This is a genomic window from Acidobacteriota bacterium, assembly GCA_018001935.1.
Classification (GTDB): domain Bacteria; phylum Acidobacteriota; class JAAYUB01; order JAAYUB01; family JAAYUB01; genus JAGNHB01.
In genome coordinates this window covers 1-57,671 of the sequence record JAGNHB010000030.1, presented here as the reverse complement: position 1 = coordinate 57,671, position 57,671 = coordinate 1, and the positions used below count along the sequence as shown (strand labels likewise).

Genomic DNA, 57,671 nt, shown 5'->3' with positions numbered 1-57,671 from the left:
TGCCGGGGTAGGAGGCGAGCACCTCGCACCCGCCGAGGAGCAGTCCCCATGCGATGGCCTCGTTGCCCAGAAGGACGCGCTTTTCCATGATGTGTCCCCTTTCGTCGGATTTCGGCACCCGGTGCGGGTCGGTCAGAGGGGCATTTTTCCTGTTTCAGCGGGTCAAGTCAAGGGGTTTGTCGTTCGGGGGGAAGGTGCGAATGGTGTGAAAGGTGCGAAAGGTGTGAAAGGTGCGAAAGGTGTGAACGGTGCGAACGGTGTGAACGGTGCGAACGGTGTGAAAGGTGCGAAAGGTGTGAACGGTGGGAACGACGTGAACGTTGTGAACGGTGCGAACGGAACTCTGACGCGTCACTGCCGCCCCGAGCAATTCGCCCTTCCCCTCCCCCGCCGGATCGGATAGAATGCGCTTTTTGCAATCGAGTTCCCGGGAGGAAGAGATGAAGCAGTTGATCGTCACCATCCTGTTCGTTTTCGGCCTGTCGCTTGCGGCCTCCGCCACTGCCACCCCGCCATCCGGAGACGGCGGGCATCCCCCGGTCACGGCGGACCCGCCGACGGCTTCGGCCGCGGAGCCGCCCGCGGCCGGGGAAGGCCCGACGACGCCTTCGACTGCGGAGCCGCCTGTGGTCAAGGCGGACCTCACCCGCCCCGGCACGTACACCGCCGGCAAGTGGAAGTACACCCTCAAGCACGAGACCATGGGCCGCGACACGGAAAAGAGCGTGGGGACCCTTTTCTACGACGGAAAGGCTCTCGACCTCAAGCCCAATGTCAACGACTACGTCCGCACGCCGTGGGGCCCGCTCTACTGGGTCGGCAAGCGCCTGATGACCTGGGGCCCGAACGGCTGGATGGTCCAGCCGGCCGAGGGCGAGAAGCGGATCGGCCGCGAGGTCTCCGTGGCCGGTGTCCCCGTGGAGGAAGCGCAGCAGCTCCCCATCGTCACCGGCACCGCGGGGGAGATCGCCCTGGGCAAGGAGGCGTGCGGGGACTACGTCGAGGCCGTGATCGGGCAGGTCATCACCATCCGCCTCCCCGGCAACCCCACCACGGGCTACGAGTGGCAGGCCCTCCCCCCCGACCACGCCGCCGTGATCCCCATCGGACCCGTCGAGTACCACAAGGACGCCGGGGACGGAAAAGCCGTGGGGACGGGGGGCGCGTACGTCTTCCACTTCCGGGCCGACCGGGAGGGCGCCGCCAAGATCACGCTGCTGTACAAGCGGAACTGGGAGAAGGAAGCGGCCGAGCGTTTCACCGTCCTCGTCCGGGTTTCCCCGGGAGCGGGCCCCCGCTAGCCGAACCTGCGCCACCTACGCTACACACCGGGCGGCAGCGGTCGTCCCCCTGACGACCGCTGCGCCTCTTGCAAGTTCTGACTGGTTTCAAGGAAGCTCGGCGACGATGTCCCCAGGGCCAGGGATCGTTGCCCTGCGCGCCCTCATCCCGCCAAGGGTCAAAAAAAACGCCACGATCCTGACGCGACGAGGACGAGACGAAGGCGAGATTCGAGCGGGACGCGGGCGGGACGAAAGCGGGCGAAGGGGCGTTTCGCAACCCGCTATTTCTTGCCGTGTTGCGAATTTATCTCTCGAGAATCATGGTGCCATTCGACATCCATGTTCGCTCGGGTTCTGAAAGCAGTCAGCGCTTACCGCATCTTTTTATTGCGGTCTCGACCCACCGGACAGCTCTCGTCGTAATTATCTGAACCATCGTTTGTTACATGGTCGGTTCCGCCGGGACCGGCCGGACCGGGACCCCGTTTTGCAACATAATGTTGCGCTTCCTCTTTGACTCCCCCCTGCGGGAGGAGACAAAGAATACACTGTATCCATTGTTATTACGATCTATATCCGAAACACTGTGCATCACTGTGTTGCGCCCTATTGCCCGTCGGCCTCCGGACCTGGCGTGATGGGGCAGAGCCGCCGGGCGGCGGGGGAGGAACCCCGGGAATCGTGAAGGGCACGGTGGACAGGCGCCCGGGGGCAGCGGGAAGGGACAGCGACGCCACCGCTTCCCCTCCCGCCGCGCAACCGGGGACCGGGGTCCGCCCCCCGTGCCCGGAGGGGGCGGGAAGCGGCTTCCACCCGCCCCCGAAGCGAATTGGCATGTCCTTTGCTAGAAGCTGCTTCCATTTTGCCTGGAGGTTTGACATGAAGAAATACCTTTACCCCCTGTTTGCCCTGCTCGCGATCGGAGCGGCCGCGGCCGCCTCCGCTGACGACTATTTCCCCCAGGCCGAGGGGAACGCCTGGACCTACGCCATCGAAGGCGTCACGGGCGGCGCCACCGTCGAAAACCGGATCGTCGAGACGGGGACGTCAAACGGCCGTTTCTATTACAAGCACACCTTCCTCATGGGCGGCGAACTCTGGGTGACCCGAGACACGTCCGGCAACGTCCTCCACCACACCGGCGGCTACAGCCCGGCGACCCTGTTCAAGCTGGGCGCCACGTCCGGGACCACCTGGACGGTCGTCCTGTCGGGTTGCCAGAGCAACGCCACGGCGCAACTGGAGTACGTCACCGAGCCCGTGACCGTCCCCGCCGGCACCTTCCAGAACGTCCTGGCCGTCCGATACACCAACCTTCCCTGCCGCGACGCCGGCATCACCTCCCAGTTCTTCGCCCCGGGCGTCGGCCTGATCCGCGAGGAGCGCATGTCCATCGCCGGCCCGCGCATCTATGCCCTGACCGCCGCCACGATCGACGGCGAGGCCTACATCGCCCCGAACGCCGACCCCGGCACGGGCCCCGTCACCGCCGGGCTGACCCTGGACAACTACATCTACACCTCCCGCTACCGGTCCAGGGGGACCACCGAGGGCTGCGGCTACTACATCGACGTGATCGCTTCCCTGCTGGTCTCCAACGGGACCAACACCCCCCTCAACCTGAACTTCAACACCGCCCAGCGTTTCGACGTGGTGATCCGGACCGCCGCGGGCAGCTTCGTCTACCGGTGGTCCACGGGGAAGTCCTTCGCCCAGACCGCCGCGCAAGTCTCCATCGCCCCCGGCGAGAGCAAGGCCTTCGACGCGACCTTCCCCAAGAAACTCAACCCGGGGAACTACACCCTCGAGATGAACCTCACCGGCACCCCCTCCTTCACCGTGAAAGTCCCGTTCCAGGTCAGGCAGGCCCAGTGAAGGGGCCTACCCCGCCCGAAACGGTTTCTCATAGACAGTCGGGGCCTCGCGTGAGGCCCCTTTTTTTTCGGGAACGACCGGTTCGCGGGTGGGGGGGGTCAGGCCCGGCTATGCCAGGGACAGCATCCGGTCCAGGGCCAGGCGGGCGGGCCCTGCGATCGCGGCAGGGACGGAAACGACGTTCACGGGGTCCCCGGCCGCCAACCGGTCCAGGGCCTGGAGGAGGCAGCGGGGGTCGATCCGCCACATCGTGGGGCAAACCGACCCGAAGCGCGTGAGGGGGACGACCGTCCCTTGCGGGTATCGGCTCGCCAGGCGCCTGACCATGTTGAGCTCGGTCCCCACGGCCCAGCGCGTGCCCGGGGCCGTCTCCGAGACGCGCCGGAGGATCGCCTCGGTGGAGCCGGCTTCGTCCGCCGCCGCCGTCACCTCCCAGGCGCATTCGGGGTGAACGATGATCCGCCGGTCCGGCTCGGTGTTCCGGAAGTGGGTGACGTGGGTGTTCTTGAACATCTGGTGGACGGAGCAGTGCCCCTTCCAGAGGATGAGGGCGGCGGTCCGGAAGGGGTCCCAGCCCGCCCCCCGGGGCGGCGCCGCCGGGTCCCAGACGGGCATCCGCTCCAGCGGAACACCGGCCCGTGACCCGGAATATCTCCCGAGGTGCTGGTCCGGCAGGAAGAGGACGCGTTCGCCCAACCCCAGGGCGTGCTCCACCACCTTCGCCGCGTTCGAGGACGTGCAGGCGATCCCGCCGCGCTCGCCGGCGAAGGCTTTCACTTCCGCGGACGAGTTGACGTAGACCACCGGGACTGTCCGCCCCGGAAGGCCGGCATCCAGGAGTTCCCAGCAGGCCCGCACCTGGGGCAGTTGCGCCATGTCCGCCATGGAGCACCCCGCGGCCGGGTTGGGTAGGATCACCCGCTGGTGCGGAGACCGGAGGATGTCGGCGCTCTCCGCCATGAAGTGCACGCCGCAGAAGACGACCCAGCGGGCCGCCGAACGGCTCGCGGCGAACTGGGACAGTTTCAGGGAGTCCCCGGTGATGTCGGCGAAGCGGATGACCTCGTCGCGCTGGTAGTGGTGTCCCAGGATGACCAGGTCCTCCCCGAGACGGTCCCGCACCGTGCCGATCCTCCGGAGGACCTCCTCCGGGGCCAGGTTCCGGGTGTCATCGTCCAGTGCGGCCATGTCGGTTCACTTCATGGCGTGGGTCGCGACGGAGACGTTGGCGGCGCTGTCCATGGCCCGGAAGATCAGCATCCGCCCGGCCGCCCCCGCCGGATTCGCCCCGGCAGGGACCGACACCCGGAACACTTCCCGCCGGGTGTCGCAGATCCCGTCGACCGGGCCGGCGGACGTCCACTTCACCCCGCCGTCCACGGAGTACTCCGCGAGGTGGATCGGGCTCAGGGCGTCCTCGACCTCGACCTCGAAGCCCCCCCCGTCGGACCGCCCCGTTCCGGGCCGGATGACGGGGGGCGTGTTGTCGAGGGTGATGACCCGGCTCACCAGGGATTCCTCCCGGGATTGCCCGGGGAGGTTCGAGACGGCATCCGAGACGGTCAACCGGAACTGGAATCGCCCCTCGCCAAGCCGGTTGATCCCCAGGTTGAGCGTGTTTTCCCGGAGGCCGTCCTGGAGCGTCACCCACGCGTCGTTCCCGACCGTTCTCGCGGAGACGGCGTACTCGAGAACGTCGTCGTTGGGGTCGGAGGCGGTCCAGTTCATGGAGAGCGTCCCGAGCCGGTAGGCCTTGACCAGGGTCGGCAAGGCCGCGGGGCGGGTGATGGCCGACAGGAGGACGTCGGGGAAGACGAAGGAGGAGTGGTCCCCGAAGGACGGGATCCCGGTGGTGTTGGGCATGGGGGTCTGTTCCTGGAAACCGATGCCCGAGGGGTTCACCGTGAAGGCGCTCAGGCGCGGGGACTGGTTCTGCTGCAGGAAGGTGACGCCGAGGCGCTCGACCCAGGTGTCCACCGCGGCCCCGGGCAGATTCCCCTCGGGGTGGAGGACCACCTTGACCTGGAAGTACCGCGACGGGGGGACGGCGGGGACGGCGCCCGTCGCAGGGTCCAGGGGACCTGCCCACGCCGCCCAGGTGTTGTCGGGCTCCGGGGAGTTGCCACAGCGGAACCAGAACGCGAAGCGTCCCGGCGGCACGGCCGCGGGCAGCTGGGCGGTGAGGGCCCCGAACGTCGCCGGGAAACCGGCGTCACCCACGTCGGAAACGTATTCCCCCTTCTCGTCGGGTTTGCGAAGGAGGTGGTAACCCTTGCCCGCGTTGCTGGTGAAAAGGGCGATCGCCTCCCCGTGGGGAACCATGGCGGTCACCTGCTCCTGGCCGGTCTCCACCAGGACCCCGTAGGGCCGGTTGTCCCGGATGAGCAGGATGCGGCCGCGGTCGCCGGTCCCGAGGTAGGCGTCGCCGCCTTCGTCCACCGCCACGGAAAAGGCCCTGAACTCGGGGGACGACCACAGCACCCGGACGTTGAGCCCCGGGTCCAGCTGGTACAGCCCGCTCACCGCCGGCTTGGCGGCGCCGTACCCCAGGGCCAGGTAATCGTCCATCCCCACTTTCTTCCGCTTCCGCGGCGTCAGCTGGTACGTGCTCGAAAAGGGGTCCGTGGCGCTGTCGACGGTGGTGACGGCGTCGTCGGCGTCCGTCCCGACCCCGAGCACGAGGAGATTCCCGTAGCGGTCGCGGACCAGCTGGCGAACTTCCCCGTGCGGGGCGTCGAAAAGGGTGGCTGCCTTGCCGTCCGGGGCGATCCGGAGCACGAGGCCGCTGGGGGCTGTCCCGGCCAGGAGGTTTCCGTCCGGGTCGAAGACGAGGGACAGGATGTGGGTCTCCGGGGAGTCGTAGAACAGCTCGGCCTTGCCGTCCCGGAAGCGGTAGATCTTCCCGTCGGTTCCGGTCCCGGCGTAGAGGGTGCCCTGCCGGTCGACGGCCAGCGACCAGGCATACTTCGCGTCGAGGCCGGCGAGGGCCTCGCCTTTCCCGCCCGGGGTCACCCGGTAGACCTTCCCGGCCGTGCCCGCGGCGACGTAGACCTCGTCCCCGGGGCCCTGGGCCAGGGCGAAGACGTCGGGCTCCTCGGCGTCGAAGAACACCTCCGCCTTCCCCGCGGCGTCGATCCGGTAAACCTTCCCCTCGTGACCCGTCCCGGCCAGGAGGTTGCCCTTCGCGTCCCGCATGGCGCAGAGGACGAACGGCGTCCCGGCATCCCATCGTTCCTGGAGCGTCGGGGCCGGCACGAGGCGGCCGTCGTACGTGATGGAGACCCCCGAAGCCTTGCCGTCGAGGAATTCCTCGTAGGTGTCCGCCAGCCAGCTTTTCGGGCGGACCGCCAGGACCGTCGCCAGGGACAGGCCCATCAGGATGGTGCAGAGGATGGTGCAGCGAAACGTCATCGTTGGTCTCCTTCAGCGGGGTTCAACCATCACCTGGAAGGTCTTGAAGCCGGTGACGGCGTAGGGCTTGTTTCCGAGGTTCTGCTCGTAGAAGTGCACGTACTTGACGGGGGAGGGGGCGCCTCCCAGCCGCGGCCCCTTGAAGATCTCCAGCATCGAGGGCGGGAGGGCCGGGAAATCCTTGCCGTGGGTGAAGATCCCCTCCCCTTTCCGGTACATCTTGACATAGAGGGTCCCGTCCTGCCGGAACTGCTTCAGGACGCGGATCAACTGGGCCGCGTCGGTGACCAGGAACAGCCCGGGCTCGAGCTGCTGTTCGAGCTGGGTCAGGTTGGTCCCGTCGCCCACGTAGATCTGGATGGGCCCGGGCGGGGTGTCCTCCGGGATGGCCACCGAGAACTGCTCCTCCTCGGGGGTCCCGTCCGGTCGCCTCAGCGTGACGTGGAAACGAAGCGCTTCCCCCGGCTTCACCCGGACTTTCGAAACCCATGCCTGGTCCAGCCGGGCCACGGAGAGTTCCTCCCGCATCCGGGCGAAGACACAGATCCGCTCGATGTCGATCCCGGAGAACCCGAACAGCATGAGGTACTGCACCGGGACGGCCACGTAAGCCGCGGCCAGGGCCGGGGTGAGGTTGGCCTGGCAGAAGATGTTCCGGAGGTGGATCTCCTCCCCGCCCTTCAGGAAGATGTCCGTGGACACCTCGATGGTCTCCCAGCCGAGGACGCGCTCCTCGACGGTCAGGAAATTCTGTACGCCCAGGCTGATCAGGAGGGGGGTCAGCTGCCGGTCCCGCGCCGTCTCGAATCGGTACTTGAGGCTCTTTCCCCTCGAATTGAGGAGGGACAGCTCGACGGGGACCATGCGGGGGGCCTCGCCCAGGGTCCCCTGGATCCCGATGGTGCGGTCCTGGCGGATCACCCCGATGGGCGCCCCGGTGGTGAAAAACTTGAAGGACGTGCTCAGGGTCGGAACCACGGTGATGACCTCGGAGGCGTGGAGCGGGAACTCGGTCCCCCCCGTGGACATGAAGGGGTGTCCGAAGGCGTAGATCGTCTTCCCGTCGACCTCCGTCACCGTCCCGCCCGCACCCACCTGGAGATCGCCCCGGATCATGCAGGCCACGACGCTCGACCCCGGCACGGTCGGGGGAGGCTCGCCGCCGGGAGTCGCCCCCGCCACCGAGAGGGCGGCGCCGGCCTGCGGCTCGAACCCGAGGGGGGACAGGAGGTCCCCGAACGCCTTCAGCCCCGCGGGGGTGGCGCCGGAGACCCCGAGCGGGGTGGCGATGGGTCGGAATGGGCTTCCCGGCGTGAACACCCCCGGCACGTCGGCCGCGGCCTCCCGGGCCCCTTCCGGGCATTCCCCCCCTGTCAGGATGCTCTCCAGGTTCCGGCCGGTGGGGGGGACGATCCGGATCCCCTTCATGGGTTTGCCGGGGTCCTCCTCCTTCTCGAAGATCGCCCGCATCTCCTCGAAGGGCGTCACGCCGGCGATGGGCTCCTTGCAGAAGGGGAAGGCGTAGGCGAGGGCGCCCAGGAGTTTCCCGTCGACGTAGATGGGGGAACCGCTCATCCCGGAGAAGACACCGGTTTTCTCCACGGCCGGGCCGGAGAGGCGCACCACGATGATGGTCCGGCCGGCGATGATGTTGGGCATCACGCCGAGGACTTCGAAACCGAATTCCGTGAGCCCGGAGCCCAGGATGCAGGTCTTCCCCGTCCCGGTGAGCCCCGGGCGCACCTGGGACAGGGGGAAGACCTCGCTGGCCGCGGGGGCGAACACCCCCGACAGCAGGAGACACAGACCCGCCGCGCACCACCCGAACGCTGTTCTATTCATCGGTACCGTTCCTTTCCTCAGTTGGGGGATGGCCTCCGGCCCTGCGAAGCAGGACCACCGCCTGGGCCCACACGCCCTCCCGGCGCCCCGGGAACCCCAGGCCCTCGGTGGTCCCCGCCTTGATGCCCACCCGGCCCTCCTCGATCCCCAGGCAGCCGGCCACGCGGCCGATCATCCCGGGGATGTGGGGGGAGAGGCGGGGCGCCTCCGTCAGGACCACCGCGTCGATGTTCTCCACGGCCCACCCTTCCGTGCGGAGGAGGTCGCGCATGTCCTCGAGGAACTTGTGCCCCGGGCAGCCTTTCCAGGCAGCCTCGCCGGGAGGGTAGAAATACCCGATGTCCCGGCGGCCCAGCGCGCCGAGGATGGCGTCAACGAGCGCGTGAACCAGGGCGTCCGCATCCGAGTGGCCTTCGAGCCCCAGGGGGTGGGGGATTCGGACGCACCCCAGCCACAGTTCGCGGTCCGGGGCGAAGCGATGAACGTCGATTCCCATGCCGATGCGATACAAGGAAACCTCCTCCCGTCCAGAGCGGCAAGATGATAACCCGAAAACCCCGCCGGCGCCAACATAATCGCGTCAGCGGGCGGCCCGCTGCTCCCGCATCCCCGGCTGGGCGGCGTTGCCGAGGATCCGGTTGATGCGGCCGAAGATCATCTTCCCCGCCGTGGTCTGGAGGAGGCTCGTCACCACGATCTCCACGCTCTTGCCGATCAGGGTGCGCCCCTCGTCCACCACCACCATGGTGCCGTCGTCCAGGTAGGCGATCCCCTGGTTCTCCTCCTTGCCTTCCTTCAGGATCATCACCTTCATGATCTCCCCCGGGGGCACCGGGGGCTTGAGGGCGTTGGCCAGGTCGTTGATGTTGAGGACGCCGATCCCGCGGAGCTGGGCGACCTTGTTCAGGTTCAGGTCGTTGGTCATGACCTTGGCGGAAAGCTCGCGCGCCAGTTCGAGGAGTTTCATGTCCACTTCCCGGATCTCCGGGTAGTCCGTCTGCGTGAACTGCACGGTCACGTTGCCCATCTTCTGGATGCGCTGCAGGATGTCCAGGCCCCGCCTCCCCCGGGTCCGGCGGATGGAATCGGGAGAGTCGGCGATCAACTGCAGTTCCTGCAGCACGAATTGAGGGACGATCAGGGTGCCCTCGACGAAACCGGTCTCGCACAGGTCGGCGATCCGGCCGTCGATGACCACGGAGGTGTCGATGATCTTGCTGCAGCCGCCCGCGGTGCGGTCCGTCGCGAAGAGACCATCGAACGCCTTCATGTTCAGGAGGTTGCCCTTGTCCGCCCCCACCAGGAGCCCCACGTAGGCCATGAACATCATGATGGAGAGCTGGAGGAAGGTCAGGGTGGGCTTGGGGATGGACTCCATCCGGCTGAGCACCAGGGAGATGAGCGCCGCGCCCGCGATCCCCAGGATGGAGCCGATGACGGCCCCGATGAGGGTTTTCAGGCTCAAGCGGCGAATCCGGATCTCGAAGGTGATGATGGCGGCCGCCGTCAGGGCGCCGAGGGCGCCGCTCGGGGCGGGCCCGAGGGATGCCCCCGCCGGCTGCACCGCCACGGCGGCATAGGTCAGGACGGCGGCGAAAATCAGGCGAACGATCCAGGTATCCATGATGGCCTCCTTTCCCGATAAAACACATGACACCGGTTTGAAGGCCCCAAACCGGATTTCGATTCAGAGGGAAACCCTTGCGCCCGGAAACGGAATGCGGTCTAATGAGGCCGGCGACCACGCCCGAAGCTCGCAACGGATGGAGACGGAATGGCTGAAGGACACCGGGATTTCGCACTCGACCGCGCGGTGGACACCGTCCGCCGCTTCACGCTCCGCAACGGCGCGCTGTCGGCCTGGCGCACCCTCCCCGCGTCCGACGGGGATTACCGGCCCTTCCCTGACTTTATGCACCCCCGCGTCGTCGAGGCGCTGGGCCGGCAGGGGATCGCCTCGCTTTACAGCCACCAGGAGGAAGCGATTCGGCACGTCTTCGCCGGGAAGAACGTGGTGCTGGTCACGCCGACCGCCTCGGGAAAGACCCTGGCCTACAACGTCCCCGTGGTGCAGGCCGTCCTCGAGGACCCCACGGCCCGCGCCCTCTACCTCTTCCCCACCAAGGCGCTCTCCCAGGACCAGCTCTCGGGGCTCCAGTCCCTCGTCGACGGCGTCGGCGGCGGGGTGAAGACCTGCACCTACGACGGCGACACCCCGGGCGACGCCCGCCGCGCCATCCGGGAGATGGGCCACATCATCATCTCCAACCCCGACATGCTCCACCAGGCGGTCCTGCCCCACCACACGAAATGGGTCAAGCTCTTCCGCAACCTCCGCTACGTGGTCGTCGACGAGATCCACACCTACCGGGGCGTCTTCGGCTCCCACGTGGCCAACCTCTTCCGGCGACTCAAGCGGGTCTGCGCCTTCTACGGCTCCCGCCCGCAGTTCATCTGCTGCTCCGCCACCATCGCCAACCCCGCCCAGCTCGCCGAACGGCTCCTGGAGGAACCGGTGGAGCTGGTGGACCGCAACGGGGCCCCCAGCGGCGAGAAGGTCATCCTCTTCTACAACCCGCCCGTGGTGAACGCGGAGCTGGGGATCCGGCAGAGCTACATCACCGCCACCCGGAAACTGGCCACCATCCTCCTGCGGGACGGCATCTCCACCATCATCTTCGCCATGAGCCGCCTCAACGTCGAGGTTCTGGTCAAGTACCTCAAGGACGCGGTGGAGAAGCGCATCCCCGACAAGGGGCTGGTGAGGGGGTACCGGGGCGGGTACCTCCCCAACCTGCGCCGCGAGATCGAAAAGGGGCTGCGGGACGGCTCCATCCGGGGGGTGGTGGGGACCAACGCCCTGGAGCTGGGCATCGACATCGGCTCCCTCAACGCCTGCGTCATCGCCGGTTACCCCGGCTCCATCGCCGCCACCTGGCAGCAGGCGGGACGCGCGGGGCGCAAGTCGGGGCGCGCCTTCATCGCCCTGGTGGGCCGGAGCCTTCCCCTGGACCAGTTCATCATGAACCAGCCCGAGTACTTTTTCGGCCGCTCCCCCGAGCACGCCCTCATCAACCCGGACAACCCCCTGGTCCTCATGAGCCACCTCAAGTGCGCCGCCTTCGAACTGCCTTTCCGGGACGGCGAGACCCTCGGCCGCGCCGGGGTGGAGGACTACCTGCAGATGCTGGTGGAAGACGGGATTTTGCACCGCAGCTCCGGCCGGACCCACTGGATGAACCAGTCCTACCCCGCCGACGACGTCAGCCTGCGCAACATCGCCGACGGCAACTTCGTGGTCCTGGACGCCGACGACAACAACAAGGCCATCGGCGAGGTGGACTTCGACAGCGCCCCCGAGCTGATCCACAAGGACGCCGTCTACCTCTCGGAGAGCGTCCCCTACGTCGTGGAGAACCTGGATTACGAGGGGCGCAAGGCCTACGTCCGGCGGGGCGACACCGACTACTACACCGACGCCATCGTCTACACCAGCGTCCGGGTGCTGGACGAGTTCGACCACTCGGTGCAGGGGAACACCCTGTGCGAGAACGGGGAGGTCCACGTCGTCAAGGAGTTCGCCGGGTTCAAGAAGGTCCGGTTCTACACCTCGGAAAACCTGGGTTACGGGGACATCCACCTCCCCCAGCACGACCTCCACACCACCGCCTACTGGATCACGGGGCGGCCCGACGTCCTGGCGAAGCTGCCCCACTCCCGGCTCGACCTGGTGGACGGTTTCCTCGGCGCCGCCTACGCCCTGCACCACGTGGCCACCCTGCTCCTGATGTGCGACTACGGCGACCTGGGCCGCAGCGTCGGGGACCGGCACGCCCGCTGGTACGCCGCGCTGACCGCCCAGGGCAAGGGGATCTTCACTCCCGACGGCCGCCTCGACGAGGGGGACATGGCGTTCTTCGACCGCTTCGAGCCGACGCTCTTCCTCTACGACAACATCACCGGCGGCATCGGCCTGGCGGAGGACCTGGCGGGGCGCCACGACGAACTGCTGGGGCGGACGGTGGCGCTGATCCGCGCCTGTCCCTGCAAGCAGGGCTGTCCCTCCTGCGTCGGCCCGGTGAACGAGCCCGACGTCCGCACCAAGCAGGTCGCCGTCGCGGTGCTGGAGGCAATGCGGGGAACGCTTCCCGCCCCGGCGTCTCCCGGGGAAGGGGTTTAGGCTGTAGGCTGTAGGTTGTAGGCTGTAGGTTGTAGGCTGTAGGCTGTAGGCTGTAGGCTGTAGGCCCGGAGGAAATGTCGTCGGGGTCGGTATCGGTATCGGTATCGCAATCGGTATCGGTATCGCCATCGCCACCGCCCCCACCATCGCCATCGCCCACGCCCTCGAAGCTAAACCGCGGATGCAATCGCTCTCGAAACCGCCAGGGCCACCGCCCCCACCATCGCCATCGCCCACGCCCTCGAAGCTAAACCGCGGATGCAATCGCTCTCGAAACCGCCAGGGCCACCGTCATCTCCCCCCCGTCTCCATCGACGCGAAGGCCGCTTTGCGGAGTGCGGCGCGAAGGCCGCTTTGCGGAGTGCGGCGCGCAGGCTGCCGGAGCGCCGCTTTGACCGCGCCGCGCAGGCGGCCGGAGCGGCGCGGCCCCGACGCCACCCGCGCGTCTTCCGGAAAATCAAACACAGGCGCGAAGGACAAAGGGACCCAAAGGACCAAAGGGACCGAAAGGACAGGCTGAGCCGAAGCGGCAGACGGCGCCGGCGCGGCATGCGACACGAACAGGCGCTAAAGCGGTCTTCCTTTGCGAGCTTGGCGCCTTGGCGAGCGCCGACCCGGGTCTTGATCACGCCAGGGCGCAAAGAAGAACGGGTCGCCAGGGAGGCGGCCAAGGGGTCTGGACACTCGTTTTCACCGGGCAGCCACCCCGCCGGGAGAAAGCTTCCGGTAGGTTTCTCACAAAAGCACGGAGAAGCGGCGTCTCCGATTAAGCTCGAAAGGCCAAACGCCGTCTCCTTTCTCCTGTCTTTCGACCAAGGTCTCCTCAGGGCTGTCCCTTATCCGCCGACAGGCCTGAAGATCCGCGGCCTTCGTTCCGACCCCGTCCGGCGGCGGCGGGGGAAGGGTTCCCGTCGCCCCCCTCTTCGGGCCGGAGGACGATATCGACCCGGAGTTCGCCCTCCCCCGTCGGGACCAGCCCCGCCCGGGAGACCGCGTTGTAGCCGTCCAGTTCGGCGGACAGCACGTAGCTCTCGAGGAAGAGGTTCCCGAAGAGGAAATGCCCTTTCTCGTCGGTGAGCGTCTGCCGGACGACGCCCTTCCCCGCGTGGGCGAGACGGACGCGGACCCCGGCCAGGGCGTTGCCGGCCTCGTCCCTCACCTGCCCGCGGATGCTGGCGCCGAGCCCCGCCATCGCGCCGAAGACCGTGCCGGTCCACACCAGCAGGGCGAGCAGCGGGACCGCCCACCGCACCGCACCGCCCGGCTTGCCCGCCCCCCCGGCTTCCGACGGGGCGCTGACGTTGAATATCCTCTCTCCACGGGTCGGGGACATGTTACCTCCTTCGGCAAGGCGCCTGGCCGTTCTCGGGGTCTCTCCCTTTCCGGAACGTCACGCCTCCCCTCAGGATGGAGTCTATCGCGGGGGACACGGCCAGGGAACCGGGAAAAATGTCGGTTTGTGGCGGTCGGGCGCCGCGGGGGGATCGATTGCAACGAGTTCTGAAAAAAGATGTTACTTCGTATCCTCCCCGAAGCCCGCCCGGCGGGGAACCGCAGATGTCCGGTGAAGGAAGGCGAGGCAGAGGGTCGCGGCGAGGGCGGCAAGGGAGAGGGGGACCATCCACCCCCAGCCGGGGGGGTGGAACTCGAAACGGACCCGGTGCCTCCCGGCACTCACGAACACGCCCCGGAAGATGTAGTCCGCCGGGAACACGGGCGCCTCCCGGCCGTCCACCCACGCGGTCCAACCCGGGTCGTAGGCGTCCCGCAACACGAGGACACCCGCCGCGGGAGCGTCGGTCGTCACCTCGACCCGGTTGAAGCCGTCGTCGCGGATGCCGCCGGGGTAGGCGCCCTTTCCCGGGGGCCCCAAGCGCCGGGCCTCGCCCGCGAAGCGCCCCGGGACCCAGGCCAGCGCGTCCCCCGCCCCGAGCAGGGACTGCAGCGGCGGGTCACCCGGGGGCGGCGGGGCGGCGGCCGTCTTCACCACCGCCCGTCCCTGCCCGGCGTTCACCCGGTAGAGGGCATAGAGGTAAGTCGCCCCCGTGGGGTACAGCCCGATGCGCTCGAGCCCGGGGTGCTCGTGGGGGATCGGCGACAGGAGCCACCGCACGCCGGCGGCGGCGTAGAGCCGCAGCCTCGCGTCGAACGGCAGGGCGAGGCTCGCTTCCCGGAACGCGGCGGCCCCCAGCGGGTCCAGGCGGTCGAAGACGAAGTCGAAGCCGTAGCCGGCCCCCTCGGTGAACCCGGGATACGGCGTCCCCGACTGCCGAAGGGCCCGGTAGTACCAGATCAGGCTGTCGGTCTTCCCGGCGTACCGAACCCCTGTCGGAAACCCCTCCACCGCCAGCCGGGAGGCCGAAAAGCCGCCCTCCGCGGACCGGACCGCCTCCAGGATGGGGACCTTCTCGAGAAAGACCACCCGGGGCCCGAAGGGAACGGCGAAACGGTTGCCGACGACCAGTTCCGCCAGCAACAGGGCGCCGGCCAGGGGAAGGGCCCAGGGCCGGTATCCTCCCCTCCCGGGGAACAGCAGGAGCGCCGCGACCCCGGCCACGGCCAGCGCAGGGACCGGCCAGAGGGAAGCGGCCGAACTCCCGGGGACCCGGAGGGAAACCCCGACCACGGCCATGAAGAGGGCAAGCCCCAGGAGGATGGTGAACCGGCGGGGTGCGCCGCCTCCCCCTTCCCCGCCGCCGCCGGATCGTACCCGTGACAGGCCGAGGGTGGCCAGGGCCGTCCAGGCGAAGGCGGCGAAGAACATGAGCTTGTCCGGGTACCGGGCCTGGTTCAGCAGCGGCAGGCCCTGGACCCAGTTCCCCAGCAGGGGGGCCCGGGTCCCCAGGGCGAGCAGGCAGAAGGCGAGGAAGGCCGCCAGCAGCGCGAGGGCCGCCCCGCGACGGCGGCCGGACAGGGCGACCACCCCGAGGATCAGCGCGGAGGCGCCCACGAAGAGGGACACGAGGTAGGGTTCCTGCCCCTCGGTGTACTCCCCGCCCCGGTACGTCCGCTCCATCCCGAAGGAGACGGAGAACGGGTTCGGCACGAACAGGGCGTGCAACATCTTCGGGTGACGGCTGTAGAGCGCCGTCTCCGACCCGGCGTCGAGGGTCCGGGGGCTCGCGGCCAGGGTCCGCGCCCCTTCGCGCAGCAGGGGCTGCGTGATCACCCCCGCCGTCAGCAGCGCCCCCGCCAGCGCCAGGGCCAGTCGCCCCGGGCTTCCTTCGCGCCCGACACGGCCCAGGTGAATCCCCAGGCGCCCGAGGAGACCCAGGCCCAAACCGAAGGCCAGCAGCGGTTCGAACACGGTCACCGTGAGGGACAAAACCAGGGCCAGGCGGGCCGCGGGCCCGGGGCCGGGGCGCTTGAGCACCCCCTCCAGGGCGAGGCAGGCCAGGGGCGAAAGAAAAACCCAGGGCACGAGCGTCAGGAGACAGGTCAGGGACAGGGCCACGCCGCCCAGGGCGTACGCGGCGCCTCCCCACCCCGCCGCCGCCCCGTCGGCGCCCCACCGTCGCAGGAGCGCGCGGAAGGCCAGGCCGCCGAGGAAAAGGTGCAAAACGATGAAAAGGTTCAGGGCGGCCAGCGGCTCGAGAACGAAGCGGATCCAGGCCGGCGGGTAGAACAGGAGGTAGTTGGGGTTTCCGGCGGCGTTCTGGCCGAAGTTGAGGAGGGGGTTCCAGAGCGGGATCTCGCCCGATGTCCGGAAGCTGTCGGCCGTCGCCTTCCAGAGGGGGTAGTGAAAGTTGAAGAGGTCCCGGGCGAAGAGGGAGTCGGAGCCCCGGAGCACCGGGAGGAAGAGCGCGGCGAGCAGCAGTGCGAGCAGGAGGGCGAAACCGGCGCCCCGGGCCGGGGACAGCGCGCTCTCGCGCAGACCCGCCCACCGCCGGGGCGCGCCGGTCCCGAAGCCGCCGGGAATCCCCGCATCCGCCATGGGAGAGGACGCCTCCTTCATCGGTGTCCGTGCGGGACGCAGCCGGGAGTCTTCCCGCTCCCCCGGAGACCGATGCAGGGAACATAGCCGGTACCGCAGGAAAAGTCAACCGGTGTGCAGCCGTGGTTTCGGACGGGTGTCCCCCGGCAGCCCCCGGGGTTCAAGGCAAGGCCACCGCCGGCACCGCGCTGAGAAACTGCAGGGCGCCGTCGTGGAACAGCTCGTAGGCCGCGATTCCCGTGGACGAAGGCGGCGTCTCCAGCCTCAGGTAACCCCCGAACAGGTCCGGCAACCCCGGGATCACCTGGTCCAGGTAAAACACCGCCCGGTTCTTCCCCGGCAGGTGGATCACGTATTCACCCAAGGGCAGCCCCAGGCTGTTCCAGGCCGTCAGCGTCACGGGCGTCACGACCTGGCTGTCCTCGAACGTGTTGAGCACGGCCAGGCCCGTGGCGAAGCGGATCCCCGCCACCTCCCCGTTGGCGATGTGCGCCATCACCTGGCGCGGCGCCCCGCACCGCACCAGCGGCAGACAGCTCAGGAATCGCCCCTGCTCACCCGTCTCCCCGAAAACAATGCTCCCGAGCAGTTCCGCGTCTCCGTCCGGGATCACCCGAAGGTACCCCGTCACCGCCCCGCTCAGGCCGAAGAACGTTCCCACGTCGAGCCGTGCCTTTCCACCCGCCGGGATGGACACGCTCCCCGACGCCAGTTGCCCCCCCGCGTCGTCCCGCAGTTCCACCCCGGCCGTCACCGCCGCCGCCCCCGGGTTCACCAGGGACAGCTCCGAGGCGTACACCACCCCGAAGTCCCCGCTCGCCGCGTGGGGGCTGTACAGCGCCCCGCCTTCCCCCGTCACCGGCAGGGCCTCGGCGCACGCCATCGCCTGGGGGGGGCCGAAAAGCGTCGTCCCCAGCAGGCCCTGGTCGGAGCGCACCCGCAGCCAGTCGCTCTCCGACGCCCCGGGGAAAGCCGCCCCCACGTCCAGGACCTTCCGGCCAAGCCCCGACAGCAGCAGGGGAAGCGGTTCCCCCTTCGCCGCCCCGTCCGGGCCGATCAACTGCCCGCTCACCCGGGCCTCTCCCCGGTTCGGGTTCAGCAGGAGCACCGTCGTCTTCCGACCCCCCGAAACGGCCATCACCGGGAAAACCAACTCCGTCCGCGCTTCCCTCGCGTCCTGCACCCGGCCGCCGTCCACGTAGACCGTGTCCGTCCAGCGGTTCACCAGCCAGAAGCCGACCACCCCGGACGCCGTCAACCAGCAGCGCGCCCAGCGGTTCGCCAGCTCCGCCGCCGTCCCCACCACTTCCTTCACGTACCGCGCGCTCTGCGCCCCGGGCGGCAGCACCACCGTCCCGGCCCCCTTCACTGCGCCGGTCAGGTCGTCGTACACCTCCGCCGTCAGTAGCGCCTCCGTGCTCCCCGTGTTCACCACGCCGAAGGACAGTTCCAGGCTCTGCGGCAGGTTCCAGACGCCCGTGTCCCGCAGCTGGAGCATCGCCACCCCCTGCTCAGACGACACCCCGCCCACGGTGGTCCCCGCCGCCAGGGCCAGGACCCCGTCGGGCTGGAGGGTCGCCGTGCCGTTCAGCGGGTCGGCCAGCACGTTCCCCGCCGTCGCCAGGTCCGCCGTCCGCGTCAGCGTCCCCGACGCATCCGTCGTGCACAGCGCCAGCGTGGCGTCGTCCGAAAAACCCACCAGCACGTCCGCCCCGTTTATCCCGTCGAAGTTCTCCACTTGCAGGGCCGCCGGCGTGGACGTGAACACGATCGACGACGAGGCCCCCGCGCCGAAAATCCCGCCGGGCTGGGACAGGAACGCGTTGAGGGCCTTGTCCGCCGCGGTCAGCACCACCAGGTCCTTCCGTCCGTCCCGGTTGAAGTCCCCCGACCCCAGGTCCACCGGCGCCGCCGCCAGCGACAGCCCCGCCGGCGCCATGAAGAGACCCGCCCCGTCGTTCAGCAGGACCGCGAGCGCGGGCGTCGCCACCCGCGCCACCGCCGCGTCCGTCCAGCCATCACCGTCGAAATCCCCCAGCGTCAGCCACCGCGGGTCGTTCCCCGTCGCGTAGTGCCGCGCCGTCGCGAACTTCGGCCCCGACATCACCGTCAGGCAGCCGCCCGCCGGGTCGGTGAAGAGGTATTCCTTCTGAAGGTCCCGGTTCACGTCCGCCAGCACGGCTTCCCCCGGCGTCCCCGCCAGCCGGGCCGTCCACGCCGCCCGCGGTTTGCCGCCCTTTGGGGCCGCGCCGAACACCTCCGCCCACGGGTACACGTGGAGCACCCCCGCCGTGTCCGACACCAGCACATCCGGGCGGCCGTCCCCCGTCACGTCCCCCAGGGTCACCGTCACCGGCGCCACCGGCGTCAGGTCCAGCGTCTCGTACTCCGGCCACGTTCCGTCCGCCCGGCCGCAGGCCCAGTGAAGCAGCCGCGGCGCCTGGTCCACCGAGACCATGTCCAGGTACCCGTCGCCGTTGACGTCGGCGGTGTCCAGTGACGTCAGCGACGGCGCCACCGCCGAGGCGCCGCCCCCCGCCTTCCCGGCCTCCTGGGTGAACAGGCTGGGGCACGACGGCGCGATGGCCACCCCGGCTGGAGCCCAGTCCCGTTGCCGGAAGGCGCACAGCGACACCGGGAAATGCCCGTCCACCCCGAAGGCGAAGTCCGTCAGGTCCGCGAAAAACAGCGTGGTGTACTGGGCGTGCTGCCCCGCCGGCCCCAGGTTGCTCGACCCGTTCGGGGGCCACACCCCCGTGCCCAGGCCGAGGGTGAAGCCCAGGAAGCGGTTGGGCTGCGAGGGAGCCCATCCCGACGTGCTCTCGGTGACCCGGACCCACAGCGCGTGCTCCCCCGCCACGTAGCGCAACAGCTGCACCGCGTGCTCGCCGATCCCCGCAGGGACGGGCGTCCCCGTCGCCTGCGGGCGGTCGTTCCCCGTCAGCATGTACTCCGACACCGCCAGGTCCCGCACCGTGAAGCCCCCCTGGGCGAGCGGGGCGTCGGTGTCGGTCCAGCCGTCCGCCAGGGTCTGGCTCAGGGCGGCCCCCGCCGGCAGCGACACCTGGATCACCGCCGGGTTCGCCGCCGTGACGTGGGCGAGCGCCTCCGGCGGCACGGCGAAGGTCAGGTAGCTGGCCGGCAGCACCTGCGCCCCCCCGCCCGGCTCCACGTGGCCCTGCTGCGCCGGGTCGTGGTAGACCGTGAGGGTGCCGGACGGCGGCGGCGAGGCGGGGACCTCCACCACCGGGCTCCAGTCGCTGTAGCGCCAGTTCGGGTTGAACTCGATCGGTTCGCAGTAGCTCCGGATCCGGTAATACCGCGTCTCTTCCGAGCAGGCGCAGCGGGACGTCGCATTCACGCCGTGGTTGTCGAAGGATTCGAATGGAGTGAACGGACCGCCCTGGGAGAGCGCTTGTTCGATCTCATACCCTGTCACACCGCCCTGGTAAGGATGCGCGACCCAGGCCAGCCGAACAAAATTCCCGCTGGCCGTCTCCGTATGAAAGCCTGCGGGCGGGATAGTCTCCCAGCCGTACCAATCTCCCTGGCCGGAGAAACTGTTGATAAAAGCGTACACAGCCGGATCGTTGGAGTACAGAGCGTTCCAATACAGGCCCAGGCCCTGCAGGTTGGAGAGCTGCACCAGGGTCGCGGGCACCGGCCCCTGCAGGGCATTGCTGTCCAGGCCGAGGACGCGAAGCCCGGTCATCCCGCCGATTTCCGGGGGGAGCGGCCCCGTCAGGCGGTTGTGATCGATGCGCACATCCTGCAGCCACGTCATCTGACCCAACTCGGGCGGAAGGGGGCCGCTCAGCTGATTCCAGCCGAGGTTGATCTGTTTCGCATTCGTCAGTTGGGCCAAGCCGGGCGGGACCGTCCCCGAGAACTCGTTGGAAGCGAGGTTCAAGGTCTCGAGGGAGCCCAGCTGCGCGATCGTGACGGGAATGTCGCCGGACAACCGGTTGTGGTCCAGGGACAGCCACAGCAGCTTGTCCAGGTTCCCGAGACTCGACGGGAGGGGGCCGCTCAACTGGTTATAGCTCAGAACGATTGAACCCAGCTCGGTCAGATCGCCGAAGGAAACCGGAATGCTCCCCGAGAGAAGGTTGTTGTCCAGGACGAGGCTGTTCAGCTTGCGGAGATTGCCGAGTTCCGGCGGGATGGCGCCGCTGAGCGCGTTCCCGCCGAGGGCCAGGGTGCGCAGTTCCCCCAGGTTGCCCAGCCCCGCGGGAATGCTCCCGGACAATTGGTTGCCGCTCAGGTCAAGGCCGGTCAGGTTCGGCAGGGACCCGAGTTCAGGGGGGATCGGCCCGGAAAGCCGGTTGTTCTCGAGGCCCAGGTAGGTCAGCAGGGACAGATTGCCCAACTGGGGAGGAATGGGCCCGTATAAGCGATTGCCCTGGAGCCTGAGCCTCCCCAACTGCGTCAATTGGCCCAGGGAGGCCGGAATCGGCCCGGAAAGGTCGTTGTTCCCCAGGTTCAACTCCGTCAACTGGCTCAATTGACCGAGGGCGGCGGGGATTTCGCCGGTCAGGCCGCACCCGTCGAGCGTCAGGTTCGTCAGGGCGGTCAGGCCGGTGAGGGAAGCCAGAACGTCACCACCCGTCAAGCTGTTGCCGCCGCCGAGGTTCAGGCAGAGCAGCCCGGTCAGGTTCCCCAGCCCGGGAGGGATAGGGCCGGAGAGGTCGTTGCCGCCCAGGTCCAGCCAGGTCAGATCTGCAAATGAACCGAGTGCCGAGGGGATGACACCGGTCAGGTCGTTGTTGCCCAGTCTCAGGTCCCGTAAATGGGACAAGTTGTTCATTGAGTCCGGGATCGGTCCGGCGAGCAGGTTGGCGGACAGGTGAAGGGTTTCCAGTTTGTTGAGTTCACCGATCCATTCCGGGATGCTCCCGGCGAGGCCACAGCCCGTCAGGCCCAGGGTGACGAGTTCCCGGAGGTTCCGGATGTGGGCGGGGAACGGCCCTCCCTCGAAAAGGTTGTTGTCCACCTGGAGGTGCTGGAGAATCGGCAGGCTGCCGATCCAGGCGGGGATGGGCCCGGTCAGCTGGTTATCGTTGAGGATCAAGGCCTTGAGCGCCACCAGGTTGGCGAGGCTGCCCGGAAGCGGCCCCGAAAGCTGGTTCGACCAGATCGACAGCATCTCCAGGGCGGCCAGGTTGCCGAAACTGTCCGGGATGGGGCCGCTCAGCCGGTTCCAGTGGAGCGTGATCCCGCGCAGATGGGTCAGGTTGCCCATGGAAGCCGGCAACGGTCCCGACAGCTGGTTGTCAGCGGCCGAGAGAGTGACGAGCTGGGTCAACTGACCGATTTCGGTCGGGACCTGCCCGGCGAGCTGGTTCGTGTTGAAATTCAGCCCGGTCAGCTCGGGGAAATTCCCGATGCTGGAAGGGATGACCCCGGCCAGATGATTGCCGGCCAGGCTGAGGTCGATGACATGGTCCTCGCCGCTCAGCGTCACCCCGTACCAGGACCCCTCCGTCCCGGGCTGGGCGAAGCCGTCGGGGGCCAGGGGGGGTGTCTTCCAGCCGGTGTTGTCGAGCCAGCCGTCGCCGCCGGTGGCATTGTAGAGGGCGATCAGGGCCGCCCGTTCCGGCTCGGGGACGGCCGCCCGCCCCCCGGCGGGGCAGGAGCAGACCAGGACCACCACGCCCGCGACGACGGCAAACCCCTTCCCCATGCCGCACCTCCGGATTTTCGTGAGTCAACGGAAATCACTATACTACAAAACCGTCGGCACCACAAGAGCGGTGAAAGCCGGGGTGGGTCGCTCGAGACGGCGGCGGGGAGCGGTTCGAGGGGATGGGGCCCCCGGGCGGGTTTTCCCGCCAGCGGGAGTCGATCGCCTCATCGCCCTCTCCCCGTCAGGGGTTCAATTTTTACAAAATGCACCGACAAAGACAGGCCAGCACCCCAGACGGATAGCAGGGACACACGGGGGCGGCCGGTCGCTACGCAGATTGAACACCGACGGGGTTCGGGGCGCGTTGGGGGGAGACGATCTTCATCCCCGTCAGGGGATGAATCTGTGTAGAAACGCGGCCGGTTCGAATCTTTTACGCCCCGCGCGCCGCCGGCACGGACGTCGCCCCGGGCTAGAAGGAAACCCCGGCGGCGCGCGGGGCGTGGAAATAGCAGCTTGCGGAGTGCGGCGCGCAGGTTGCCGGAGCGCCGCTTTTTCACACGCCCCAGACTCAAGGCGCGCAGGCCGCCGGAGCGCCGCCTGGCCATCCCCGCCGGCCGTTTTCGGGGCGCCGGGCCGTCCCCCCGCGCGTGTTCAAACATCGCAGCGCGTGGCGGAAACAACAAGCCCGTTAAACCCGCCGCACCCCGGGGTTCAATTTGCCTCGCCCGAGCGGCCGGGGATCCCCCTTTTCCGCTTCCGGCTTTGCGAGGCCTGGCGTCTTTGCGCCTTGGCGAGAGGTCAAGACCGCCTGTTTTTTCTGGAGCCTCCGGATGATCCGTGTCCCTCCGTGTTCATCCGTGGTTTCTTTCCGGTTTATCCGGGTTCGGGGATGGGGGACACCCACCGTACGAACAGGACACCCGCTCCTTACTTGCCCGGGAGCGCCCAGGCCGAGACCCGGTTGTGGACCCACGCGGGGACGATGACCAGGCCGAGCTCGGGGGCCCAGGCGAAATCGGCGAGGTTGGCCCCGATCACGGAGGTGTCCAGCAGGCGCGTGACCGCGCCGTCCGGGCCCACCCGGTAGAGTCGCCCCTCGTTGTGGGAGACCAGGATGTCCCCCGAGGCCCGGCAGACGACGCCGTCGAGGATCCCGGGGCCGAAGGCGGCCACCGTCCGGACTTCCCGCGTGGCCAGGTCGGCCGACTTGAGGCGCTGGTCGCCGTTGTTGCCCCAGTAGAGCTTCCCGCCCGCCACGCTGACGCCGTTGGGGCGGGACACCGCCTCACCCTCGAGCCAGGCCCCGGGTTTCCCCTCCATAACACGGTAAATCACGTTCTTCACCGAGTCGGAGAGGTACACCGCCCCGTCGGGCCCGACGGCCACGTCGTTGAGCATCACCGCCCCCTCCACCGGGGTCCGCCTCGTCAGCCGGGCCGTGGGGATGTCGATCTCCACCAGCGCCGTGGGCTCGGCGGCGTAGAGCGTCCCCCCGTGGACGGCCAGGCCGGCCGGGTTCCTGAGCCCCGTCACCCAGTCCGCCTTCTCGACGCGCCCGTCCGGCGCCAGCTTCGAGATGAACTGCCGCCCCTCGCCGGGACGCCGGTCGAACGGGTCGTAGGAGGACACGTAGACCGCCTTGGAGGCCGGGTCCCAGGCCGCCGATTCGGGGATGCGGAACGCGCCCCGCGCCTCCCATCTCCGGCTCACCCCGGGCGCCGTGAAGACGGCGGTCCCGTCCTGGGCCTTGAAGCCCCACCCGCCCATGCTTTCCGCCACCATGAGCACCAGTTCGTTGTCCCCTTTCTTGAGCGGGAGGTAAACGGCATCCTGCAGGCCGACGATGCCCAGGAACGAGGCGTCGCGGGAGGTGTAGGAACTGTCCCCGGAAAACAGGATCCGGCCGTTTAAGAACACGCTCACCGCGTCGCTGTAGCCGAGATTGAGCTTGCGGACCTCGTCCGCTTCCGCCCGGAGGACGGTGCGGGCCAGGACGACGTCGGGCGCGCCGCTGCGGGGCCGGTACCGGGCCACGTCCACCAGGCCGTCCGGCTCGGCGGTCACGTCCTGCCAGGCCGGGTCCCCGAGGCCCTGTTCACCGGGGTTTTTCTCCATGTCCACTTCGAGAAACGGGAAGGACCGGGAGAGCTGCCACGACCGGACGACGCCCGGCGGCGGGTCCGCCGGCGGTGGGGTCTCGATCTTCAGGCTGTCCGCGGCCCGCCAGGTGAAGTTGGAGGCGCAGGCCGATCCGTCGGGGGGCGTCCACACCCCCACCGTCCCCCGGCTGACCCCGTGCCGGAGGCGGTCCACCACCAGGCAGGGCCGGGGGTCGTCCCCCAGGAAGACCCGGGCCGCGGTCCCCGCCACTTCCACCCGGACGTGAAACCACCGCCCGACCGGGAGGGTCGCGGGCGCCGTGCAGCCGGGGCCGTGATACAGTTGCCAGGAATCCACCCGATTGAAGGAGGGCACGTACTGCACCACGTCGGCGTACAGCGCGTGCCGGTGCGGCCGGAGGTAGATGCGTTCCCAGCTGCCCCCGGGCCGGATGCGGAAGAAAAGGCCCGGGTAGGAGCGGGCCCGGTCGCCGGCCACGAAGAAGTCCGCCTCGAGGACGCCGTCCCCGAAGTCGACGTCCCGGAGCGTCGCGACCCCGGCCAGGGCCTTCCGCCCCCCGACGTCGAGGAGCTTCGCGCCCGAAAGGTCCCACCGGGCCGGGTCGAAGCCTCCGTGGGCATCGCCCTGGGCCAGGCAAGCCCCCAGCACCAGGAACGCCAGCAACACCCCGGCCCCGATCCTGACCTTCGCTGACCGCCGATTCGCCCTGTCCATGGTCCACCTCCGCGGAAATGCCGGCCGGCCGTCACGGCCCCCCCTCAGCGGGGCCCGGGACGGATCGTCCGGATGATCTCCTTTTACGTATCAAACCGGAATGTTTTTCAAGCTGAACACGTTTGATGAGCCCGCAAAAGTCGCGAAAGGGAGATTTCCCGCGAAGAACACGAATATCCGCGAATTTACAACACGAATAATATCTATTGATTGTTGATTTCTGATTCGCGTTCATTCGCGTGATTCGCGGGCTGCAAGGAACTTTTTGCGGCTTCATCAACCCTGGGCCGCCGCAGGGAGCCCTCCCGATCATTTTCCTGCAACCTCCGGACCGCCCTTTTCGTAGACTATTAGGTAAGCACTTACCCAATCGGCTTACGCCGGGGGGAGGCCATGGAAACGATCCGAAAACTGGGCATACTGGCACTCGGCAGCCGCCTCAAACGGTTGAGCGACCGGCTCATGCAGGATGCCGGCCTCGTTTATCGGGAAGCGGGGCTGAACTTCGAGTCCCGGTGGTTCCTCATCTTCTACCAGCTGGCCGAGTCCGGTCCCCTGTCCGTCACGGCCATCGCCGAAGCCGTGGGCATCACCCACCCCGCCGTCAACCAGGTCGCCGCCGAGATGGAAAAGGCCGGCCTGATCACCTCGTCCGCCGACAACCGCGACCGTCGCCGGCGGATCCTGGCCCTGTCGCCGCGGGGGAGAACGCTCGATGCCGCCATCCGCCCGGTCTGGGAAGACATCGAAACCGCCACGCAGGGACTGGTCCAGGAGTCGGGGACCGACCTCCTGGCGGCCGTCGAGGCCGTCGAGGACGCCCTGGCGCGGCGGAGCATGCTGGAACGTATCCAGCGCTGCACCGATGAACGCCGTGCCGGTTCCGTCCGGATCCTGGACTTCGAACCGCGATTCCGGAAATACTTCGGCATCCTGAATTACCAGTGGCTGCGCAAGCACTTCCAGGTCGAGGACCCCGACCGGGAGGTCCTGGAAAACCCGGAGGAGCGGGTGCTGGCCCCGGGCGGGCGGATCTTCTTCGCCGAGACGGGGGGCCGGATCGTGGGGACCTGCGCCCTGGTCCGCCTCGGCGACCGGTCCTTCGAACTGTCCAAGATGGCCGTGGAGGAGAAGTTCCAGCGACGGGGGATCGGCGAGCGGCTGGCCCGCCACGCCCTGGCGGCGGCCCGCGACCTGGGCGCGGAGACGGTGGTCCTCCACACCAGCCTGAAGCTGGAGGCCGCCGTCGCCCTCTACCGGAAGCTCGGGTTCGAGCCGGTCCCGCTCACCGACCCGACGCACTTCCAGCGGCCCACCGTCAGGATGGCGAAGCGGCTGAACACAGCCTCTGTCAACGATTGACCTCTCCGAAAAAGTCTTTTGATCTCACGGAGGCACGGAGAAATGCAACTTTTATTCCATGGACAAAAAGGCTTTATGTTGCTTCTCCGTGCCTCTGTGCCTCTGTGAGATTTAAATCCGGACTTTTTACGAAGGCATCGGCTATTGAATCGTTGAAAAATCATCCGGGAGGATCACCCATGAAAAACCTGTTGTGCGCCGTTTTCGCCCTGTGCCTTTTTCTCGGCCCCGTCCCCGCCCAGGTGCAGCCGGCCCCGCTGTCCCCCGAGGCGAAGGCGGCGGTGGTGAACACGCTGGCCGACCTGCTGAAGGCGAAGTACGTCTTTCCGGAGACCGCCCTGAAGATGGGGGACCTGCTCCGGAAGAACCTGGCCTCCGGCGCCTACGACGCCATCGAAGCCCCCGACGCGTTCGCGCGGCGGCTGACCGCGGACCTCGATTCCGTCGGCCACGACAAGCACATGCGGGTGTCTTACGCCCCGGACCTGATCCGCCAGTCGAAAAACCGGACCTCCAGCGAGGAGACCGAGCTGAAGCAGCGCCAGAAACGGCGGGAACGGCAGGACAACTACGGTTTCAGGGAAGTGCGGACCCTGCCGGGCAACCTCGGTTACCTGAAGTTCGACTTTTTCAGCGAGGACCCCGACGCGTTCCCCGTGGCCGTCGGGGCGATGGCCTTCCTCGCCTCCGCCGACGCGCTGGTCATCGACCTGCGGGACAACGGCGGAGGGAACCCCGTGATGATCCAGCTGATCACCAGCTACTTCTTCGAGGGGGGCCCCGTGCACCTCAACTCCTTCGAATACCGCGACGGGAACCGGACGGAGCAGTTCTGGACGCTCCCCTACGTCCCCGGGAAGCGGATCCCCGCCACCGACCTCTACGTGCTGACCAGCGAACGGACCTTCTCCGGCGCCGAGGAATTCTCCTACAACCTCAAGAACCTCAAGCGCGCCACCCTCGTGGGCGAGACCACCGGCGGCGGGGCCCACCCCGTGAGGCAGGAGGTGATCAACGACGACTTCTGGGTGGGGATCCCCTACGCCCGGGCCGTCAACCCCGTCTCGAAGACGAACTGGGAGGGGACCGGCGTGGAGCCCGACGTGAAGGTCCCCGCGGAGAAGGCCCTCGACACCGCCTGCGCCCTGGCGCTGGAGAAACTGGCCGCCAAGGCGACGGACACCGACTCCCGGCGCTTCTGCCTCTGGCATCGGGACGGGCTGAAGGCGAAGCTCGAGCCGCTGACCTTGCCCGAGTCGGCCCTGCAGGCCTGCGTCGGGACCTACGGCCCGCGCCGGGTCACCCTGGAGAACGGGAGCCTCTACTACCAGCGGGAAGGCCGCCCCAAGGGGAAGCTGACCCCGGTGACCCCGGACTGCTTCGCCCTGGAGGCCGCCCCGGCCTTCCGCCTGAAGTTCGTGCGCTCCGGCGACAAGGTGACCGCCGTCGAAGGCCACTACGAGGACGGCCGCGTGGACGTGACCCCCCGGACGGAGTGAGGGCGGCACGGCCCCCCCCGGGTTCGCTTCTCCGGAAAGCGCGATGTGCGTCGGGGACGCGCTGCTCCGGCGGCCTCCGCGACGCGCTCCGCGGCCCGGCATTTCCGGGTGCGGCCTTCCGGTCCGGCCGTGAAAACCCGCCGTCCCGGCACCCTTTCAGGGTGCGTCTGATCCCCCCGCCGCCGCGTTCCGGGGGCGGCGACGCGGGCGCCATGAACGAACGGCACCGTGCACGTTCGCGGCCGGCGCCCGCGTCTGGCCCCCGGCTGGGACGCCCCCTCCCCTTCGGGGAGGGCCAGGGCCCTCGAAGCGCCAACACCGGTCGGGCTCCGCGAAAATCCTGTTCTGGTTGGGCCCCGCGAACATCCTGGGCTTTCTCCGGGACTTCGCCCGGTGAAAGGGGCCTGGGAAGGCAGCCGGGATCGACAACAGCTTGGTAAACGCCGCCGCTGAAGCGCCCGGGTCGGTCCAGGCATCCCCCGGGGTTTCTCCGCGCCCGAGCGCCTCTGCGAGAGCTTCAGGAGCACGGAATGCCCGCCTCGGCAACGCTTGGGTGCCCGGGCCCACGATCATGGGCGGGTGTCCTGGCCCGCGATCATGGGCGAGTGTCCTGGCCCGCGATCATGGGCGAGTGTCCTGGCCCGCGATCATGGGCGGGTGCCCGGGCCCACGATCATGGGCGGGTGTTCTGAACCTCAGTCGTGCCCGTCACCCTTTTACCCCGTGGGATCGTGTCCGTTCGTTCTTCACCGCGCCAGGGTGGTGTACGCCGCGTTCCCACCCGGTCAGGATCATGCCCTCCGCGTCTTCGCCCCATCGGAATCGTACTCGCCGTGTCTTCTCCCCATCGAAATCGTGCCCTCCGCGTCTTCACCCCATCGGAATCGTGCTCGCCGCGTCTTCACCCCATAGGGGTGAAATATTTGTAGAAATGGCCGTTATATGATTCTCCTCCCCCGCGCGCCGCCGGCCGGGAGGGCGCCCCGGGGCACGCTTCACCCCCGGCGGCGCGCGGGGGAAATGAATAATAAGCTCTTTTACTACAAACATTTCACCCCTGACGGGGTGAGGGCGCGGAGGCGATCGACTCCCGGTGGCGGGAAAACCCGCCCGGGGGCCCGCGAACACCCGATCCCGGCGGGGCCCCGCGAATGTCCGATCCCGGCGGGGCCCTGTGGAACTCCGATCCCGGTGGGATTTATGCCCCCCGATTCCCCGAAGGTGAAAGGCGTTTCAGCCCGGGGCAAGCCGTCGCATCGCAGAGGCTGACCCGCCCCGAAGGCGGCGGGAGCAAAGCGCTCCTCCCGGTTGTTGACGGTCCCGTAAAAAACCTTTTCTCTCACGGAGGCCCTGAGGCACGGAGTAAGGCAAAGCGTATGTGATGGGCCCGTAAAAAGTCATTTTTGCCCGCGAATCACGCGAATGAACGCGAATCAGAAATCAAAGATTAATAGATATTATTCGTTTTAAATTCGCGTCTATTCGTTTTATTCGCGGGAAATCTCCCTTTCGCGACTGTTGCGGGGTCATCGTATTTGACAGAATCAACCATCCTGTTGATTCTTCTCCGTGCCTCCGTGCCTCTGTGAGATCTGAATCCGGGTTTTTTGCGACCGTGTCACGTGTTGTTGTCCGTGTGAAAAGCCGAAGGCGCGACGGCCCCTTCAAAACCGGCGTTGCGATCACGGAGCCAGGGGGAGGGCAACGCTTGGCTCCCTCCGCTTCGGGTCAGGGTGTCCTCCCGGGTTCCCTCCGGGGTTCAACGGCCCCGTCGTCATCCCCTCGCGGTGAGCGCCGGGTGTTTTTCCCCTTCAACAAAGCGCTTGTCACAATTCCGACAGTGTGTTAGAGTAACTTATATCGGATGAGGGGTGAAGAAGAGGACAAACGGACGACGCAGGGGGAGAGGATGGATTCAGCAACGGAAAACCGCGTGACCGAAGCCAAGGAAGCGGAACGCCAGGTCTGGGTCCCGCCCCGCATCCGGACCTACACCCCGGAGGAACTGTTGCAGGAGATGGGCCCCGCGCAGGCGTGCACGCCTTACTCGCCGCCCGGCAGCAAGCCTGGGGAGCCGCCCCCCCGCTAGGTCGGGCCTTCCCCGTCCGGGCAAACGGGGTGAAGCGGCCAACTGGGTTCATCACGCAATTCGAAGATCCAGGATTTTCGTCCGTCCTTGGGGGTGGCGTTAGCAACTTTGCCTTTCCCGGTCAGGCGGGCGGGATCGGCCAGGGCAACACCCCGACCAGCAGGGCCGTGGCCATGGCCAGGTCTTGGGCGTCCAGCCGCCGGTTCCGGTTGAAGTCCGCCGCGTCCGGAATTCGGCAGGGCGGTTTCCCCTCTACCACTTCCCCGGCGAGCACCGCCGCAATCACGTAAAGATCCGAGGCGTCGAAGGCCCCGCTCCCGTCCACGTCCCCGAGCGGCGCGGTTCTCAGGCGGGTCATCGGGTCGCCCAGGAGCTGGTAGGTGTCGAGGACCAGCGAGGTGGCCCCGGTCCGGTAAGCCTCCAGGCGGGCACGGAGGGTCGCGGGGCCGAGCAGGGTGCAGTTCTCCGCGAAGACCAGTTTCACCAGGGCGAGGTCGGTCACCTGGTTTTCCCAGTCGTAGGTCAGCCCCGACGACATGAAACAGGCCACGGCCCCCTTCCCCGGGACAGCCAGGAACGCCTCCCCCAGCGAGTAGTACTCGGGGTGGGCGAAGTAGGCGTTCAGGCACGTCGTGGACATGACGAACATGAGCGGCATCCCGTCCGCCAGCCGTACCATGTCGCTGTTCCGGCAGATCATCTCGCCCGCCCAGTTGGTGATGGAGCCGTGGCCGACGAAATTGGAGAAGCTCACCCCGCGGTTGAAAGACGCGAAGAGATCGTTCCGTGCCTGGGTGAAGTTGGTGTACTGGCTGAGGTATACCCGGTCCCGCTGGTAGGTCTCCGGGATGAAGGCCGAAACCTCTTCGGAAACCGCCTGGAAAACCGGGGCGTCGTTATCGGCGGTGAGGTTCACCCGAAGCGGCGCCACCCCCTGCCCGGACTCGTAGTGCATGACCTTCTGCACCACGGCGGCGGCCGCCGCGGCATCGACGGCCGGCAGCCTCCCCTGGAAAAGGTCGGGCACCGGGTCGTCGCCGTCCACGCAGGCATACCAGTTGTCCATGGGCGTCAGGCCGAGGTCGAAGGTCTTCCGGGTGTAGACCGGGACACGGTTGCGTCGGCCCGTCCCGGTGTGGTCGTGGTAGTCCAGGTCGGCGTCGCCCACGAAGAGGACGTACGACGGGCGCGGCCCCGGCCAAGCCCAGTAGGCCCACGCGATGAAGTCCTTCACGGCCCGGGGGTTGAAAATACCCCAGTTGAACGCGTCGTAGAGGGCTTCCACCCCCACGAGCGCCACGCGGACGCCCTGGCGCTCGCGCAGATCCGCCAGGGGCTGCAATGACTCCAGGAAGTCCTCGGCGGTGACCAGGAGAAGGTCGGCGCCGTCGGGCGGGCCGGCGGGGGGGAGCGGGTGGCGCAGCCGAATGGAATCCGGGCTCAGCCAGGCGGGCCCGCACACGGCCACACAGCGGTGCGCCCCGCTTTCGGCGAGGGTGAACACGGCCCGGTAACCCGCGCCCTCCGGGGACACCTGGACCCCGGTGATTTCGACGGGAAGGTCGGCGTCCGTGACGTCGAAGACCCGGACCCCGGGCGAACCGAAGCCCGGGACCTCCACCCGGGTCGGCCCCTCGGTGTCCAGTGTGAAGTCAATGCAGTCCCCCTCGGCCCGGAAAAGGCTGGGGTAGCTCAGCTCCAGGCGGTTGAGGTAAAAGACGTCCACGGCGCCGCCGGCCGCGCCGGGCGACTCGAGGGTGACGGTGTTCGCCCCCGCCTTGAGCACCCCCGGGGGGATGGTGTGGAACGGCACGGAGACATCCTGGCCGTCCCACTGGTCCTCCCCCAGGGCCACGGCGTTGAACGAGACCCGAAGCACGTGGTTGGGGTGGGGCGCCGAGACGGAACGCCCCTGGAGAACGGCCCGGAAAACCGGGGGCGTTCCGGCCGCCGGGTCGTAATCCGGCGCCGTCAGGGTGTAGGAGCGAATCATGGGCGACGTGAACTTCTCCCAGAACCAGTAGTCGTTTTCGGGGGCGCCGGGGGTGTTGCCCCACCAGAGCTTGTTCTCCTCGAACTGCCGGGTGCGGGTGTACCGGGGGGCGGCCGGCTCCAGGCCGGACGGGGCGCCGTCGCGGGCCCCGATGCGCGGGCCGGGCGGCCCCTCCCACGTCAGCCAGTAGACGTTGGTGTCGGTGTAGCTGTCGACGAAGGGCTCGGTGAAAAATTCCACCGCGTCGCCGGGCCCGAAGGCGGCGTCGTCCGAGGCCACCCGCAGGGCCACGTCGCGCCCCTGGCAGACCACCCGGAACGCGGCGGGGTCGATGCCGGCGGGGAGGCCCGCCGCGGCCAGGGCCTCGTAGCCGAGCCGGGCCATGCCCCCCGCGCGGAAAGACAGCTTGAGGGCGTCGGTGGTGGGGCCGGCGGGCGCACGGAAGGCCCGGGGTTCGGGCTGCATCCCGCCGGAAGGGCCGTCGGGGGCCCGGTTGGGCAGCACGCCCCGCTTGGCCGCCTCGAAGTCGCGCTCCAGGGGGGGCAGCGCCGCCAGCGGCCGGCAGGCGTCCGAGCGGGGATCCCCCGGTTGGAGGGGCGTCTCGAAATCCACGTGGAGGATCATCCGGCGGGCCACCCGAAGCTCGCCGCTGCCGGCGTCCCATCGGAAGGGGCAGGCGCGGAGCCGGGCCAGGACCGTCCCCCGCAGGCGCATCCGGGGGGAGATCTCGACGGCGGCGGCGGGAAAGGGCCCCGGCGGGAGCGGGGAACGACCATCACCCAGCAGGTCTCCCGCCTCGCCCCCCCCGGACGGCGCCCCCACCAGGACGGGCTGGAAGCCGGGGAGGACGCGCTCCCCCTCCACCACGGCCCGGACCCGGATTTCCCCCTCCGCCGGCACCTGGACCAGCTGCGTCCACACCGGCAGTTCGGGCCGGCCCGGCTCGGTGGTGCGCCCCCACCCCGGCAGGACGACCCGCCGGGCGCCCGGGCGGCCGTCCCCCGGTTCCAGGCGGTACGCGGGGGTTTCCAGGACGAGTTCGAGGTGCCGCCCGCCCGCCGACGGGGTCGCGGCGGGGGCGAACGCCGCCGCGGCGGCCAGGGCCAGGGCGGCGGTCACCCACCGGGTGCGGGGTCGCCGGAATCGAATCATGGGGCCCTCCTCCCGAAAAATGTCCACCCCTCCCGGGGCGGCACGCGCCCCGGCCGCCGCGGGGCCGTGAACGCTCGCGGGCGGCGATCCCCCGCGCCTGAACCCTTCCGCGCCGTCTCCCCCTCCGAAGCGTTGTCAAAATCATACCACGTCATGACGCACACGGAAAGGGGGGAGAAGCAGTCCAGTCAGAGCCGCGACCGTAAGGGAGCGGTCAAGTCAGACCCGCGACCGTAAGGGAGCGGTTATTGAGAATCGCCATCGTCCACCGCAACTCACCGCGTTGCCCGGCAGGCGCGAGGGTCCCCGGGAATTTGACCGCTTGCTTACGCGCGCGGCTCCGACTGATCGCGTACGGCCCGACGCGTCGGCCGCCCGACGGGGCGAACGCTTCGGCCCCTTTTTCACCCCCATCGACGCTTTTGTGATTTGCGACCGCCGGCCGTTCATCAACTGTGATATAATTGATTCACTTCAGAGAACACGCCCCCGGGCGGGAGGTCCCCATGAAGACAACGCACGGAACCCGACGGATGCTCGAAGCCGGACGCCCCCTTCTCGTCGCCCTGGCGGCGCTGGCCCTTTCCGCCCCCGCGCTCGCGGGGATCGGGGACGGCGGGTGCGCCTGGCTGTCCGGTTCCACCTATCTGGACTCGTCCGCGATCGCCTCCCCGACCGGGGCGTTCACCGTGGAAGCCTGGGCCCGGTGCGACAGCGCCGACCCCGCCAGCCAGTTCATCGTCTCCAAGAACGACGACGACGGCGCCAGCCGGCACGGCTACTACCTCCGGGTCAACGCTTCCGGGTACGCCGAGGCGGGTATCGGGAACGGTTCCAGCTGGGTGACGGCAACCTCCTCTTTCGACATCGATCAGGGGGACTGGAACCACTACGCCCTGGTGTACGACGGCACCAATATGCTTTTTTACCTGAACGGCGTTCGCATCGGGTCCGAGGCCGTGACGCCGTTCCACAGCGACTCCTACTTCACCGTCGGGTGCGGGCAGTACGCCGGGTCCGATTACAACTGGACCGGGCACATCGACGAAGTCCGCTACTGGTCGGTCGCCCGGACGCAGGCCGAGATCTGCGGCAGCATGTTCACCTCCTTCACCGACGCCATCTGCAAGCTCCTGCTTTACTACAAGTTCGACGGCAATGCCCAGGATGCCACCCGCCCGGACAACCTGGGCGGCACGGGCACCTTCGTCAGCGGCGGTTCCGGCGTCTGCCAGAGCTATGTGACCCTGGACGGCGCCACCGACTACTTTTCCTCCTCTTCGGTCCTCTTTCCATCCAAGGCGTTCACCGTCGAAGCCTGGGCCCGGTGCGCCAGCGAAACCCCCGCCGACCAGTACATCGTCTCGCAGAATGAAGACTCAGAATACCCCAGCGGGTACTATATCCGGGTCAACGGGGACGGGAAGGCCGAGGCCGGCATCAGCGACGGTTTCACCTGGGCCACGGTGGCCAGTTCCGGCACCATCGTCAAAGACGCGTGGAACCACTACGCGATGACTTTCGACGGCGCCAGCCTCGAGTTCTACCTGAACGGCTCATCCGTCGGTTCAACCACCGCAGCGCTGGCGACAAGCTTCAGCACCTTCATGGTGGGTCGCGGACAATACTACAAGGGTTCCTCCTCCAGCGATTATTACTGGAATGGCGACATCGAAGAAGTCCGTTGCTGGTCGGTAGCGCGGACGCAGACGGAGATCTACGACAACATGTCCACCGCGCTGTCGGGCACCGAGTGCGGCCTCCAGCATTACTACAAGTTCGACGGCGACGGGAACGACAGCGTTGAAACGGCCGAGGACCTCAGTTGGAGCGGCACGAGTGAGTATCGCCGGTCCGGGGCCTTCGCCGGGCCGAAAAACGCCCTGACCCTGGACGGGTCCGAGGACTACGTCGCGGTGGCGGACGACGCCTCCCTGGACTTTTCCACGGGGAGCTTCACCCTCATGTTCTGGATCAAGGGCGCCGCCCCCGCGGGCGACCGGGCCGTGATCGACCACACGGACGCCTCCGGCGGTTACCTCGTCGAGGTGACGGGGTCCGGCGAAGGCAAGCTCCGGTTCTCCGACACCGCAACGACCTTGACCTCCACGGCGGCGGTGATGGACGGCACGTGGCACCACGTGACGGTGACCCATTACGCCGGAACGGTTTACATCTATTTGGACGGCATTGCCGACGCCACCGCCGACGGTTTCTACGACGGGTGCACCGCCAGCGCCGCCAACCCCCTCTACGTGGGGCGCTACCAGTCCGGGGCCACCCCCTGCCTGGGCGCCTCGCTCGACGAGGTCCGGATCTGGAACTACAACCTCGACGACTACTCCCCCATCGAAACGATCCCCGGCTGCATTTTCCGCAACCTGGTCGGGACGGATTACGGCCTGGTCCTCTATTTCCGGATGGATTTCGGAACGGCCGGCCAGGACAACGCCGCGCTCGGCACGCGCCTGGCCGACCACTCCGGGGGAGGGAACCAGGGCACCCTCAGCTATTCCTCCACCTACCCCGTCTTTGGTTCGTCCACCGCGTTCTACACCTGGATCGGCGCCGAGAGTAGCGCAGGGAATCCCCCGGCGAGTTCCCGCTGGGACCTCCCGGGCAACTGGAGCCGCTACGCCGTGCCGACGGCGACGGACAACGCGGGCCTGCACAAATCACCGGCGTATTCCCCTTCCGACACGCAACCGAGGCTCAACAGCACCACCGGGGACCGGGCCTGCCATCACCTGCACGTCGGCGAGAACTTCTACCTCGACAACAGCCGGAAGATCAGCGTCTCGGGCCATTTCTTCGGCACCTCCCAGGCGCCCTTCGCCTGTGCGACGGGTACCCTGGCTTTTGTTGGGAGTTCGAGGTAGTGCTTCGTCTGGGGGACCTCGGCGTACAACCTCGTCCTCGACAATTCCGGGTCCGCCGACCTGGTCCTGGTTGGCCTGTACCCCCCGGTCACGTTCGAGATCCTCGACGGGGGCACCGTGACCGTCACCCAGGGGGATATCGACCTGAACGGCAACGACATCAAGTTCCTCGGTTCGGGGACCCTCGTGGAGAACCCGGGCTGCACCGTCAAGGGGACGGACGGTTCCATCGAGGCCAGTTACACCATGACCGGCGCCAAGGAGGACATCGCCGGCCTCGGCCTGGACCTGTCGAGCGTCGTCCCGACCGGCGGGTTCCCGATCACCTTCACCGTGACCCGCCGGCACGCCGCGGAGGTCGGGGCCTTCAGTCGTGAAGGGATTCTGCGAAGCTACGACGTTGTCCCCAACAAGGCCTGTTCTGCGACCGTCACTTTCTATTACGACAGCAGCGAGTTGAACGATTGCGATGAAGCGGATTTGAGGCTCTTCCTCTCCACGGTGCCCGAGACGTGGAACGGCTATGCGGAATTCACCGGCCAGGGCACGGGCTATCTTGTTCAATCCTCTGTCCCGTTCGCCCAATACCAAGCCACCCGGCTCACCCTCGCCGACAAGGACGCACCTCTCCTGGTGGACCTGGCGTGGTTCACGGCGACGCCGGTGCTGCCCCTGGGGGTGGTGGTGCGGTGGGAGACGCTGTCGGAGCTGGACAACCTCGGCTTTTACGTGCAGCGGGCCGAGACGGCGGACGGGCCGTGGGAGCGGCTCAACCCCGCGATCCTCCCCGCCCGGGGCAACGAGGTCACCGGCGCGGTGTACGAGTGGGTGGACGACGCCGTGGGGCCGGTGCGCACCTGGTGGTACCGCCTGGAGGACGTGGACAGCTACGGCGTCTCCACCGTCCACCCCCCGGTGCAGGTCACCCTTCCCCCGGCCAACCCGGAGGGCCCCCCGCACCCCTCGACGTACAACTGAGCCCTTTTCCCCCACCGACGTTCGTACGCGTCGTCTCGACGCGGACAAGATGAGGTTCGTACGCGTCGTCTCGACGCGGACCACTCACATTCTCCACACCATGATCTTCCGGGTTCGCTACTCCCCCGCGCCGGGACGGCGCGTGCGAACTCCTGACGTGGACCACTCGCGTTCTCCACACCACGATCTTTCGGGTTCCCCCGCGCGCCGCCGGGGGGAAATCGTGCTGCGGGGCCCGTTCACCGGCCGGCGGCGCGCGGGGGGGGATCTATATAACCGCTTTTTCTACAAATATTTCACCCCTGACGGGGTGAAGAGGCAAAGCCCACGATCCATGCGGGACGAGAACGGGACAAAGGTCGGATGAGGACGGGGAGAAGGCGGGACATGGGCGGGGCGAAGGCCGGACATAGGCGGGGCGAAGGCCGGACATAGGCGGGGCGAAGGCCGGACGAGGAAGGGGCGAAGGCCGGATATAGGCGGGGCGAAAGCGAAACACGGGCGGGATGAAGGCGGGAAAAGGGGTGCTTCGCCCGAGCCCCGGGGAAAGGCCGGTTGGGGAAAGGGGGTCGTCATCCTCTTCGAGCGCGCCCGGCTGATCCGGGCAGGGGATGAACGACTTTCCGCGAGGATCGAGCACGCGGCGAAGTTCACCGCCAGGGGTTCAATCGGTGTAGAGGGGCGGCGGATTCGAAGCGATCTGGACATCGGGCCCGGGACCGAGCTGATCTGGGAGCGGGGGGTAAACGGGGAGTACGTGATCCGTCCCAAGCGGCGGTCGTTGGCGGATATCCATGTTCGGCACCCGGCGGTCCTGGAGCCGACCAACTTGTTCCGGGTCATTTGTTTCCCGCTCACGTTCTCCACACCACGATCTTTCGGGTCCCCCCCTCCCCCGCGCCGGGACGGCGCGTGCGAATGTCAAGCCTGCACTTGACAGGGGGCACTGATTTCATTACCATAGGTAATAGGCCTATCCGAAGGAGGACGAGATGCGAGTTGCGCAATCGAGGGTCACCCGCCAGGGGCAGATTTCCATTCCGGCCGCCGTTCGAAGAGAACTGGACATCGGGCCCGGAACCGAGCTGATCTGGGATCGGGGGGCAAACGGGGAGTACGTGATCCGTCCCAAGCGGCGAGCGTTGGCGGACATCCATGCCCTTCTGGAGGAGGTCCCCCTGTCCCGGCAGACAGACGACGATATCCTGAAAGCCAGGCGTGATTTTATGGCCGTGCGGACCCGGCATCCGGCGCCGGCGGCGGGGGATTGACGCATGGCGGCGGTCGATACCAACATTCTCGTTCGACTGGTGACCCGGGACGATCCGGAACAGTACGCGAAAGCCCTGGAATTCCTGAACCGTAACAAGCCCGTCTGGGTGGCTCACTTGACCGTACTGGAGCTTGCCTGGGTGCTGTCATGCTGTTACAAGGTCGACAAGGGCAGGGTCTGTGCCGTGGTCCGGATGCTCCTGGACGCGGCGGAGTTCAATGTTCAGCAACCGGCGGTCCTGGAAGCGGCTCTTGACCGCTGGGAGGCTTCCGGTATCGACTTCGCGGACGCCTTCATCCTGGAGTCGGCCCGTGCCGCCTCCGAGATCCCGCTGGCGACTTTCGACGCCCGGCTGGGCAGGCTCGACGGGGCCCATCTCCTTGAATGACTTTGCTTACTGCTTTATCCCCAGAGTTTATCCAGAGGAAACAGCAGCGAACGATCCCCTGCATGACTGTCATCCGCTCCACCTTGTAAAACTTGATGCGTTCGTAAGAAGTCGGAAAACCAACGGGAAATTGTCTGTAAAGCCTTTGTTTGAGCCATCACAGGGTGAAAAACAGCGCCGCCGGCTTTCGAGGGCCGGCGGCGGGGGTCTTCGGGATCAATCCAGCTTGCGCTGGATGCTGCGCATCTTCTTGCGGAGGCGTTTGCGGGCGAGCGCCTGCTTGATCCTCAGCTTCTCACCCGGCTTGAGGTAGAAGGAGTGCTTCTTGATCTCCTTGATGATGTCCTCCTGCTGGACTTTCCGCTTGAAACGGCGAAGGGCGTTCTCCAGGCTCTCCCCTTCCTGCAGTGCGACGAAGGCCACGTTGTTTCACCTCCTCTCCCGTGTCGGGTCGTATTTTTCTCTTAGGCCGATGCCGACCCTTCCGGGGCCGGCAACGGGGTTAGCGTCGGCATCGTATGCAAGGGTCCCCGGAGCCGATGACCGGGGGGGGCGGTTCGGGAAGCGGCGCCGGTCTCGATACCGATATCGATTGCGACTGCGATACCGATTGCGACTGCGATACCGATACCGATACCGATTCCGACCCCGACGAAAATGCTCCGGACCTACAGCCTACAGCCTATAGCCTATAGCCTACGGCCTACCACCCCACCGCCGTGCGGAGTTCCTCGGTCTTGTTGGTCAGTTCCCAGGTGAACCCGTGCTCGCGCCGGCCGAAGTGACCGTAGGACGCGGTGGCGCAGTAGATGGGGTTGAGCAGGTCCAAATAGTCGATGATGCCCCGCGGCGTCAGGGGGAACACCTCGCGCACCGCCTTCTCGATGCGGTTCTTGTCCGCCTTGCCGGTCCCGAAGGTCTCCAGCAGGACGCTCACGGGCTGGGCAACGCCGATGGCGTAGGCCAGCTGGATCTCCGCCCGGTCCGCCAGGCCGGCGGCCACGACGTTCTTCGCGATGTGCCGCGCCATGTAGGAGGCGGAACGGTCCACCTTCGTCGGGTCCTTGCCCGAGAAGGCGCCGCCGCCGTGCCGGCCCATGCCGCCGTAGGTGTCCACGATGATCTTGCGCCCGGTGAGGCCGCAGTCGGCGTGCGGGCCGCCGCGGACGAAGCGCCCGGTGGGATTGATGTGGAACTGGGTCTCCTTGGTCATCAACTCCCCGGGGATCACGTGCCGGATGATGTGGTCCTCCACTTCCTCGCGGAGGATCTTGATGTCGACGTCGTCGTGCTGGGTGCTGACCACGACGGCCGGGACGCGCACCGGCCGGTGCCCCTCGTACTCCACCGTGACCTGGCTCTTGCCGTCGGGGCGGAGGTACTTGATGATCCCTTTCCGCCGGGCCTCGGAGAGGCGCAGGGTGAGCTTGTGGGCAAGGTCGATGGGGGTGGGCATGAGTTCGGCGGTCTCGTTGCAGGCGAAGCCGAACATGATGCCCTGGTCGCCGGCGCCGCCGGTGTCGACCCCCTGGGCGATGTCGGGCGACTGCCGGTCGATGGTGGTCACCACGCCGCAGGTCTCGTAGTCGATGCCGTAGGCGGAGTCGGTGTAACCGATCTTCTTCAGGGTGCTGCGCACCACGCTGGGAATGTCCACGTAGCAGTCGGTGGTGATCTCGCCCGCCACGACGGCCAGGCCGGTGGTCACCAGGGTCTCGCACGCCACGCGGCCGTACTTGTCCTGGCCGAGGATGGCGTCCAGCACGGAGTCGCTGATCTGGTCGGCGATCTTGTCGGGATGGCCTTCCGTAACCGACTCTGAGGAAAAGAGATAACGTTCATTCTGGTCCACGCGGCGGGTCCTCCTTCCGCAAAAGTAAATCGCATAGATAGCACAAGTCCGCCGCTCGTGCAACGAAAATCATCGGGGCCCTGCCGGTTCACCGCGCCGGCGCCTCGCCGCCCGGGGCCGGTCGGGGGTCCCCGGGGTTCGCCGCGAGGGCGTCGAGCCGCTCCCGGATGGCGACGAAGGATTTCAGCCGGCGCTGGGCGTTCCGGTCGATGAGGTTCAGGACCAGGTCCGAGAGCGGGGCGGGCACGTCGAACTGGAAGGCCCCCGGCGGCGGGAGGGGGTCGTGGAGGATGGCGGCGATGAGGTCGGTGTCGTCCTGGGCGGCGAAGGGGCGGCGCCCGCCCAGGAGTTCGTAGAGGATGATGCCCAGGGCGTAGTAATCCTGCTCGGTGCCGGAAACCCGCTGCCCCAGGAAGAATTCGGGCGGGAGGTAGTACAGGGTCCCCTCGAACTGCCCGGTCCGGGTCAGGGTCCGGGAGTCGATGAACCGGGCCGTCCCGAAGTCGAGCACCCGCAGGGCGGCGCCGAGCCCTTCCCGAACGGCGTGGGGAGGCAGTTCGTCCGCCCACTCGAACGTGGACTTCACCATGATGTTCTCGGGTTTCAAGTCGCGGTGGGCGATCCCGGACTTGTGGAGGTCCTCGATCACCCCCAGGAGAATCCGGAACAGTTCCATGGAGTGCGCGACGGGGAGGCGGCGCCGGTTCATGAGGTCCCGGAGGGTGACCCCCTCCACGAACTCCATGGCGAAGTAAAGCCGGCCGGCGTAGTCCCCCTGCTCCAGGATCTCCACGATGTTGGGGTGCCGGATGGTCCCGGAGATGCGCCCCTCCGTCACCAGGCGGCGGATGGCGGCCGGGTCCGCCGCCTCCCGGTGAATGATCTTCAGCGCCACGAGGCGGCCGTTGCGGGTGTCCCGGGCGCGGTAGACGTTCCCGGCCCCGCCCCGGCCGATCTGCTCGAGGATCCGGAAGTGCGCGAAATAGTGGTTCCGGCGCCAGTAGCGGAGGGTCTCCACCAGCTTTCGCCCGCCCTTGAGCAGAAAGTTCACCCCGACCACCGCCAGGACGAAGAGCGACCACCGGAACCAGGCCGTCTGGTAGAAGAACGGGCGGATCTCGAAGGCGAGGACGGCCTCGTCGGGGTTCCAGGCGCCGTCCGCGTTGCAGGCGCTCACGCGGAAGGTGTACTCCCCGGGGGAAAGGTTGGTGTACACGGCGTTGCGCAGGCCCGTCCCCTCCCGCCAGTCCGCGTCGAGGCCGTCCAGGCGGTAGCGGAAGCGCACCCGCTCGGGGGCGGTGAAGTAGAGGCTGGTGAAGCCGATGTACAGGTGGGCGGTGCCCGGGGGAAAGGCGAGCCCGGGCTCCCGGGGGTCGACGGGGCGGTCGTCCGCCCGGCACTCGTCGATGCGGACCTTCGGGGGCGCCGGCACGGCCATCACCGCCCGGGGGTCGACGAAAGCCACGCCGCCGGTGGTGGGGAACCAGAGTTTCCCGTCCGGGGTGCGGCAGCCCGCGGACTGGTTGGCCCCGTTGCACTCGGTGGACGGCAGACCGTCCCACAGCCCGAACACCCGGGTGCGGGCCCCGGCGGCCCTCCCGTCGGCCAGCGCGTCGAGGTCCTCCCAGGACACCCGGACGATCCCCTTGAGGTTGCAGACCCACGCGTACCCGACCCCGTCGTCGAGGATCTGCACCAGGTGCTTGTCGGGCATCTCGAGCTTCCGGTCGAGGTTCACGAAGTTTCCCCCCCGGTAGCGGTGAAGGCCCCCCGCGCCGAACCAGACCGTCCCGTCGGGCCGCACGCAGACGGCCAGGACACCGAGGTTCCGCAGCCCGTCCCGCTGGTCGAAGAGGGTCCACCGCCCCCCGGACAGGACACCGAGCCCCACGCCGAAGATCCCGAACCAGAGGCGGCCGTCCGGGCCGGGGACGACGGCCCGCACGTTGGCCCCCGCGGGGACCCCGGGCATCCGGATCGGCTCCAGCCGGCCGTCCCGGAAGTTGTACAGCCCGCGGCCGATGGTCCCCACCCACAGGTTCCCCGCGTCGTCGCGGGCAATGGCGCTGATGGTGCTGTCGCCGGGGACCCCGTCCCTCTCCCCGTAGAGGGTGAAGGACGTCCCGTCCGTGTGGCCGAGGAGGCCGCGCCCGCCGAACCAGAACCGCCCGTCGGTGTCCCGGTACCCCGCGCGGACGGCCACCTCGGGGACCCCGTTCTCCCGGCTCGGGTTCCGCACCGCGTGCCCGTCATAGCCGGAGAGCCCCGAGTTGGTCCCGATCCAGACGGCGTCCCCCTCCCCCGGGCAGACCATCCAGCAGAAGTCGTCCCCCAGCCCGATGCGGTGGGTGACGGGGGTGAACAGGCCGTCCCGAAGCCGCACCAGCCCGCCGCCGTTGGTCCCCACCCAGAGGGCGCCCTCCCGGTCCTCCAGGAGGCTGCAGATGCCGTTGACGGGCAGCCCCTCCGCCTTCGAGAGACGGTCGGCCCTGCCGTCCCGCACCCGGTAGAGGCCGGCGTTGTCCGTACCGGTCCAGAGGTTCCCGTCCCGGTCCACCCGCAGGCACGTCACCCGGGACCCCTCCGGCCACGGCCCCGGCTGCGTGGAGATCTCCCGGCCGGATTCGAAGATCGTCACGCCGGCCTCGCTGCCAGCCAGCACCCGACCGTCCGCGGCGGCCCAGAGCGCCTGCACCGAGCGCGGGGCGGTCCGGCTCTGAACCGGCGTGACCCTCCCGTCCTGATAGGTGGCCAACCCGCTGCCGCGGGTGCCGATCCAGAGGACCCCCCGGCGATCGACGCACAGGCTGGCGATGTCGTTGGACGGAAGGCCGTCCTGCATGCCCAGGCGGAGCGGCGGCTCGGCGTCCCGGAAACGGAACAGCCCCGTGTTGGAGCCGAACCAGACGGAACCGTCCCCCCCCGTGGCGAAACAGACGACCGTGGTGAGGCTGGGCAGCAGGCCCGGGACCGCGACGCGCTCGACCCGCGGCCTCTCGATCCGCACCAGGGAGGCCACGTTGGGCCAGGCCCAGACGCGGTCCTTCGCGTCGACCCCCAGCGCGTAGACGGAATCCTCCTCGATCTGCGGGGTGTTCCGCGTGTCGTAGACCCGGAAATCCGTCCCGTTGAAGCAGGCGATCCCGTTCTGGGTGCCGATCCAGAGGTAGCCCGACCGGTCCTGGGCCATCTGCTGGACGGAGAGCTGGGGCAGCCCCTCCTTGAGGCCCCAGGTGTCCTGGATGTACTGCCGGACGTTCCGCGAGGGGTCCAGGGCCGGGGCCCAGGGGAGGCAGAGCGTCAGCAGCAGGAGCACCGCGGCCCCCCGGGCGGACACCCGGCGGCAGGGGGTGAGGTTTCCCCTTCCCGACGCCCTCTCGGGGGCCCTTCCCGGCCGGACGGGGCGGTGCGGGCGGCTCATGCGGCCCCGCCCTCCGGGCGATGGCAAGCCACCCGGTTTCGTCCTTCGGCCTTGGCCCGGTACAGCGCCTGGTCGGCGAGGGAGACCAGTTCCATGGGGGAGGTGTGCCGGCCCGGTACCAGGCTGGCGACGCCCAAACTGACGGTGACGTGGTCCACCACCCGGGAACCGGGGTGGGGGATCGCCAGGGCTTCCACCGCCGCCCGGATTCGCTCCGCCACGCACCGGGCCCCCTCCACGTCCGTCTCCGCCAGCACCACGCCGAACTCCTCGCCGCCGTAGCGCCCGGCCAGGTCCGCCGGGCGGAAAACGGTGTCCCGGATGGCCTGCCCCACCTTCCGGAGACACGCGTCGCCCTCCTGGTGCCCGTTCTGGTCGTTGTACCGTTTGAAGTCGTCCACGTCCAGCATGACCAGGGAGAGGGGCTTGGCGTTGCGGGAGGACCGCCGCCACTCCTTCTCCAGCCCGTCGAGCAGTCTCCGGCGGTTGGCGATCCCGGTGAGCGGGTCCGTCACCGCGAGACGCTGCAGCTCGTCGTTAGCGTCCTTGAGCTGGGTGACGGCCTCCTCCAGCTGTTCCGTCCGCACGCGAACCAGCCTCTCCAGTTCCCGTTTCCGTCGCCGCATCCGCCAGAGCCGGAGGTGGATGTAGGCGGCCACGCAGAGGACGAGAACAGTCCCCAGCAGGATCCGGAACCCGAGGGTCTCCCGGAACCGGGGCACGATCTCGAAGGCGAAAGCGGCCCCGGTCTCGTTCCAGACCCCCTCGTTGTTGCAGGCGATGACCCGGAAGGTGTACCGTCCCGGTTCCAGGTTGGTGTAGTAGGCCTTCCGGCGGTCCTCCACCTCGTTCCAGTCGGTGTCGTACCCTTCCAGTCGAAACCGGAAGCGGATCTTCGACGGGACCACGAAGCTGAGCGCCGTGTACTGGAACTCGAAATCCCGTTTCTCCGGCTCGACCCGGGCCACCCCGTCTCCGGAGGGAAAGAGCGGGAGCGGCTGGCGGTCGCACAGCACCGCCTCGATGACCACCGGCGGGGGTCGGAGATTGCCCTGCAGCCTCGCGGGGTTCACCATGGCGACGCCCTCGGTGGTGGAAAAACACAAGGTGCCGTCGGGCAACCGGACGCCGGCCCGGGTGAACCCCCCGTTGCAGTCCTCCGTCCGCATGCCCTCCGTCCGCCCGAGAACGGTGCACGAAACCGAGGGGAGCGAACCGTCCATGAAGCGGCGCAACGCGGCGAGCGAACAGCGGCCGATCCCCGCCTGGGTCCCGAGCCAGAGGTTCCCGCCGCCGTCGGGCAGGATCGCGGTGATCACGTCGTCCGCCAACCCCTCGCGGACGGTGCAGACCTTCGCCTTCCCGTCGTGGATCCGCCACAGGCCGCCCGCGCTTCCCACCCAGAGGTCCCCGCGCTCGTCCTCCCAGAGCGAGAGGATGAACCGGTTGTGGTCGGCGTAGCGCAGAGCCCGGCCGTCCCTGACCCGAAAGAGCCCCATCCCGTAGGTCCCCACCCAGAGCGTCCCGGACCGGTCCCTGAAAAGGCACGTGAGGTTGGCGTCGGTCGGAAGTCCCTCGATCGTCACGGGGCGGGGTGGCTCCCCCGGGCCGTCGACCCGGAACAGGTCGTGGTGGTGGCCGAAGGTCCCCAGCCAGAGGTGGTCCCCGTCCGCCAGCAGGGCCGGGATGGCGAAGGTCCCCGTCCCTTTCTGCGCGAGGACCCGGCGCCAGCGGTCCCCGTCCCGGCAGTAGAGGCTCCCGGCGTCCGTGCCCGCCCAGAGCCGGCCCCGGGCGTCGCGGGCCAGGCTCACGATGCAGGTTTTCGGCGGCAGCCCGGCCCCGCCCGCCGTCACGGTCCACAAGCCCGGCCGGCCCCCGGGAGGGGCGCCCTCACCGGCGCCGTTGCCGCGGTCCCGCCCCGCCAGGGGCACGAGACGGTCGACTCCCTGTTCGGTGCCGACCCACACCGACCCATCGCCGCCATCGAGGAGCCCGTAGACGTAGGAGGAGGCCAACCCCTCCTCCCGCCCCCAGGTCTCGACGACGCCGTTCCGCAGGCGATGGAGGCCGCCCCCGTTCATCCCGAACCAGAGGGACCCCTCCCGGTCCTCCAGGATCGAGGTCACGCTGCAGTCGGGCATCGAATCGGTCTTCAGGGCCTGGAACCGGCCGTTTGCATACCGCAGCAGGCCGTTCCGGCTGGTCCCGACCCAGATGTTGCCGTCCGCATCCTCGAACAGGCCGTCCAGCGAGTCCGGGACCCCCGACTCGGCCCCGACGCGCGAGAACCGGTCCCCCTCGGACCGGAAAAGCCCGGAATCGCTGGTGGTCACCCACAGGCGCCCGCCCCGGTCGCACACGATCTTCAGGATGGTGGTGGCCGGCAGCCCGTCCGGGTCCCCCCAGGCCCGGAACCGCCGCCCGTCGTAACTCACCAGCCCCTTGCGGGTCCCGATCCAGAGGCGCCCCGCGGGGTCCTGGCACAGGGACGTCACCATGGGGTGCGGCAGCGATCCGGGCGCCGTCCCCTCCCGGGTGAACCGCCCCTGCCGGAAGCGGAAGAGCCCCCCGTTCAGGGTGCCGAGCCAGAGGGAGCCGTCCGGCCCTTCCAGCAACGACACGACGGAATCCTCCGGCAGCCCCTCCCGGCCCCCCCAGTGGTGGAAACCCCCGCCCTCGTACCGCATCAGGCCCCCGCCCAGGAAACCGATCCACAGGCCGCCCCCCGGGGAGGCGCAGAGGGTGGCCACGGCGCCCGTGACCATCCCGGGGGTGTTCCGCCGGTTGAACCGCACGGTCCGGACGCCGTCGAACCGGATCAACCCGTCGTCGGTCCCCAGCCAGAGGTAACCGTCGCGCGTCTGGGCGATGCAGCGGATCCCGGCGCTGACCCCCTGCTCCCGGCGCCAGGTCTCGTGAATGTAAACGCTCAGGGGCGTTTGGGGGTCGAGCGCAAAGACGACGGCGCCGGAGAGCGCGGCGGCCGCCAGGCCAAGGATCGCTCCCAGTCGGTATCGTGCTGATCGGGTGCGGGACGTCGTCATGGTCCGTCCTTTCGATGGGGTGAGGATAAGCCATTCGGGTCTGTAAATCAAGTGGGACCGTCCGGAACTCCCTCGCCTGCGTCTTCTCCAGGCCCCCGTCGCGTCTTTTCCAGGCCCCCGCGACCCCATTGCGTCCTCCCCGTTCCCCCATGCCTCCGTGTGGGTTTCTTGCGGAATGTCCTCTCGCCAAGGCACAGGGGCACGGAGAGGAACCGTCTCCGCTCACCGTGAATGGGCCGGCCCCCATCTCCGGTCTTCAGTCTTCGGCCTCCTGTCTCCTGTCTCCTGTCTCCCGCCTCCAATCCCTTTCTCCTGCCTCCAGACTACCGTCTCCCTGCCCCCTGTATTTTGAATTCTGGATTCTGGATTCCATCTTCCCCGTTTGTGTGTTTCGTGTGGTTCGTGGTTCAATTCCGTCTATTCCATGGTTCAATTTCCGTTTATTCCGTAATCCCCTTCCGCTTCACCCGGGTTGGGGCTTGACACCACCGCGCGGAACACGTTACATTGAGCTGTCGACATGAAAGGAAGGGGTTGAGCGGAGGGTCACGACGGTGCCTCTGGATTTCACCAAAACCCTGGAGAGTTCCCGCCTCCTGCTGAAAGCCTGGCGGCAGAGGGGGAAGGACGACTTCGCCCGGATGCTCGACGAGATGGCGCGGTGCATCGTCTCGGCCTCCGGCGAGAACGCCCGGGAAGTGAACGGGCGCTTCATGATCATCGTCAAGGGGATCCTGTCGGTCCTCTTCGTGAACCGGGCCGAGTTCATCATTCGCCAGTCGGTCCTGGTCTCGGAGAACTTCCTCAACGAGCCCGATCTCGGCAAGAAGCGGGAAGCCCTGGTGAGCGACCTGACGGCCTTCCTCCAGGATCTCGACGCCGAACGGTCGGACCACGCCTTCTCGGAGGGCGTGGTGCTCTACCTGAAGACCTGCCCGGTGGAGGAGCTTCGGAACGCTTCCGTGGAGTCCATGGCCGACCGCTTCGGCCTCAGCCGGAATTACTTCGCGGACAAATTCAAGAAAGAGAAAGACATGACGGTCCACGACGCCGTCATCGAGGAGAAACTGAACCGGGCCCTGCTGGCCCTCAAGAGCGAAAACGAGGAGGAGTCGGTACCGGTCAAGCAGCTCTCGTGGATGCTGGGCTTTTCCGACCCCGTCTACTTCAGCCGCCTCTTCCGCAAGCGCTTCGGGTTCAACCCCACGGAAATCCGCGACCTTTGAATCTTGGCGCGGGCTTTGTCCCAATGCAACCAACTAATCTCTGCTATCCCTGCGGGATAGGATTTCCAAGTCTTTCAAGCGGCAACGGTGGCTGACGCAACGGGGTTGAACATTCCCGATGCCGGACGGAGTCATGCCTGAACCGAAGCGAAAAGTTAGTGGCATTGGGCTGAAGCCCGCGCCTTGACGATATCGAGGAAGATTCTATTGCCGCCGGCTCTTCGCGGGTGTAGAATCGGCGCCGTGACTCAACGACGAACGAAGGACTCGTGAACGAAAGCGCCCTGAAGGAGGACCCATGGGAAAGCATTCCAAGACCAGCTGTATCGGCATTCTGACTTCGGGCGGTGACTGCCCCGGCCTCAACGCCGCCATCCGCGGCGTGGTCAAGCCCGCCCTCTCCGAGTACGACATGAAGGTCATCGGCGTCTACGACGGCTTCCGCGGCCTCGTGGAGAACCGGACCGCCTCCCTGGAGTCGGCCATGGTCAGCGGCATCCTCACCCACGGGGGCACGATCCTGGGGACCAGCCGCGACAAGCCCCACCGCCTGGAAATGGGCGGCACCCTCATGGACATGACCCAGGCCGCGGTGGACAACGCCCGGCGCCTGGGGATCCAGTGCCTCGTCTGCCTGGGCGGCGGCGGCACCTCGAAAAACGCCCTCCACCTCTGGAAGGCGGGAGGACTCAATGTCCTGACCCTTCCCAAGACCATCGACAACGACGTGGCCCACACGGACGTCAGTTTCGGATACGACACGGCCCTGGGCATCGCCACGGAGGCCATCGACCGCCTTCACACCACCGCCACGAGCCACCACCGGATGATCGTGGTGGAGATCATGGGGCATAACGCCGGCTGGCTGGCGCTGGGCGCGGGGATCGCCGGCGGCGCGGACATCATCCTGATCCCCGAGATTCCCTACTCCCTCGAGGCCGTGGTGAACCACCTCATGGAGCGGCGCCGTTCGGGCAAACGTTTCTCCATCATCGCCGTCGCCGAGGGCGCCCTCTCCCGGGAGGAGGTCAAGGCCGCCCGCAAGGCCGAGAAGGAAAAGGACGGCGGCAAGGACGAGAAGGAGAAGGAGAAGAAGGGCCCGGACCCGAAGGATGCCCGTTCGAAGAAGGAGGACGGGAAGGCCGATCACGGGGCGAAGCTCAAGGAGTCCCACCTCGTCCAGGAGTCGAAGGCCAGCCGTCTGGCCCGCCAGATCCAGATGATCACGGGCTTCGAGGTCCGGGTCACCTCCCTGGGCCACGTCCAGCGGGGCGGGATCCCCTCGCCGGCGGACCGTCTGCTCTGCACGCGCCTGGGGACCGCCGCCGCGCAGCTCCTGGCCGAGGGGACCTACAACGTCATGGTGGGGGTCCGGGGCGACCAGTGCATCCCCATCCCCCTGGAGAAAGTCACCGGCCGCGTCAAGACCGTCCCGCCCGACCACCCCTGGGTGAAGACCGCCCGGCTCGTGGGGACCTGCCTCGGGGACGGCAAGTAGCCCCGGGAGGGTACGGTGACCTCTCCTGCGCCCTCGCCAAGGCGCAGGGCCCGGCGCGAAAGCACGATGTCCGGCATCGCTCCCGGAGCGCGTCGGCCGTGCCGCCGTCACCCCCCTGCCCCGTGCGCCCGCTCCGTGCCCCCGTGCCTCCGTGAGATTCATTTCCGGAAACAGCGCTCGCCAAGGCACCGGGGCCCGGAGAAGAGGCCGGTTTCCCCTCTCATTCCCTTGACAACGGTTCCGTTTTAGTCAAGAATGCGGCACCGGAAACCCCGGAAGAGAGGCCCCGGCCCATGACCCTGGCCTTCGATTTCACGAAAACGCTCGAAAACTCCCGCTATCTGCTCAACGTGTTCCAGAACCGCGGGTTGGGCGTGTTTCGGAAAGTGCTCTGGGAGGTCACGGACGTGATCCTGGAAGACGCCCGGGGCGCTCTCCCCGTGATCGACGGGCGCTTTCTCACCATCGTGTCGGGGATCCTGTCCGTTCTTTACGTCAACCGGTCCGACCAGATCATCCGGAAAAATGTCCTCGTTTCGCAGGGATTCCTGCACGAGAACGATACGGAAGCGAAGCGCGACCGTTTCGTCCAGGACCTCGCCCGTTTCCTGGAGACGTACCTCGGCGAAGCCGGTGGCCGGGAGTTCTCCGAGCGGGTGATTTTCTTCCTCAAGACCTGCTCCCTCGAGGAACTCAAGCAAGTGAGCACGGAGACCCTGGCCGAGCGTTACCAACTGAGCAAGAACTACTTCGCGGACAAATTCCGCAAGGAGCAGGGGGCCACCCTCCACGAAGCCATTTCGGACGAGAAACTCAACCGGGCCCTCCTGATCCTTCGCAACGAGGGCCGGGGTGTCTCCGTCAAGAACCTCTCCTGGATGCTGGGATTTTCCGACCCCGTCTACTTCAGCCGCCTCTTCCGGAAACGCTTCGGCATGTCGCCCGGCGAAGCCAAGGCCCTCTGAGCCCGGGGCCCGCCCCAATCCCCCTTCCCGGAAGCCGTCTCAGCCCCCCGGCAGGGTGTCGAGCACGGCGCGGATGGCCTCGGGGGTTTTCAGCCGGGTCGAGGGGTTGCGGTCGATGAGCTGCGCCACGAAGTCCGACACCGGTGCGGGGATGTCGAACTGGAAAACCCCGGGGGGCGGGAGCGGGTCGTGGACGATGGCGGCGATCAGGTCGCCCTCGTCCGCGGCGTCGTAGGGGCGCCGCCCCGCCAGGAGTTCGTAGAGGATCATCCCGAGGGCGTAAACGTCCTGCTCGACGCCGGAAACCCGCCGGCCGAGGATGGACTCCGGCGGCAGGTAGTACACGGTCCCGGCGATCTCGCCGGTCCGGGTCAGCGTCGCCCCCCCCAGGAAGCGGGCCGTCCCGAAATCCAGTATTTTCAGGTTGTTTCTCAGCCCCTCGCGCAGGGTATCCGGCCCGGTCGCCGCGTCCCAGGGGAAGGAGGCCTTCACCATGAGGTTCTCCGGTTTCAGGTCCCGGTGAGCGACCCCCAGGGCGTGAAGTTCGTCCAGAACGTCCAGGAGGAAGCGGAAGACGGCCAGGGCTTGCGGGACCGTCTGTCTCCCCTTCGCCATGACCTGGCGGAGCGTCACGCCCTCAACGTGTTCCATGGCGATAAAGACCCGGTCGCCCGCACGGCCCTGCTCATGGATCCGGGCGATGTTCGGGTGCCGGACGGTTTCCATCACCTTGCTCTCGGTGGCCAGCCGCCGGAGGGCCTCGGCATCCAACTGGCTCTCGTGGAGCACTTTGAGGGCCACCGTCTTCCCGTCCCGCCGGTCCCGGGCCCGGTACACGGACCCCGCCCCGCCCTGCCCGATCCGTTCGAGGAGGCGGTAGGGGCCGAGGGAATGGTCCTGCCGCCAGAAGCGGAAGCTCTCCGACAGCCTGCGCCCCCCCCGGTAGAGGAAGTTCAGCCCGACGGCGGCGGCCAGGATCACCAGGACCTGGAACCAGAGTGTCTGGTGCACCTGGGGCAGGATCTCGAAGCGGACCCGGGTTTCCTCCCCGTTCCACGGCCCCCCGTGCCGGGACGCCGAGACGCGGAAACAGTACGCCCCCGGCGCCAGGCGGGTGTACGAGGCGTTCCGGGAGGGCCCCGAATCCTGCCAGCCCTCATCGAACCCGTCCAGCCGGTACCGGTAGCGCACGCTCTCCGGCGCGGACAGGCACAAGCCCGTGAACTGGAAATCGAGCCGGGAGGTCCCCGGGGGGAAGCGCGGCACTTCTCCCGATAGCACCACCGGGCTGGAATCCACCCGGCACTCCTCGATCCGGACCCGCGGCGGGGCGGCCGGCGGGGGGATATCCCGGGGCCGGACGGTCACCACGCCGGCGGGGGTTGGAAACCACAAGCGGCCGTCGGGCGTCCGGCACCCGGCGGACTGGTTCGCCCCGTTGCACTCCGGCACGGGCATCCCGTCCTGGACGCCGAAGACCTTGGGCCCAAGCGTGGGGATGCGTCCGTCGGCCAGGGCGTGGAGTTCCGCCCGCGGGACCTTCACGATGCCGTCGAGGCTGGTGAGCCAGAGGTTGCCCTCCCGGTCGTCCACGATCTGCAGAAAATGCTCGTCCGGGACCTTCAAGCGACCGCCCAGCCAGGTGAACTTCCCGTCCCGGTACCGGTGGATGCCCTTCCCGCAGAACCACAGGGTCCCGTCGGGGTCCTCGAGGATGGAGAAGAGGGTCAGGTTCCGGATCCCGTCCCTGCGGTCGAAAAGGGTCCACTGACCGTTCTTCAGCAGGGCCAGCCCGATCCCCGAGAGGCCGAACCAGACGCGCCCGTCCCCGCCCCGGACGATGGCCCGGACCTGTGCGTTGGGGAGGACGCCCGGCATCCGGGCGGGGACCAGCTTCCGATCCCGGAACGTGAACAGGCCGTTCCCGTTGGTGCCGACCCACAGGGTCCCGGCCTCGTCCCGGAGGATTGCCGACACCAGTGCCCCGAACGGCAGGCCCTCCGCCTCCCCGAAAATGCTGAAGCGCTGATCCCGGTAAGACCCGAAGTACCCCCAACCCCCGAACCAGAAGGTCCCGTCGGCATCGAGGAAGCCGGACCGTATCGCGACCTCGGGAACACCCTCCGCCTGGCCGTAGTTCCGGATTCCCGCGGGCGAACAGGAGGCCAGCCCGGAGTTGGTCCCGAACCACACCGCCTCGCCGGCGCCCGGGCAGACCATCCAGCAGAAGGGGTCCGCCACCCCCTCCCGACGGGTGAAGGGGGTGAAGATGCCGTCCCGGAGGCGAAGGAGGCCCCCGCCGTTGGTCCCGACCCACAGGTTCCCTTCCTGGTCCTCGAGAAGGCGGTTGAGCGTGTTGACCGGGAGACCGTCGGCGGTGGAGAGCCGTTCGACCCGCCCCTCCCGGTACCGGTAGAGCCCGCTGGTGTTCGTGCCGACCCAGAGGTTCCCGTCCCGGTCGACCCGGAGGCAGGTGACCCGCGAGTTCCCCGGCCAGAAGGCGGGGATGGTGGAGAGGACCCGGCCGTCCCGCAGGACGTGCACGCAGCGGTCCATGCAGACCCACAGGTCGCCCCCCGGCGCACAGTCCAGCGCCATGACGGAACTCCCCGGCAGCGGGCCGGCGAAACGCGACACCCGGCCGTTCCGAAGATACGCCAGGCCGAAGGTGTACAGGGAGATCCAGAGGGTGCCGGACCGGTCGACGCACAGCGCGCCGATCGTCTCGCCGGGCAGCCCCTCCGGCACCCCGATCCGGGCGGGGGGAAGGCCGTCCCGGAAGCGGAAAAGCCCGTTGTTGGTCCCGAAGTAAACGGAACCGTCCGGCGCCGCGGCGAAGGAGCCCGCGTGGGTGCTCTCGAAATCCAGGCCGGGGATGGGGACGGTCTCGAGGCGGTGCCCGTCGAAACGGGTGACGTTCCCCCCGTCGGCCCAGGCCCAGACACGGTCGCGGGCATCGACTCCCAGCGCCCAGAAGGAGTCCGACCCCAACTGGGGTGCTTCCGCCGTGCTGTAGGTCCGGAAGGTCTCGCCGTTGAAGCGGGTGAGACCGTTCTGCGTCCCCAGCCAGAGATGGCCGGCCCGGGTCTGGGCCAGGCTCTGAACCGACATCTGGGGCAACCCCTCCCCCAGGCCCCACGTTCTGAATGCGTACTGCGTGACCTTTGTCGAGGGGTTCAAGGGAAAAACCGGCAGGGAGGACGCCAGCGCCAACCCCGCCGCCAGGGTAAGCAACCGGAAGACACGCGGGGGTCTTCCCGGGAGCGGTGCGACGGCCCGTCGTTCCCCTGCCGGGAAGGCGGCCGGGCGCTTCACGGTGAGCCCTCGGCGGGCAGGGCCTCCAGCCGGTTCCGGCCGGCCGCTTTCGCACGGAAAAGGGCCTGCTCGGCCTGCGCCACGAGGTCTTCCGGGTCCGAACGCGGTGTCGGGACGAGGCTGGCAACCCCGAGGCTGACGGTGAGGTGGTCCGTCACCCGGGAGCCCGGGTGCGGGATCCCCAGGGACTCCACCGCCGCCCGGATACGCTCGGCCACCACCCGGGCCTCCTCCAGGCCCGTCTCGGCCAGGGCCACCCCGAAGCGGTCGTCCGCGAACCGACCGGCCAGGTCGTAGGCCCGGAAGGCGCAATCCCGAACGGTGTTTCCCACCTTCCGAAGGCAGGCGTCCCCGTTGTCACGACCGTTGTGCGCGTTGTACAGGGCGAAATCGTCCAGGTCGGCCAGGATCAGCGACACGGGCTTGAGGCTCTCCCGGGCGCGCTCCCATTCCCGGGTAAGCGTGTCCATCATCCGGTCCCGGTCGGGGAGCCCCGTCAGCGGGTCCGTATGGCTCTGCCCCCGGAGGGTGTCGTGTTCCCGGCCGAGTTGCGCCAGGGCCTCGTCCAGTTCCCGCGTCCGGTCCCGGATGCGCTGCTCGAGTTCTTCCCCGCCCCGGCGAACCCGCCGCGTGTGCAGGCGGAAGAGCAGGATCACCAGGAACCCGACGGCCACGGCGATTCCGGCGCGAAACCCGGCGGTCTGGTCAAAGCGGGGCTGGATTTCGAAGGTGACGGTATCCCCGGCCTCGTTCCACACCCCGTCGTTGTTGCAGGCGGTGACCCGGAACGCGTATCGTCCGGGCCCCAGGTTCGTGTAGTAGGCTTCCCGGCGGTCTTCCGCGTCGATCCAGCCCCGGTCGTAGCCTTCGAGCCGGTAGCGGAAGCGGACCCGCGCGGGAACGAGGAGGCTCAGGGCGGTATACCGGAAAGCAAAGTCCCGCCGGCCTTCCGCGATGTTGAGCACGTCCGTTCGCCCCGGCACGAGCGGGACCGGCAGCCGGTCGGCCTCCATGGATTCGACGACCACGGGCGGCGGGTGGGGATTTCTCGGAAGCCTGGCCGGATCGACCATCGCCACGCCCGCCTCGGTGGAGAAGCAAAGCGTCCCGTCGGGCATCCGGCAGGCCGCCCCGTTGAACCCCCCGTTGCACGACGCGGACCGCATCCCGTCACTCTCGTTGAAAACGGCCAGTTCGAGGGGGGCCGGCATCCCGTCGGCTACACGGCGCAAGGATTCCGCGGCGCACCGGAACAGGCCTCCGGGCGTCCCGAACCACAGGTGGCCGGAATCGTCGGCGATGACGGCGGCAATCGCTTCCCGCGCCAGGGGCGATTTCCCGGGGATGCCCTGAGCTTTCCCTCCCCGGACGCGGTTCAACCCGTCCACGGTCCCCACCCAGAGGTCCCCCCGATCATCTTCGAACAGCGTCAGCACGTAGTCGCTGGCCAACCCGTTCCCCGGGTGGTAACGGACGGCCCGTCCGCCCTCGACCCGGAACAGGCCGGAGCCGAAGGTGGCGACCCACAGCGCCCCCGAACGGTCCCGGGCCAGGGTGGTGACCGAGGCGTCCCGCGGGAGACCCTCGAATTCCAGGGCGACGGGGCGCGCGCCCGGCGTGTCGATCCGGTACAGGTTCGCCATGCGGCTCTGGCCGTAACATCCCAGGATCATCCCGTCCCCTTCCGCCAGGAGCGCGGTGATGGAAAAAGCCGCCCGCAGATCGTGAAGGGGCACCGGCTGCCAGGCCTGGCCCCGGAGGAGGTAGAGTTCGCCGCTCTTCGTGCCGGCCCACAGACGGTTGGATTTGTCCATGGCCAGCGACAAGGCGTGGACGGACCGGGATGGCCAACGCCCCTCGGGGACGAACCGGGCCCCGCCCGCGACGGGGCTTGGCACGCCCTCGCGTCCCGGTCCGCCGGGCCCGTCGCTCCCCGGCAGAAACCGGAAGACCCCGTCGGGACCGGCTGCCCGAAGCACCCCGTCGGGGCCGCAGAACAGGCCCCGGACCCGGAAGGCGGGGAGCCCCTCCGTCGCGCCGTACGTGGCGACCGCGGCGTCCCGGAGCCGGTGCAGCCCGCCTTCCGGAAGGGCGAACCAGAGGGCGCCCTCCCGGTCCTCGCAGATCCCCCGGACCCACAGGCCCTTGATCGCATCGGGGGCGAAGCGGTCGAGCCGGCCGTCCGACAGGCAGAAAATCCCGTCGTGGATCGTCCCGATCCACAGGCGGCCCCGCCGGTCCTCCCGGAGGCTCGCCAGGCGGGAAGGCAGGCCCGCGTCCGCACCGACGTTCCGGAAAAGGCCCCCTTCCCTGCAGTACAAACCGTTCTGGTGCGTGGCGACCCACAGGCGACCCTGCCGGTCGAGGGTGATGGCCCGGACCAGCACCGGCGGCATTCCCTCCTTGTCCTCACAACGGTTGAGCCGGCCGCCCTCGAAATGAAAGAGACCTTCCAGGGTGCCGATCCACAGCCCCCCGCTTCCGTCGGGGCAGAGGGCCGAGACGGCGGGGAGGGTGTCCTGCCCCTTCCCGCCGCGGTGAACGGAGAGCGCGCCGCCCCACAGGCGCGCCAACCCCCCGTTCAGGGTGCCGATCCAGACCGAGCCGTCGGTCCCTTCCGCGAGCGCCGTGACGGTGTCTCCGGGGAGGCCGTCCCGGCTCGTCCAGGTCCTGAATTCCCCCTGGTGGCACCGCAGCAGGCCGCCGCTCAGGATGGCGGCGTAGAGCGACCCGTCCCGCGCGGCGAGCACTCCGGAAACCAGGTTCATGCTCATGGCGGGGACGTTCTGCCGGTTGAAACAGACGCCCCGAACGCCGTCGAAACGGACGAGACCGTCGTCGGAGGCCAACCAGAGGTAGCCGTCGAGGGTCTGGGCGACTCCCCAGAGGTTGGAGGGGATTCCGTTCTCTTTTCCCCAGCTCTCGTGCCGGAGGGCGGAGAGAGGCGGCGTGGGGCCCGCGGTGAGACCGGGGATGAGGATCGCCATCCCGGCAACGACGCCGACGATCGCAATCCACCGGTTCCGACGGGTCTTCCCCCTGGGCATTCACCGCCTCGATCACGGGCTGAGGCCAAGCCTAGCCAAGCCTCACCACGATGTCAAGGCGGATTTCGGGGATTTCCTTCTCCTGCAAGGCGAAAACCCTGTGATTCCTCAACCGGCCGGAAACCCGGCCGGACAGGCGATCCGGTCGCATTCAGCAATGACACGGTCGGAAAAGCCCGGATTCGGATCTCACGGAGGCACGGGGGCACGGAAAGGAATCAGAAGGATTGTTGATTCTATTCAATACGATTTGCGTTTCTCCGTGCCTCCGTGCCTCTGTGAGAGGGGCACAGGTGCCAGGTTCTGTCTAAAGTGAAAGCGAAACCGCCCCGGCCGCTTCGGGTGCCGCCTACCGGTTCGGGGATTTGCCCGCACCCCTTCAGGGTGCGTTTTTTCCACCTCCCCCCGCCGCGTCCCGGGGGCGGCGACGCGGGCGCCCGGAACGTTCCGGCCTCCGGGCCGATCGGGACCGGCGCCCGCGTCTGGCCCCCGGCTGGGACGCCCCCTCCCCTTCGGGGCGGGGTCCGCGAACGTCCAATCCCGATCCGCGTCGGGACGACGCGTACGAACTTTCTGGTTCGCACGCGCCGTCCCGGCGCGGGGGTGGGGGGGCGAGGTTTGGGGTGGGGTTTGTGGTCCGCGTCGGGACGACGCGTACGAACTTTCTGGTTCGCACGCGCCGTCCCGGCGCGGGGGTGGGG

At 68.3% G+C, this 57,671-nt stretch carries 30 protein-coding genes (1 of these 30 running past the window's edge); 13 read left to right on the top strand and 17 right to left on the bottom strand.

Going from position 1 to position 57,671, the window contains the following annotated elements; genetic code table 11:
* A protein-coding gene (locus KA419_12290; protein MBP7866716.1) for an indolepyruvate oxidoreductase crosses the window boundary here: on the bottom strand, nt 1-91 show its 5' portion. 1,733 nt of this gene lie to the left of the window's left edge; only the first 91 of its 1,824 coding nucleotides appear in the window; the start codon lies at nt 89-91; the stop codon falls past the left edge of the window.
* A 349-nt stretch (nt 92-440) separates the two neighbouring features.
* On the opposite strand from KA419_12290, the gene KA419_12285 reads away from it, so the two are divergent.
* Both KA419_12285 and KA419_12280 read left to right on the top strand, forming a co-directional pair.
* On the top strand, nt 441-1,301 hold the full coding sequence (locus KA419_12285) for a protease inhibitor I42 family protein (GenBank protein ID MBP7866715.1): 861 nt from the start codon (nt 441-443) through the stop codon (nt 1,299-1,301).
* An 861-nt stretch (nt 1,302-2,162) separates the two neighbouring features.
* Nucleotides 2,163-3,158: a hypothetical protein gene (locus KA419_12280; protein MBP7866714.1), complete on the top strand. Its 996-nt coding sequence runs from the start codon at nt 2,163-2,165 to the stop codon at nt 3,156-3,158.
* 108 nt (nt 3,159-3,266) lie between these two features.
* Here the strand turns inward: KA419_12280 and nadA are convergent, their stop codons facing one another.
* The 5 genes from nadA to KA419_12255 form a co-directional block, all read right to left on the bottom strand.
* Entirely contained in the window at nt 3,267-4,346 is a 1,080-nt protein-coding gene (gene nadA, locus KA419_12275) for a quinolinate synthase NadA (protein MBP7866713.1), read from the bottom strand.
* A gap of 6 nt (nt 4,347-4,352) precedes the next feature.
* Nucleotides 4,353-6,569, bottom strand: coding sequence for a hypothetical protein (locus tag KA419_12270; protein ID MBP7866712.1), 2,217 nt, complete (start codon nt 6,567-6,569; stop codon nt 4,353-4,355).
* A gap of 12 nt (nt 6,570-6,581) precedes the next feature.
* Entirely contained in the window at nt 6,582-8,411 is a 1,830-nt protein-coding gene (locus tag KA419_12265) for a hypothetical protein (protein MBP7866711.1), read from the bottom strand.
* Nucleotides 8,404-8,907: a 2-C-methyl-D-erythritol 2,4-cyclodiphosphate synthase gene (locus KA419_12260; protein ID MBP7866710.1), complete on the bottom strand. Its 504-nt coding sequence runs from the start codon at nt 8,905-8,907 to the stop codon at nt 8,404-8,406. The genes KA419_12265 and KA419_12260 overlap by 8 nt, the downstream gene beginning before the upstream one ends.
* An 84-nt stretch (nt 8,908-8,991) precedes the next feature.
* A complete protein-coding gene (locus KA419_12255; GenBank protein MBP7866709.1) occupies nt 8,992-10,035 on the bottom strand; it encodes a TRAM domain-containing protein in 1,044 nt (347 codons plus the stop codon).
* A 150-nt stretch (nt 10,036-10,185) separates the two neighbouring features.
* Between KA419_12255 and KA419_12250 the strand changes: the two genes are divergently transcribed.
* Complete coding sequence (locus KA419_12250; protein MBP7866708.1) at nt 10,186-12,591, top strand: DEAD/DEAH box helicase; 2,406 nt, start codon at nt 10,186-10,188, stop codon at nt 12,589-12,591.
* Nucleotides 12,592-13,414: 823 nt separating this feature from the next.
* Here KA419_12250 and KA419_12245 read toward each other — a convergent pair.
* From KA419_12245 to KA419_12230, 4 genes are all read right to left on the bottom strand, one after another.
* Nucleotides 13,415-13,924: a carboxypeptidase regulatory-like domain-containing protein gene (locus tag KA419_12245; GenBank protein ID MBP7866707.1), complete on the bottom strand. Its 510-nt coding sequence runs from the start codon at nt 13,922-13,924 to the stop codon at nt 13,415-13,417.
* A 180-nt stretch (nt 13,925-14,104) separates the two neighbouring features.
* Complete coding sequence (locus tag KA419_12240) at nt 14,105-16,525, bottom strand: YfhO family protein (GenBank protein ID MBP7866706.1); 2,421 nt, start codon at nt 16,523-16,525, stop codon at nt 14,105-14,107.
* A gap of 160 nt (nt 16,526-16,685) precedes the next feature.
* The gene (locus KA419_12235; GenBank protein MBP7866705.1) at nt 16,686-22,208 is read right to left on the bottom strand and encodes a VCBS repeat-containing protein; all 5,523 of its coding nucleotides are present in this window, start codon (nt 22,206-22,208) and stop codon (nt 16,686-16,688) included.
* 873 nt (nt 22,209-23,081) lie between these two features.
* On the bottom strand, nt 23,082-24,989 hold the full coding sequence (locus tag KA419_12230; protein MBP7866704.1) for a hypothetical protein: 1,908 nt from the start codon (nt 24,987-24,989) through the stop codon (nt 23,082-23,084).
* A 393-nt stretch (nt 24,990-25,382) separates the two neighbouring features.
* On the opposite strand from KA419_12230, the gene KA419_12225 reads away from it, so the two are divergent.
* The 3 genes from KA419_12225 to KA419_12215 all read left to right on the top strand — a co-directional run bounded on the left by KA419_12225 (nt 25,383) and on the right by KA419_12215 (nt 29,939).
* Nucleotides 25,383-26,351, top strand: coding sequence for a bifunctional helix-turn-helix transcriptional regulator/GNAT family N-acetyltransferase (locus KA419_12225; protein ID MBP7866703.1), 969 nt, complete (start codon nt 25,383-25,385; stop codon nt 26,349-26,351).
* 179 nt (nt 26,352-26,530) lie between these two features.
* Nucleotides 26,531-27,850, top strand: coding sequence for a S41 family peptidase (locus tag KA419_12220; protein MBP7866702.1), 1,320 nt, complete (start codon nt 26,531-26,533; stop codon nt 27,848-27,850).
* 1,909 nt (nt 27,851-29,759) lie between these two features.
* Nucleotides 29,760-29,939: a hypothetical protein gene (locus tag KA419_12215; GenBank protein MBP7866701.1), complete on the top strand. Its 180-nt coding sequence runs from the start codon at nt 29,760-29,762 to the stop codon at nt 29,937-29,939.
* 121 nt (nt 29,940-30,060) lie between these two features.
* On the opposite strand, the gene KA419_12210 is transcribed toward KA419_12215, so the two are convergent.
* On the bottom strand, nt 30,061-33,084 hold the full coding sequence (locus KA419_12210; protein ID MBP7866700.1) for a hypothetical protein: 3,024 nt from the start codon (nt 33,082-33,084) through the stop codon (nt 30,061-30,063).
* Nucleotides 33,085-33,590: 506 nt separating this feature from the next.
* Here KA419_12210 and KA419_12205 point away from each other — a divergent pair.
* The 4 genes from KA419_12205 (at nt 33,591) to KA419_12190 (ending at nt 38,602) form a co-directional block, all read left to right on the top strand.
* Nucleotides 33,591-35,963 (top strand): LamG domain-containing protein, encoded by a 2,373-nt coding sequence (locus KA419_12205; GenBank protein MBP7866699.1) that lies wholly within the window; start codon nt 33,591-33,593, stop codon nt 35,961-35,963.
* 117 nt (nt 35,964-36,080) lie between these two features.
* Complete coding sequence (locus tag KA419_12200; GenBank protein ID MBP7866698.1) at nt 36,081-36,941, top strand: hypothetical protein; 861 nt, start codon at nt 36,081-36,083, stop codon at nt 36,939-36,941.
* Nucleotides 36,942-37,933: 992 nt separating this feature from the next.
* On the top strand, nt 37,934-38,212 hold the full coding sequence (locus tag KA419_12195; GenBank protein ID MBP7866697.1) for an AbrB/MazE/SpoVT family DNA-binding domain-containing protein: 279 nt from the start codon (nt 37,934-37,936) through the stop codon (nt 38,210-38,212).
* A gap of 3 nt (nt 38,213-38,215) precedes the next feature.
* Nucleotides 38,216-38,602 (top strand): type II toxin-antitoxin system VapC family toxin, encoded by a 387-nt coding sequence (locus KA419_12190; GenBank protein MBP7866696.1) that lies wholly within the window; start codon nt 38,216-38,218, stop codon nt 38,600-38,602.
* 216 nt (nt 38,603-38,818) lie between these two features.
* On the opposite strand, the gene KA419_12185 is transcribed toward KA419_12190, so the two are convergent.
* The 4 genes from KA419_12185 to KA419_12170 form a co-directional block, all read right to left on the bottom strand.
* Nucleotides 38,819-39,025: a 30S ribosomal protein S21 gene (locus tag KA419_12185; GenBank protein ID MBP7866695.1), complete on the bottom strand. Its 207-nt coding sequence runs from the start codon at nt 39,023-39,025 to the stop codon at nt 38,819-38,821.
* A gap of 280 nt (nt 39,026-39,305) precedes the next feature.
* Complete coding sequence (metK, locus tag KA419_12180; GenBank protein ID MBP7866694.1) at nt 39,306-40,454, bottom strand: methionine adenosyltransferase; 1,149 nt, start codon at nt 40,452-40,454, stop codon at nt 39,306-39,308.
* 88 nt (nt 40,455-40,542) lie between these two features.
* Nucleotides 40,543-43,875 (bottom strand): protein kinase, encoded by a 3,333-nt coding sequence (locus KA419_12175; protein ID MBP7866693.1) that lies wholly within the window; start codon nt 43,873-43,875, stop codon nt 40,543-40,545.
* A complete protein-coding gene (locus tag KA419_12170; protein MBP7866692.1) occupies nt 43,872-46,919 on the bottom strand; it encodes a diguanylate cyclase in 3,048 nt (1,015 codons plus the stop codon). Before KA419_12170 ends, KA419_12175 begins: the two co-directional genes overlap by 4 nt.
* Before the next feature lie 554 nt (nt 46,920-47,473).
* Here KA419_12170 and KA419_12165 point away from each other — a divergent pair.
* The 3 genes from KA419_12165 (at nt 47,474) to KA419_12155 (ending at nt 50,608) form a co-directional block, all read left to right on the top strand.
* Nucleotides 47,474-48,145: a helix-turn-helix transcriptional regulator gene (locus KA419_12165; GenBank protein MBP7866691.1), complete on the top strand. Its 672-nt coding sequence runs from the start codon at nt 47,474-47,476 to the stop codon at nt 48,143-48,145.
* A gap of 298 nt (nt 48,146-48,443) precedes the next feature.
* Entirely contained in the window at nt 48,444-49,643 is a 1,200-nt protein-coding gene (locus KA419_12160) for an ATP-dependent 6-phosphofructokinase (protein MBP7866690.1), read from the top strand.
* Between the two features lie 293 nt (nt 49,644-49,936).
* Nucleotides 49,937-50,608, top strand: a complete 672-nt coding sequence (locus KA419_12155) for a helix-turn-helix transcriptional regulator (GenBank protein ID MBP7866689.1) — start codon at nt 49,937-49,939, stop codon at nt 50,606-50,608.
* 39 nt (nt 50,609-50,647) lie between these two features.
* Here KA419_12155 and KA419_12150 read toward each other — a convergent pair whose 3' ends face one another.
* Nucleotides 50,648-53,719 carry a protein kinase gene (locus KA419_12150; GenBank protein ID MBP7866688.1) on the bottom strand — a complete coding sequence of 1,024 codons (3,072 nt, stop codon included), beginning with the start codon at nt 53,717-53,719 and terminating at the stop codon, nt 50,648-50,650.
* A gap of 200 nt (nt 53,720-53,919) precedes the next feature.
* Complete coding sequence (locus KA419_12145) at nt 53,920-56,970, bottom strand: diguanylate cyclase (GenBank protein ID MBP7866687.1); 3,051 nt, start codon at nt 56,968-56,970, stop codon at nt 53,920-53,922.
* Between the last annotated feature and the right edge of the window lie 701 nt (nt 56,971-57,671).

Bases quoted from the DNA above. Each gene is read 5' to 3' on its own strand.
- KA419_12195 (MBP7866697.1), top strand. From the start codon at position 37,934: ATGCGAGTTGCGCAATCGAGGGTCACCCGCCAGGGGCAGATTTCCATT.
- KA419_12155 (MBP7866689.1), top strand. From the start codon at position 49,937: ATGACCCTGGCCTTCGATTTCACGAAAACGCTCGAAAACTCCCGCTAT.
- KA419_12250 (MBP7866708.1), top strand. From the start codon at position 10,186: ATGGCTGAAGGACACCGGGATTTCGCACTCGACCGCGCGGTGGACACC.
- KA419_12170 (MBP7866692.1), bottom strand. From the start codon at position 46,919: ATGACGACGTCCCGCACCCGATCAGCACGATACCGACTGGGAGCGATC.
- KA419_12265 (MBP7866711.1), bottom strand. From the start codon at position 8,411: ATGAATAGAACAGCGTTCGGGTGGTGCGCGGCGGGTCTGTGTCTCCTG.
- KA419_12210 (MBP7866700.1), bottom strand. From the start codon at position 33,084: ATGATTCGATTCCGGCGACCCCGCACCCGGTGGGTGACCGCCGCCCTG.
- KA419_12255 (MBP7866709.1), bottom strand. From the start codon at position 10,035: ATGGATACCTGGATCGTTCGCCTGATTTTCGCCGCCGTCCTGACCTAT.
- KA419_12240 (MBP7866706.1), bottom strand. From the start codon at position 16,525: ATGGCGGATGCGGGGATTCCCGGCGGCTTCGGGACCGGCGCGCCCCGG.
- nadA (MBP7866713.1), bottom strand. From the start codon at position 4,346: ATGGCCGCACTGGACGATGACACCCGGAACCTGGCCCCGGAGGAGGTC.
- KA419_12215 (MBP7866701.1), top strand. From the start codon at position 29,760: ATGGATTCAGCAACGGAAAACCGCGTGACCGAAGCCAAGGAAGCGGAA.
- KA419_12245 (MBP7866707.1), bottom strand. From the start codon at position 13,924: ATGTCCCCGACCCGTGGAGAGAGGATATTCAACGTCAGCGCCCCGTCG.
- KA419_12175 (MBP7866693.1), bottom strand. From the start codon at position 43,875: ATGAGCCGCCCGCACCGCCCCGTCCGGCCGGGAAGGGCCCCCGAGAGG.
- KA419_12220 (MBP7866702.1), top strand. From the start codon at position 26,531: ATGAAAAACCTGTTGTGCGCCGTTTTCGCCCTGTGCCTTTTTCTCGGC.
- KA419_12230 (MBP7866704.1), bottom strand. From the start codon at position 24,989: ATGGACAGGGCGAATCGGCGGTCAGCGAAGGTCAGGATCGGGGCCGGG.
- KA419_12285 (MBP7866715.1), top strand. From the start codon at position 441: ATGAAGCAGTTGATCGTCACCATCCTGTTCGTTTTCGGCCTGTCGCTT.
- KA419_12190 (MBP7866696.1), top strand. From the start codon at position 38,216: ATGGCGGCGGTCGATACCAACATTCTCGTTCGACTGGTGACCCGGGAC.
- KA419_12150 (MBP7866688.1), bottom strand. From the start codon at position 53,719: ATGTCGGTTCAGAGCCTGGCCCAGACCCGGGCCGGCCATCTCTGGCTG.
- KA419_12225 (MBP7866703.1), top strand. From the start codon at position 25,383: ATGGAAACGATCCGAAAACTGGGCATACTGGCACTCGGCAGCCGCCTC.
- KA419_12205 (MBP7866699.1), top strand. From the start codon at position 33,591: ATGAAGACAACGCACGGAACCCGACGGATGCTCGAAGCCGGACGCCCC.
- KA419_12270 (MBP7866712.1), bottom strand. From the start codon at position 6,569: ATGACGTTTCGCTGCACCATCCTCTGCACCATCCTGATGGGCCTGTCC.
- KA419_12145 (MBP7866687.1), bottom strand. From the start codon at position 56,970: ATGCCCAGGGGGAAGACCCGTCGGAACCGGTGGATTGCGATCGTCGGC.
- KA419_12280 (MBP7866714.1), top strand. From the start codon at position 2,163: ATGAAGAAATACCTTTACCCCCTGTTTGCCCTGCTCGCGATCGGAGCG.
- KA419_12235 (MBP7866705.1), bottom strand. From the start codon at position 22,208: ATGGGGAAGGGGTTTGCCGTCGTCGCGGGCGTGGTGGTCCTGGTCTGC.
- KA419_12260 (MBP7866710.1), bottom strand. From the start codon at position 8,907: ATGGGAATCGACGTTCATCGCTTCGCCCCGGACCGCGAACTGTGGCTG.
- KA419_12160 (MBP7866690.1), top strand. From the start codon at position 48,444: ATGGGAAAGCATTCCAAGACCAGCTGTATCGGCATTCTGACTTCGGGC.